The sequence below is a fragment of the Paracoccus sp. (in: a-proteobacteria) genome, from assembly GCF_035556475.1.
Lineage (GTDB): Bacteria > Pseudomonadota > Alphaproteobacteria > Rhodobacterales > Rhodobacteraceae > Paracoccus.
This window is the reverse complement of the sequence record NZ_DATMFA010000016.1, coordinates 1-44,265: the sequence shown is the minus strand read 5'-3', so window position 1 is coordinate 44,265 and position 44,265 is coordinate 1. Positions and strand designations below refer to the sequence as shown.

Here is a 44,265-nt window from a genome sequence, read left to right as displayed (position 1 = left end):
GCGAGGCGGGCGGCACCTGCGTCATGGTCTCGATGATCCCGGTCGGGCTCTCGGGCCTGCGCGCGCTGCGCGACCGCGCCGGGCTGCCGATCCATGGCCACCGGGCGGGCTGGGGGCTGTTCTCGCGCTCTCCCGATATTGGGATCGGTTTTCCGGTCTGGCAAAAGCTGTGGCGGTTGGCGGGCGCGGACCATCTGCATGTGAACGGCCTGGCGAACAAGTTCACCGAAGCCGATGACGTGGTGGCCGAGGCCGCGCGTTCGGTCCAGTCGCCGGTCTGCACCGGCGGGCCGGACCATGTGGCGATGCCGGTCTATTCCTCGGGCCAGACGGTCTGGCAGATGGCGCCCGCGCGACGGGTGCTGGGGAATGACGATTTCATCTTTTGCGCCGGTGGCGGCATCATGAGCCATCCGGGCGGGCCGGGTGCGGGCGTCGTCGCGCTGCGTCAGGCGGCGGAGGCGGCGCGCGACGGGATCGAGATTACCGAGGCCGCCCGGTCCCAGCCCGAGCTTGCGGCCGCGCTTTCGGCCTTCAAGCGGCCGGAGATCATGCTGTGAGCCTGCCGCCGGGCCTGCTTCTGGGCTGGTATGGCGATGACTTCACCGGCTCGGCCGCGGTGATGGAGGTGCTGAGCTTTGCCGGTCTGCCCGCGATCCTCTTCCTCGAACCGCCCGAACCCGAGGAGCTTGCCGCGTTGGAGGGCATCCGCGCCGTCGGCATCGCCTCGACCGCGCGGACATGGTCGCCGGACCGGATGCGGGCCGAATTGCCCCAAGCCTTCGCGGCGCTTGGCGGGCTGGGCCTGCCGCTGATCCATTACAAGGTCTGCTCGACCCTCGATTCCTCGCCTCAGATCGGCTCGATCGGCTGCGCGGCCGAAATTGGCATCGGAGCATGGGCGAGCGTGCTGATCGCCGCGCCGGAAATGGGGCGCTATCAGGCCTTCGGCTCGCTTTTCGCCGAGGCTTTCGGCGCGGTGCATCGGCTGGACCGGCATCCGGTGATGTCGCGCCATCCGATGACGCCGATGGACGAGGCCGACGTGGCCCTCCACCTCGCGCGGCAGACCGACCTGCCCGTCGGCTGCATCGCGCTGGCCGATGAACCCGAGGCGGCGCTTGCCCGGCTGCGGGCCAAGGGCGTGCGGCTGGTGACGCTGGATGCGGTGGATGAGGCTGGCATGGCGCGCTGCGGCCAGCTGATCTGGGACCACCGGTCCGATGCGCCCTTCGTCATCGGCAGTCAGGGCGTCGAATATGCGCTGGTCGCGCTTTGGCGGGCGATGGGATGGCTGGCCGAGGCGGCCCCGCCGCCCTCGCTGGGCCGCGACCGGCTGGCGGTAGTCTCGGGTTCGGTCTCGCCCGTGACGGCGGCGCAAATCGACTGGGCCGAGGCGAACGGATTCCAGCCGATCCCCTTCGACGCGACCAATCCCGGCCTCCCGGCGATTGCCGCCGCGGTCGAGGCGGCGCTTGCGGCGCTGGAGCGGGGGCTTGATCCGCTGGTTCACACGGCGCGCGGACCGGATGACCCCGCCGTCGCGCGCTTCAACGCCCGCTTCGGCAAGGATGCCGCTGCGAACGAGGCGGTGGGGAACGCGCTCGGTCGTATTCTGGACGAGGTGATCCGCCGCTCCGGGTTGCGGCGGGCGGTGATTTCGGGGGGCGATACCTCGGGTCACGCGGCGCGGGCGCTTGGCGTTCATACGCTGCGGGCGCTGGCGCCGACCATTCCCGGCGCGGCGATCTGCGCGGTTCAGGGCGGGCCGCATGACGGGCTGCAACTGGCGCTGAAGGGCGGTCAGATGGGCAGCCCGGATTATTTCGGCTGGGTGCGGGACGGCGGTGGCGTCAGGCGCGCGCCATAGGGGGCGGAAAGCCGCGCCTCGATCCCGCCGCCATCCTCCAGCCGCAGCCAGTCGCGGCCTTTCGCGGCGACAACGCGCCCGGCCATCCGCGCCAATGCCGCCACGACCTCTCCGACCGGCCAGAGGGTGCCGTCCGGGGCGATGATGCCGCGCGGGCCGGAAAACGCGGCCGGAACCCATGCCTCGACCCCCGAACCCGCCTGCGCGATCGCATAGCCTGCGGTAAAGGCGGCGGCGAATGGTTGCGACTGGCGGGGATCGTCGCCGGACTTGCAGACTGGCCGGCCATCCGGGTCGGGCACCCCGCGCGAACCCGAGGGGTTCTGCCTCATCCCGATCGTCGTCGGACCCAGCCGGTAGGGCCGATCCCCGACGATGGCGCGGCCCGAGCGCAGGATATGCGGGATGGTCTCCAGCGTCTGCATCACGCTTTCATCATCCGCCGCATGGACGATCGGGTTGGTGCCATGGGTCACATGGTCGAGCAGACCTACCGGCGGGTGCGTGCGGTTGAACTCAGTGAAATAACCGAACATGCCGCCGCCCAGCGGCAGGCCCGGAAAGGCGGCGCGGGCGGCGGCATAGACCGCCTCCAGCGGCGGGCGGGTGCGGGCTTCGGGCCACCAGTCCGCCGCCGGAGAGACCGCGAGGCTGGAAAGCCGCAGCCCGGCAGCGGCGACGGCCTTGGCCAGCGCCGCCATCTCGGCCCCGAGGTCGTCCGCAGAGGCCGCGACATATTCCAGATCATATTCGGCCGGAAAGGCGGATTGCAGCCGGGCATAGTCCCGCAATTCCGCCGCCCCATGTCCGTCCGTCGGATCGAAATGGCAGAGGATACGCTGCGGCCCGACCTGCCGCAGCGTCGCGACATGGGCGAGCGTCGAGGCGATCTCGGCTGGCGCGACCGCCAGCCCGATCTGCGGCATCACCGCGCCTTCGACCGAGGCGGGTGCGGATGGCGAAAGCACCGGGCCGGGACGAAAGCGCAGGGTGACGGTTTGCACGACCTCCTGACCGGCGGGCAGCAGATAGGGGCGCGGCAGGGCAGCGGGGCGGCTATAGGTCTTGAAGCTGGCATCGGACCAGTTGCGCTGGTCTTCGGTCTCGAAAACATCGCCGGTCAGTTCGCAATCGACCTCGGCGCCGCTGACGCGATGGGTGATCGCGGCGAGGTCCATGAAGGGCTGCCACGGCGCGATCAGGTCGGGAAAGCGCGTCTCCTCGGCCCGGCCATCGGAATGGACGATCCGCGCCCAGCCGCCCGCCACTCCTTCGATCGGGTGCAGGATGACGAAGCCCGCGCGGTTCACCAGCAGATCGGCCGGGGGCAGCGCCCGCCCCTCGACGCGCAGCATCCCCTCGGGCCGGGCGTCGATATGGATCGTCGTCCGCAGCCCCTCGGTCTCGGTCACGAAATCGACGCGCAGGCGGTCCGCCTCCTGCCTGACCGAAAGATCGCGGATGCGGGCGGGCAGGGTGGCCCAGTCGGGGGCGCGGACCAGCCATGCGATGCCCCGGATCGCCTCGACATCGTTCCAGCGGATGTCGCGCAGCGCCCCGTCCTCCAGCCGGAAGGACAGCGGGCCGATCGTGAAGCGGGTCATGCCTCCTCCAGCCCGACGCTGCGTTGTTCGGCAGCCGAGAGATAGGCGCCCTCGACCAGTGCCAGCGTCCTGAGATTGTCCGCGCCCGAGGTTTCCGGCGCGGTCCCCGCCTTGATGCAATCCACGAAATGCCGCTGGATCAGCAGCACGCTTTCCTGAATGTTGTGCCACGGCTTCGCAGCCCAGGGCAGGAGCGGGGGCGAGACGTCGCGCGCCCCATCCGGCAGGATCAGGCGATAGCCGGCCTCCAGCCGCAATGTCCCGCGCTCTCCGTCGATTTCCAGCAGCGTCTCGGGGAAAGTCTCGGGCGCGCGCCGGGTGGCATAGGAGCAATCGACGACCGAGGTGGCCCCGCCCTGATGCGCAAGCAGCATGGTCGCGACATCCTCGCCCCGGATGGCGGGATTGACGCGCCGCGTAGTGGCGGTGATCCGCGTCGCGTCGCCCAGGAGCGCGCGGGCGATGTCGAGGATATGGATGCCCAGATCCTGAATGATGAAACGCTTGTCCGTGGCAAGGTAAGGCTGGCCCGAGAACACGTCATAGCCCGAGCGGAAGCTGACGCGGGCAAAGAATGGCGTGCCGATGGCACCGCCGCGCACCGCCTCGATCGCGGCGCGGATCGGGGATTGCCAGCGGAAATTCTCATGCACCATCAGCGTGACCCCGGCTTGGTCGGCGGCGGCCACCATGGCGCGGGCGTCCTCCATCGTCTCGGCAAAGGGTTTCTGGCAGATGATATGAACGCCCGCTTGCGCCGCCATCTCGACCAGCGGGCGATGCGAGGCGACGGTGGTGGCGATGTCCACGAAGTCGAAGCCGCCATCGGCGAACATCTCGGCCGCGTCGCGATAGGTCCGCGTGATCCCGAAACGCGCCGCCGTCTCGGCCAGACGGGTGGGGTCGCGGTCGCAGAGGGCGACAATCTCGGCCACGCCCTGCCAGCCGTGAAGCTGGTTCTGCGCGAAGAAGCCGCAACCGATCAGCGCCCCCCTCATGCCGTGGCCGCCTGTGCTTGCAGCGCGACGCGGGCCTGAAGCCGCTGCTGCGCCTGATCAATCACCACCGCCGCGATGATGACGAGGCCCTTGATCACGGTTTGCCAGAACGAGGAGACGCCCATCATCACCAGCCCGTCCGACAGCACGCCGATGACGAAGGCCCCGACGATGGTGCCAAGGATGCGCCCGCGTCCCCCCGACATCGAGGTTCCGCCAAGGACGGCGGCGGCAATCGCGTTCAGCTCGAACGTCTCGCCGGTGGCGGGGTGGGCCGCGACAAGCTGCGAGGAGATGATCAGCCCGACCAGCGCCGCGCAGAAGCCCGAGAACATATAGACGAACATCTTGACCCGGTTCACCTTGACGCCCGACAGCGCCGCCCCGCGCTCGTTCCCGCCGACGGCATAGATATGGCGGCCCAGCGGCGTGCGGTTGGCGATATAGGCGGCCATCAGGCCGACGCAGATCAGGAGCCAGATCGAGATCGGGATGCCCAGCAGGCTGCCCGTCCCGATCAGCCGGAACGTGTCCGAGCCGTATTCGGGATTGCCGTTCAGGTTCGGGAAGGTGCGCCCGTCCGACGACAGCATCGCCGCCCCCCGCGCGACATAGAGCGTGCCGAGCGTCGCGATGAAGGGCGCGACGTTCAGCCGCGTGATCAGGAGGCCGTTGACCGCGCCGACCGCCACGCCGACGAGAATGACGATCAGGCAGATCTCGATGGTGTTGAACTGGACCGACCAGCCAAGGCCAAGGTCGATGCCGTAAAGGATGAGCCAACCCGCGACCATGCCGCAAAGCCCGACGATCGAGCCGACCGAAAGGTCGATCCCGCCCGAGATGATCACGAAGGTCATGCCGATCGCGAGGAAGGCGTTCAGCGCGACATGCTTCGACATGATGACGAAATTCGCGGCACTGAGGAAATTCGGCGCGGCGAAGGCGAAGAAGGCAAAGACGGCGATCAGCGCAATGAAGGTCCGAAGCTTCAGGAGCAGAAGCAGCAGGTTGCCCGATCCGGCTTGGCGGGGCGCGGTGGCGGTCATCATTCGGCTGGCTCCCTCGGGTGATTGTGGCCGGTTGCGGATGCAGAGATCAACCCGGTTTCGGTCGCTTCGGCGCGCGGATATTCGGCGGTGATGCGGCCATTCGACATGACGAGGATGCGATCCGACAGCGACAGCACCTCGTCAAGGTCCGAGGTGACGAAGACGATCCCCAGCCCCTCGGCCGCGAGGCGGCGCATGGTGCGGAAGACCTCGGCCTTGGCGCCGATGTCGATGCCGCGCGACGGCTCGTCCATCAGAAGGACGCGGGGTTTAGTCATCAGCGCCTTGCCGATGACGACCTTCTGCTGGTTGCCACCCGACAGGCTGGATACCGCATGTTCGGTGGAGGCGATCTTGATCCGCAGCCGCTCGACGAAATCGCGCACGCGGGCGCGTTCGGCGGCAAGGTCCATGTGGAAAAGCCGGGTGAAATCGCCAAGGCTCGACAGGCTCATATTCTCGCGGATGGCAAGGATCTGGACCAGCCCGTCATTCTTGCGGTCTTCGGGGATCAGGGCGATGCCGCGCGCGATCCGGGCGGCGACATCGCGGGCCAGCAGGGGTTGCCCATTGACGAAATAGCGGCCCTTCGCATGGCGATGCTTGCCGATGATACATTCCAGCAGCTCGGACCGGCCCGCCCCCATGAGGCCGTAGACGCCAAGGATCTCGCCCGCCCGCAGCGACAGCGAGACGTGGTCGACGGCCAGTTCCCCGCCCGCGCGGGGCAGGCAGACATCCTCGGCGCGGAACACCTCCTCGCCGAAGGGATGCTCGATCTCTTTGGCGAAATCCTTCGATGCCTCGCCGATCATGTGGCGGACGATCCATGCCACGTCGACGCCCTCCATGCTGCGTGTGCCGGTGATGCAGCCGTCGCGCAGGACGGTGATATGATCGCCGATGCGGATCAATTCCTCCAGCCGGTGCGAGATATAGACGATGCCGACGCCGTTGCGCTTCAGATCGGCGATGACCCGGAACAGGATCTCGACCTCCGCCGCCGAAAGGGCCGAGGTCGGCTCGTCAAGGATCAGGATGCGGGCGTCCTGCGCGAGGCTTTTCGCGATCTCGACGATCTGCTGCTGGCCGACGCGCAATTCGCCGACCGGGGTGTCGGGGTCGATCTCCTGCTCCAGCCGCCGCATCAGGGCGCGCGTCTCGCGCCGCTGGGCCTCGGCGTCGATGTCGATGCCCCCGCGCAGCTTCTCGCGGCCGATGAAGATGTTCTCGGCCACGGTCATGTTCGGGAAGAGGTTCAGTTCCTGAAAGACGATGCCGATGCCGTGGCGCGCGGCATCATCGGTGCCGTGGAAGGTGACGGGACTGCCATCCAGCAGGATCTGCCCCTCGGTCAATTGCTCGACCCCGGCGATGACCTTCATCATCGTGGACTTGCCGGCGCCATTCTCGCCCACCAGCACATTGACCGCGCCCATATGCAGGTCGAAATCCACCGATTTCAGCGCGATCGTGCCGGGATAGACCTTGGTGCCGTCGCGGATCTGAAGGCCGATCATCTGACCTCCAGCGTCACGGGGGTCAGCAGGATTGCCTCGCCCTTGGTTCGGATGGTGAAGGGGCCGGAAAAGGCGACGCTGCGCCCGGTCAGGTCGCCCTCGGGCAGCTTCAGGCCGGCATGGGCGTGGTCGTTCAGCGCGCGGGCAAGCTTCGCGAATTCGATCTGGTCGCGGTAATCGGTGAAGACGAGGAAGTTCAGCGAATCGCGCAGCGCGGTCCCCTTCATCACCGGGCCAAGCTGCACCGTCACGTCGCCCTTGCCATCGCCATCGGTGTCGAGGTCGAGCTTGGCCGCGCGGCTCTGGCGGTCCTCGGCCACGACCTTGCCTTCGCCCTTGGCGATGAAGTTCCACGGGCTGCCCTCGGCCGCCGGGCGGAAGCCGTAGCTTGCCGCCGCATCGGGGCCATCGACCAGCGCGGCGCGCAGGGTGGCGATGTCGGTCGCCTTCGCGGCGATATAGGGCACGACCTGCGGCTCCCAGATTTCGGCCGCGCGGGCGCTCATCCGCGCCTCGTCGCTGCCGCTGGCGGCCGTGGGTGGCGCGCCTTCGGCAGCGGGCTGCTCCGGGTCGGGGGTCTTCACGATCTTGCAGGCGGCAAGCGGCACCAGCGCCAGAAGGCACAGCGCCGTCATCATTTTCCGGGACATGCATGTCTCCGCTGGGGCAGGGGGCGGCCCGGTAGAACCGGGCCGCGTATCCGGTCACTCGGCCAGCGCGAAGGTCTCGAGCTTGCCGGCATTGTCGGCATTGATCAGGACGCAATCCATCAATTGCTTCTCGTCCTGCCCGGTCTTGCCGGTCTTGAGGTATTGGTCCGCCTGCTCGACGGCCAGCTGGGCCTGACGATAGGCGGGTTGCAGCACGGTCGCCTTGATGCCGCCCGCCTTGATCGAATCGCGCACATCGTTCGAGCCGTCGAAGCCGACGACGATCACATCGGTGCGGCCCGCCGCCTCCAGCGCCGCCCATGCGCCCATCGCCATGGTGTCATTGCCCGAGATGACGCCCTTGATCTCGGGATTGGCCTGCAGGATCGTCTCCATCTTGCTATAGGCCTCGGTCTGGGACCAGTTGGCGGATTGCTGGGCCACCATTTCCAGATCGGGATACTGGTCGATGACATCGTGATAGCCCGAGGAGCGGATGCCGGCATTGGTGTCGGACTCCTTGCCCACCAGCTCGGCATATTTGCCCTTTTCGCCCATCAGCTTGACGAATTCCTCGGCCCCGAGCTGCGCGCCCTGATAGTTGTTCGAGACGATCTGGCTGACCGCGATGCCGGATTCGGTGATCTCGCGGTCGATCAGGAAGGACGGGATGCCCGCATCCTTGGCGCGCTTGACCGCGCCCACGGTCGCGTCCGCCCCGGCATTGTCGAGGATGATAGCCTTGGCGCCGCGAGCGATGGCGGTGTCGAAAAGCTCGGACTGCTTGTTCGCGTCATCGTCATGGACCAGCACCAGCGTCTCATAGCCCATTTCCTTGGCGCGGGCCTCGGCACCCACGGCCTCGGCCTTGAAGAAGGGGTTGTCATGGCTGGGGGTGATGATCGCGATCAGCCCCTCGGCCGAGGCCGCGAAGGGCGCGGTCGCGAATGCGGCGAGCGCAACGCTCGCAATCAATGTGCGGCGCAGAATTTTCATGTGCTTCTCCCTGTTCTTGTTTCGCCGGCTGGCTTGCGCCGCCTGTGCGTCCTCTCCCGTCCGAAAGCTTGGCCGGGCAAGATCATCTTGTCAACTGGTATGACGTGCTGACCGGAGGCATGGCGAGGCCGCTCCCGACGCCCGGTTTGGCACCGGGACCGGGCTAACGGTTTTCGCGAAACCAGTCGGTGATGGCGGGCATGTTGCGCTCGAACTCGCCGGGGATGAAGACGTTCAGGATCCCGGCCCGCGCGGCCGTCCGGTTTCGGAAGTCATGCGCGACGCCCGCCGGAATGCGCAGGAATGTCCCGCGCGGCGCGTCGAGCCAGCTCTCGTCCACGAGGAAGCTGGCCGTTCCCTCGATCACATAGAAGATCTCGTCATTGGCTTCGTGCGAATGCGCGCCGGGGCCGTCCGCGCCCGGCTCCAGCCACCATTCGGAGACGCTGTAGCGCGCGCCCGTCTCCTCCTCGTCGGCCTTGAAGATCGCGGTCATCGTGCCGAGGGCGTAGCTGCGGCCCTCGCCCGGTTGCAGGCGGATGGCCGTCCGTGACGTGTCGCCGCTGCCCATGCCTTCCTCCCGATCCCGAGGACCAGTCGCAGCATAGCGCGGCAGGCCGCGATTGTCGCGCCCCCGCGCCTGGTCGCGCGAGGACGATACGTGGCGATCAGCGCCCGAGCGTCTTGGCATATTCCTCAAGCTGGTCGGCGACGGTACCCCAACCGCTGAAGAAACCCATATCCTCATGCGTCTTGCGCGCCTCGGGCGAGCGGTGGCGCGCGATGGCGGTATAGCGGGTCGTGCCGTCGCCCGCATCCTCAAGCAGTAGGATCGCGGTCATGAACGGGTCCGGGCTGGGTTTCCACCCCTCGGTATAGGCGTCGGTAAAGACCAGCTTCTCCTCGGGCACGACTTCCAGATAGACGCCTTCGTTCCGCATCTCCTGGCCTTCGACATTGAATACCGTGTTGAAGCGGCCGCCTGTGCGCAGGTCGATGTCGCAGGCCGTGACCTCATGCGGGCGGGGCACGAAGAAATGCTTGATATGCTCGGGTCTGGTCCAGCATTCCCAGATCAGGGACCGCGGCGCGGCGACGTTGCGTTCCAGTTTCAGGTCAGTCTTCGGGTCCAGTTCCATTGTCTCTCATCCTCACGAGGTTGCCGATATAATCGTCCAGCCGGTCGAGGCGCGCGGTCCAGATTTCCCGCTGCTCGCTCAGCCAGTCCTGCGCCGGATCGAAGGCATGGGGCGACAGCGCGCAGGATCGCACCCGCCCTTCCTTGGTCGAGGTGATGAGGCCCGCATCCTCCAGCCTCTGCAGATGCTTCATGAAGGAGGGCAGGGCCATTCCATGGGGTCTGGCCAGATCGGTGACGCTTGCCTCGCCCGCTGCCAGCCGGGTCAGGATCGCCCGGCGCGTCGGATCGCCAAGGGCGGTGAACAGCAGATCGAGGCGCGTGTCATGCTTAGCCATGTGGCTAAGCTACATATCGGCTCCATTCATGCAACAAAAACTTAGCTGAATGGGTAACAATCCGCCGATCAGCCCGGCCAGGCCAGATCCGGTCCGCTGCGGAAATAGGAGACGTTGTTGGTGAAGACGCTGTCCGGCTTCAGCCTGATCATGCGGCCGGTCGGGCTTTCGATGCGGGCGATGTTCTGGATGAACCACGGATTCCAGCCGTCTTGCGGCCCCAGATACTTGCCCAGCAGGCGGCGGAACAGGGCCGGGTCATTCGCCTCGATGCTGGCGCGGCCGCGCAACCCGCAATGCAGAAGGATCCCCGCCCCGGCGTCGAAATCGACGACCTCGACCGCGCAGCGCGGCTCGGCCAGCAGGCGAAGGACGGAGCTGCCGCTCTCGCTGCCCAGCATCCACAGCACCCCGTCCTCCCACAGAAACCAGACCGGCGCGTTGCAGGGCGCGCCATCGGCGGCTACGGTGGCGAGGTTCGCCATCAGCGGGCGGTCGAGGATTTCCGTGGGATCGAAGCCCTGCACCGCCTAGCGCCGGCAAAGCTTGGTCTGCGGGTCCAGCGCGACATATTGCCTGGCGCTGATCTTGTGCATCTTCAGCGAATGCTTCCACTCGCTGTTCCATTTCTGGAGGATGCCATTGCGATAATAGCGCGCCATCAGCTGATCGACGATCGGCGGGATGATCTTGGTGTTCGGGATCCGCGGCGCGTGGAAGCCGACGGTCGCATTCGGACCCAGGCAGGCATTCGGCATGGTGATGTACATGGTGCAGGCCGAACGGCAATAGCCCCGGATCTCGACCGGGCGACCGCTGGCGACCAGCTTCTCGCGATGCTGCATCGTCCTGACCACGTTGCCGCCCTTGTCATTGGTGATGATGATCGTCCTGCCCCGCTCGCTGATCTGCGCCTGAGCGGTCAGCGGGACGACGAGGGCAAGGGCAAGCGCGAGGCGGGAGAGGATACGGGTCATGGAGAACATCATCTTGACTATCATCCTTGGCATATGCCTCAGCCAACACTGCGCATGAAATGACGTTCCGGTGTTTGGCCGGTCATTGGGCAAAGCTTTGCTTGCCGCTTAACAAGCGCGGCCTTCCGCACTATATGCCGCGGATCATGAGCCAGAATCCACCCCTGTTGCGCCCCGATCTCGCCCCCAGCCCGATCTTCGACACCACGCGAAGGGACGGGCAGCCCACCATTGGCATGGTCAGCCTTGGCTGTCCCAAAGCGCTGGTCGACAGCGAACGCATCCTGACCCGCCTGCGGGCCGAGGGTTATGCGATCAGCCCCGACTACAAGGGTGCGGGCGCGGTGATCGTCAACACCTGCGGCTTCCTCGACAGCGCCAAGGCCGAAAGCCTTCAGGCCATCGGCGAGGCGCTGGCGGAAAACGGCAAGGTCATCGTCACCGGCTGCCTCGGGGCGGAACCCGAATATATCACCGGCGCGCATCCCTCGGTGCTGGCCGTGACCGGGCCGCAGCAATACGAACAGGTGCTGGACGCGGTCCATGGCGCGGTCCCGCCCGCGCCCGATCCCTTCATCGACCTGCTGCCGGCCAGCGGCGTCAGCCTGACGCCCCGCCATTACAGCTATCTGAAGATTTCCGAGGGCTGCAATCACGCCTGCAAGTTCTGCATCATCCCCGACATGCGCGGCAAGCTGGTCAGCCGCCCCGCCCATGCCGTGATGCGCGAGGCGGAAAAGCTGGTCGAGGCCGGCGTGCGCGAGCTTCTGGTGATCTCGCAGGACACTTCGGCCTATGGTCTCGACCGCAAATATGCGACCGAGCGCGGGCACCGCGCCCATATCACGGATCTTGCCCGCGATCTGGGTGGCCTTGGGGCGTGGGTCCGGCTGCATTACGTCTATCCCTATCCGCATGTCCGCGACCTGATCCCGCTGATGGCGGAGGGCCTCGTGCTGCCCTATCTCGACATCCCGTTCCAGCACGCCCACCCCGACACGCTGAAGCGCATGGCGCGCCCGGCGGCGGCGGCAAGGACGCTGGACGAGATCGCGGCATGGCGCGCCGCCTGCCCGGAGATCACGCTGCGCTCGACCTTCATCGTCGGCTATCCCGGCGAGACCGAGGCCGAGTTCCAGACCCTCCTCGACTGGCTGGACGAGGCGCAACTGGACCGCGTCGGCTGCTTCCAATACGAAAACGTCAAGGGCGCGCGGGCGAACCTGCTGCCTGATCACGTCCCCGACGAGGTCAAGCAGGACCGCTGGAACCGCTTCATGGAAAAGGCGCAGGCCATCTCCGAGGCGAAGCTGGCGGCCAAGGTCGGCACTCGCATCGAGGTGATTGTGGACAGCGTGGACGAGGACGGCGCAACCTGCCGCACCAAGGCCGACGCGCCCGAGATCGACGGCAACCTGTTCATCGACGAGGGCTTCGAGACCCTGACCCCCGGCGACATCGTCAGCGTGACGGTGGACGAGGCGGGGGAATATGATCTGTGGGGGCGGTTGGAGTAAGGGGGACCGCTGCGGGGGGGGGCGCTGTGCGGGACGAAGCGGACGTTTCTGCCTGAGTGAGAAAGCATCATGGGAAAACGGAGCCCGCAACGCAGGCTCCGTCCAGCATGTCATTCTGGCGCTTCGACACCCATGCGTTGCAGCATCTCTCTCATTTCGGCGATTTCGCCTTTCTGAGCATCGATGATCTGCTCCGCCATTTTGCGAGTTTCGGCATCCGAACCGTGTTCCAGCTCAACCTCGGCCATATCAATGGCCGACTGGTGGTGCGGAATCATCATGATCAGGAAATCCGCATCGGCATTGCCAGTGGTCTTCATACCCTCCATGGAGGACATCATCTTGTCCATCGCCGCCATATGGCCGGGCATAGCCCCTTGCATGGTATGGCCGGAATGATCTTGCGCGACGGCGGGGCCTGCCATCATGACGAGGGCTGCCAATGGTTTCAGGATATTCATGTTTGCTCTCTGTATCGGTGAATGATGGGTTCATACGGAGAGGTTGGCGATCGGTGGCCGGAATGGTGGCTTGAGGATGGTGGAGGGCAGGTTGTTCGGGACAGGGACGTGCGAAAGAAGCATCGGGATCTGCCCTGCTACGGCCTGCGCTTGGGCAACTGCGACTGCGCAGCAGATATGACTGGCGCAGACGGTATCAGCCGTTTCGCCGTGTCCGCCATCATGCAAGCCGGCGCTGATCGCCTGCATCTGCGGACAACAGGCGGCCGCAACAGTGGTCGCCCCGCCAAAGCTGGTCAGGACGATCAATATGATGGCAATGACCAATCTCATGGCTCGATCATCTATCAGAGTTTCCCTGACTGGCAGATCACGATGATGTGCCGAGTGGCCGCCATGGGCTCTGCGTGACGCTCTGCCTGCAGCATGAGCCGCTGGCCCCGAAGGATAGCAGCCGAACCACCCCCGGAAACTCCGACCTTTCCCCCCGCCCGCCACTGTCCTAACACTGTCCCGCGAACAGCGAGAGAAGGCGAAGCGGATGAACTGGAACCCGAACGGAACCCCCCGGAAGCCGGATTTTCTGGGTATCGGGGCGCAGAAGGCGGGCACCACCTGGCTCTCGCAGATGCTGTCGCAGCATCCCGATGTCTGGACGCCGCCCTTCAAGGAGGTGCAGTTCTTCAACCATCTCTTCATCGAGGAGCATCGCAGCTGGCTCGGCTGGCACTATAAGCGCGCCAAGGCCAATATCGAGAAGCGCTATGTCGCGCGCGGCGAGGACGTCCCGGCCGAGATGCAGCGCTATCTGAACCGCGTCACGCGCGAGCCGATGTTCACGAACCACTGGTACAAGACCGTCTTCTCGCCCACGCCCGAGGGCGCGCATGCGATCGACGTGACGCCGGAATATTCGACGCTGCCCGCCGAGGGGGTCGAATATGTCGCGAAGTTCCTGCCCGAGGCGAAGTTCATCTATATCATCCGCCATCCGGTCGATCGCGCGATCTCGCAGCTCAAGATGAACCTGTCGCGGGCAAGGCGCAAACCCGCCTCGGTCGAGGATTGGCTGGCCGAGGTCGAGGATCCGGTGCTGATGGATCGTGGCGATTACATGAGCTATGTGCCGCGCTGGAACGCGCATTTCGGGCCGGACCGGCTGCTCTACATGCCCTTCGGCCTGATCGCCAGCGACCCGCTGACCTTCCTGCGCCGGGTCGAGGAGTTCCTTGGCCTCAAGCCTTTCGACTACCGCGAGATGGGCAAGAAGGTCTTTCCCACCGACCGCTCGCTTTCGGTGCCGGACAAGGCGCGCGCGCGGCTGCGCGAGAAGCTGGAGGGGCAGTTCACCTTCCTCGACGAGACCTTCGGCAAGGAGTTCACGTCGCAGTTCCGCTAGGCCCGGCCTTTTCCTTTCGCCGCCACTGCACTACATAGCCGCCAAACCCATAGAGATTTCATTCGAACGAGGAACGATCATGGCCTCCTACCAGTATGTCTATCACATGGACGGGGTGTCCAAGACCTATCCCGGCGGCAAGAAGGTGTTCGAGAACATCCACCTGAACTTCCTGCCGGGCGTCAAGATCGGCGTCGTCGGCGTGAACGGCGCCGGTAAGTCCACGCTGCTCAAGGTGATGGCGGGCATGGACAAGGACTTTCAGGGCGAGGCCTGGGCCGCCAAGGGCGCCCGCGTCGGCTATCTGCCGCAGGAGCCCTATCTGGACCCGCTGCTGAACGTCCGCGCCAACGTGATGGAAGGCGTCAAGTCCAAGCAGGCCAAGCTCGACCGCTATAACGAACTGGCGATGAACTATTCGGACGAGACCGCCGACGAGATGGCGCGCCTTCAGGACGAGATCGACGCCGAGAACCTGTGGGATCTGGACAACCAGGTCGACATCGCGATGGAAGCCCTGCGCTGCCCGCCCGATGACGCCGATGTCGAAACCCTCTCGGGGGGCGAGCGTCGCCGCGTCGCGCTCTGCAAGCTGCTGCTTGAAGCGCCCGACATGCTGCTGCTGGACGAACCGACCAACCACCTGGACGCGGAAACCATCGCCTGGCTGCAAAAGCACCTGATCGACTACAAGGGCACGATCCTGACCGTGACCCACGACCGCTACTTCCTCGACGACATCACGACCTGGATCCTCGAGCTGGAGCGCGGCCGGGGCATCCCGCATGAGGGCAACTATTCGTCGTGGCTGGAAGCGAAGGCCAAGCGCGTCGCGCAGGAAGCGCGCGAGGACAAGGCCAGGCAGAAGGTCATGGAGAAGGAGCTGGAATGGATCCGCGCCGGGACCAAGGCCCGTCAGGCGAAATCCAAGGCCCGGATCGCCGCCTATAACAAGATGGCCGACGAATCGGTCAAGGATCTTGTCGGCAAGGCCCAGATCGTCATTCCGCATGGCCCCCGCCTTGGCGGCAAGGTGATCGAGGTCGAGGGCCTGAAGAAGCACATGGGCGACAAGCTCCTGATCGAGAACCTTTCGTTCAGCCTGCCGCCGGGCGGCATCATCGGCGTGATCGGCCCCAACGGCGCCGGCAAGTCGACGCTGTTCAAGATGCTGACCGGCCACGAGGAGCCCGATGAGGGTTCGATCGTGATCGGCGACACGGTGAAGATGTCCTATGTCGACCAGTCGCGCGACACGCTCGACCCCGAGAAGAACGTCTGGGAGGAGATTTCCGGCGGGGCCGAGATCATCGAACTGGGCGACGCGCAGGTGAACAGCCGCAACTATGTCGGCTCGTTCAACTTCAAGGGCGGCGACCAGCAGAAAAAGGTCGGCCTGCTCTCGGGCGGTGAACGCAACCGCGTCCATATGGCGAAGCTGCTGAAATCGGGCGGCAACGTCCTGCTGCTCGACGAACCGACCAACGATCTGGACGTCGAGACGCTGCAGGCGCTGGAGGCCGCGATCGAGAATTTTGCCGGCTGCGCGATCATCATCTCGCACGACCGCTTCTTCCTCGACCGGCTCTGCACGCATATCCTCGCCTTCGAGGGCGATGCCCATGTCGAATGGTTCGAGGGCAACTTCGAGGATTACGAGGCCGACAAGATCCGCCGCCTCGGCCCGGATGCAGTCGAGCCAAAGCGCGTGAAATACAAGAAGTTCACCCGCTGACAATCAAGGGCCGCCCGGTTGGGCGGCCCTTTTTCCTTGCCGCAGGCCGGTGCATTCCCGGTTTATTCTTCCAATGAAAAACAACCATAGGTAGAGTTCTCGTGTCGAAGTGGCATGGGGGCCGAGAATGGGCAAGAGCAGATTTTCCGAACTGAACCAGGACATCAAGCTGGTGGTCTGGGACCTGGACGAGACCTTCTGGCAGGGCACCCTCTCGGAAGGCGGCGTCAAGGCGGTCGCGGCCCATGTGGCGATGGTGCGAACCCTGGTCGAACGCGGGATCATGTGTTCAATCTGCTCGAAGAACGATTTCGATGCGGCGCGGGCGAAGCTCGTCGAACTCGGCGTATGGGAGATGTTCGTCTTTCCCCATATCGACTGGACCCCAAAGGGCGCGGCGGTGCAGACGATCCTGAAGCGCATGGGCCTCCGGCCCGAGAACGCGCTGTTTCTGGACGACAATCACCTGAACCTCGAGGAAGTCCGCTATTTCTGCCCCGGTATCGCCTGCGCCGATGCAAAGGGCGTGACGAATGGCGCGGGCCCGGACCTGTCGGCGCTGCTCGACCTGCCGCAATGCCGGGGCAAGGAGGACTGTGAGTTGAGCCGCCTCTCGCAATACAAGCTGATGGAGGCGCGCGAGGCCGACCAGATCTCCGGCGGGCTCTCGAACGAGGAGTTCCTGCGCCAATCGGGGATCGAGGTCAGGATCATTACCGATCTGGATGGCCACATGGACCGGGTCATCGAACTGATCAACCGCACCAACCAGCTGAATTTCACCAAGCAGCGCGTCCATGACGACGCCCAGCGGGCCGAGCTGGACGCGCTTTTGCGCATCCCCGGCGTCCATGCCGGGCTGGTCGAGGTCAGGGATCGCTATGGCAATTACGGGATCGTCGGCTTCTTCTGCATCCGCACCCGCTTCAGCGGCGCGGTGATCCATCATTTCGCCTTCTCCTGCCGCACGCTGAACATGGGGGTCGAGCAATGGGTCTGGGCCCATCTGGGCCGACCGGAGATCGAGGTGGTCGGGCCGGTCGCGAACGGCCTCGATGCGCCGGCCAAGGTCGACTGGATCCGTCAGGTGACTGAATTCGGCCAGCCTGAAACCGCCGGGTCGGGCCGCAGCCTGATCCTGGTCGGCGGCTGCGACCTGCAACAGGTCTCGTTCTATTGCGGTGTGCAGCGGACCGAATTCGTGAACAAGCAGGACGATCAGGGGGTGATCGTGCGCTATGACGATGCGGGGTTCCTGCTCAACCCCCGCGACCCCTCGCTGGCGCAGAACTGGGTCATGCAGAATGTCGCGGGCCACAGCCTGAGCGATCTTCTGGCGGCGGATGAGGGGTTTGCCACCTCTGACGTGATCATCCTGTCGATGTTCTTTTCCTTTCACACCCAGAACATGTTCACGCATGAGGGGATGCAGCAGCCGGACCGCTATCTCGTCACCATTCCGCCGAAGCGGCTGGCGGCGCTGACCCGCGACCCGCGCCTGTCGATCAGGATGCTGCGCGCGCTGCGCCACCTCAGGCTCTCGCTGGAACAGCGGCTGGACCTGATGCGCGCGGCCTTTGGCCGGGTCCATGGGCTGAAGCGCAAGGATGCGCGGCTTTTCGTGCTGGGCGTCTCGTTGAAGGGCGAGCAGGCCGAGCGGACGATCGAGGACCGGCAGGCCTATAACCGCATGTGCCGCGACTTCTGCCTCGCCCATCCGGGGGCCGAGTTCATTGATGTGGATGAGGTCGTCCCGGCGGGCGAATTCGTCGACAGCGACCACTATACCCGCACCGGCTATTTCCGCATTGCCGAGCGGATCAACATGGCGGCGGAGGGCTTGCGGCAGGCAGGCTGAGCGGATGCGGGCCTAGCCCCGCGCCATTGGCTGCCAGGGCAGGTCGGCCGGGGTATCGGCCCGTTCCTGCGCCCGGAAGCCTTCCCAGATCCCCGCCTCGCCGGTCGGGCCGGACGCCTTAGCCTCTGCCCTTCGCTCTTTGCCGCGCCGGGGGCGGGGGCTTCGGGAAATCAGCCCGGCCTTGATCGCGCGCTGCTGGATCTGGCGGGCGAGCGGGCTGGCTTCGGTCCCGCCGAGCGCCGCGACCAGTCGGGGGATCAGCCCGGCACGCCTCCGCTCGATGATGCGGTTGGCCAGACCGTTGACGAACCACGGCATGTTCCGGCCCTGCCTGCACGCGGTCTGAAAGCTCGCAGGGGTCAACTCGTCCGCCACGGCCTGCCGCATGATGGTCGAGAGGATGCCCGCGCGGCGCAGGAAAAGGGCCGATTTATGCCCCGAATAGCGGGCAGGAAGGGGGATCGCGTTCGGCGCGTCGAAGCGGCGGACATGGCGGCCGTCGGCGTCGAAATGGGGGTCGTAGACCAGCCAGACCTTGCGGGCGCCGCGGCTTTCCTCGGCGCCGTCGGCGAAGGGTCCGCTCCAATCCGCTTTGCGCCCGATCGAGAAGCGCTGCTCCCATGGGACCAGCTTCTTGCTGAGCGTCGACTGGGGCGAGAAGGCGATGACATCGCAGCCGGGTACCAGCGAGGCGAAGGCGCAGGCCGCATAGCCCCCCATCGAGGTTCCCGTCATGGTCACGCGCCGGAAGCGGCGGAACAGCCCGGCATCGGCCAGCCGCCGCATCTCGGCGAACAGCGCCTCGTCCCTGAACCAGCTGGGGCGGAAGGCCAGCACGCCCAGCTGCGACCAGCCGTTCCGGGCCACGAAGTCATAGCCCCAGGGGTTGCGGTCCATCGCCTCGTCCCGGGCCGAGGACAGGTTATCGAAGCTGACCAGCAGGTGATCGGTGCTGCGCTCGGCCAGCAGGACGGCATGATCGCCGAGGGACTGGTAGAACCCCCGGCCGGAGTTGCTGCGGAAATCGACCAGCCATTGCGGCGCGCGGGCGGCGGAAGGGGCGGGCGGTTCGGACGGCTCACCGTCCAGATCCGCCTCGTCCTCGTCTTCCCTAGCATCAAGCCTGACCAGCACCCGATAACCCTCCGAAGTCGTTGTTTCGGAAGGCTATCAGGAAATTCCCTCAATGCAACTATAGGTTGATTAGTCTTTTACCCATTCCCACGGACGGGTGAATTGGCCCATGCATTCGGCGACGATGCTGTCCTCGACCTCGCTCAGGCGGACCAGATGTGCGACGAGGCCGCGCTTCTTGTCCTCGATGACCTCGGCGACCTCGGCCGGGATGCCGGCCTTGGCCAAGGCCGCGCTATAGACGCGCTTGATCGCCAGCTTGCGCAGGTCGGGCTTGAAGATCTTGCCCACAGCGGTCTTGGGCAATTCGACCATGATCTCGATATGCTTGGGGATCGCGGCGCGCTCGTGGATATGCTCGCGCGCGTGTTTCGTCAGTTCCTCGATGCTGACCACTGCGCCGGGGACCAGCTCGACATAGGCGCAGGGCAGCTCGCCCGCGAAGCTGTCGGGCTGGCCAATCGCGCCGACAAAGGCGACCTTGGGATGCGAGAGCAGCGCGTCCTCGATCATGGCGGGGTCGATATTGTGGCCGCCGCGGATGATCAGATCCTTGGCCCGGCCGGTGATCCACAGATAGCCGTCGCCGTCCAGCCGCCCCAGATCGCCGGTGCGCAGGAAGCGGCCCTCGGCGAAAAGCTCCTGGTTCTTGTCGGCCTCGGTATAGGTCGAGCCCTCGAACACGCCGGGGCTGGCGATGCAGATTTCGCCGATCTCGTCGGTCTGGCATTCCTCATAGCCATCGGGGGTGCGGCGCAGGATGCGGACATGGGTATAGGGGAGGGGCAGGCCGACCGACCCGACCTTCTTCAGCCCGTCGATGGGGTTGCAGGAGACGAGGCAGGTCGCCTCGGTCAGGCCGTAGCCCTCGGCGATCTCGACCCCGGTGGCGGCCTTGAAGCGGTTGTAAAGCTCGATCGGCAGCGGGGCCGAGCCGGAGATCGCGGTCCTCAGCGAGGACACATCGGCATCGACCGGGCGGTTCATCAGGGCCGAGATCGCGGTCGGCACGGTGATCAGGAAGGTCGCCTCCCACCGCTCGATCAGCTTCCAGAAATTCGCGAAGACCCCTTCGCCGCGATAGCCCGCAGGCGTCGGCATCACCAGTTGCGCGCCCGAGGCGATGCAGGACATCAGGACCGGATAGGCCGCGAAAACGTGGAACATCGGCAGCGGGCACATCAGCACATCCTGTTCGGTGAACAGAAGCCGCGAGCCGAGCCAGCCGTTATAGATCATCCCCGACTGCTTGTGCTGCGCGACCTTGGGCGTTCCGGTGGTGCCGCCGGTGTGGAAATAGGCGGCGACGCGGTCGCCCTCCGGCTCGTCGAAATTCAGGCGGTTGTGGCGCTGCGCGCTCGCGCAGGCCTCGAAATCGAGGTATTTCGCCTCGTTATGGACGGTCAGCTTGGGACGCAGGAAGGGGATCGCCAGCCGCTTCAGCCCGGCGAGGTTCGGGCGCAGGTCGACCTGCAGCACCGCCTTGACATCCGGGGCCTGGGCCACCGCATCGGCGACCTTCTGGGCCACGTCGGATTTCGGGAAGGGCTTCAGCGTCACCACGACCTTGGCCCGCGTCTCGCGCAGGATGCCCGCGATCTGCTCGGCATCGAGGAGGGGGTTGATCGGGTTGACGATGCCCGCCGTCGCCCCGGCCAAGAGGACGATCGGCGTTTCAAGCGTGTTGGGCAGCAGATAGGCCACGACGTCACCCGGACCGACGCCCAGCGACCGGAAGAGGTTCGCGGTCTCGGTCACGCGCTCATGCACCTCGTTCCAGGTCAGCGTGCGCGCCTTCGATTTCGGGTCCGAAAGAAGCTGGAAGCCGATCGCGGGACGGTTGGGAAAACGGTCGCGGGTCCGGCTGAGCATCTGGTAGACAGAAGTTGGCAACTCCCTCTGCTCATAAGGCATCTCGGCCTCGACCGCATTGCGGTCAGCGGCAGTTGCGAACTTGGCCATGACTTCTCCTCCCAGTCGTCCGTCGGGCGCCCCCTTGGCGTCGAAGAATGTGCCAGAAAACATCGTCCGGGCAAGGGGGAGGCCCCCGCCCGGAGCGGATCGCAACGCAGCGTAAGCCGGGGGTTAACCCTGCGGAATGCGCAGGGTCTGGCCGGGATAGATCTTGTCGGGATCGCTGAGCATCGGCTTGTTGGCCTCGAAGATCTCGGGGTAGCGGCTGGCCTTGCCCAGATAATGCGCGGCAATCTGCGAGAGCGTCTCGCCCTTCTTCACGGTATGGAACAACGGGGGCTTCGCATCGGCCGCCGGGGTCGCGCCGGGTTCCTCGGCCAGTTCGACGCGGGCGATGCCCTTGATGTTGCCAAGCGCGAGGATCAGCTTCTCGAGCGTTTCCTGATCGCGGGCCTTGCCCTTGACGATCACCGTGTCGCCGCCGCGCAGCGTCAGATGGACGTCCTTGGCGGTCAGGCCCAGATCGGCCAGTTCCTTCTTCAGCGCCGCGACCTTGCGGTCGGTGTCGCTTTCGGCCGGGGCCTGTGCCGCCGGAGCGGGCGCCTCCGCCGCCTTCGCCTCCGATCCGAAGACCGATTTGCCTGCGTCCTTCACGAAATCCCAGATAGCCATGTTCCACCCTTTCCGCTTTGGTGCAGCACGGAAACGCCAATTCTCCCAGACGGTTCCGTGCTGGCCGAAGGCGGGTCTAGGCGTCGGCTTCCGCGGGCGAAAGCCCTTCGGTGAATTGCAACCGGGCCAGCCGGGCATAAAGACCGCCTTGCGCGACCAGCTCGTCATGGCGGCCCTGCGCGATGATCCGGCCGTGATCGAAGACGATGATCCGGTCCGCCTTCTTCACCGTCGCCAGCCGATGCGCGACGATGATCGTCGTGCGGCTGCGTGCCAGCTCCTCGACCGCCGATTGCACCAGCCGCTCGGATTCCGCGTCAAGCGCGCTCGTCGCCTCGTCGAGCAGCAGGATCGGCGCGTCGCGCAGGATGGCGCGCGCGATTGCGATGCGCTGCCTTTGTCCGCCTGACAGCATGACCCCACGCTCGCCCACCGGGCTGTCATAGCCCTGCGGCAGGGCGGTCAGGAAATCATGGGCATGGGCGGCGCGGGCGGCGGCCTCGACCTCGGCATCCGAGGCCGAGGGGCGGCCGAAGCGGATGTTCTCGCGCGCGGTCCCGGCAAAGATCACCGGGTCTTGCGGAACCAGCGCGATCTCCTGCCGGAAATCGGCGCGGGCCATGTCGCGCAGGTCGATGCCGTCGATCATCACCCGGCCCTCTGCCGGGTCCCAGAAGCGTTGCACCAGTTGCACCACGGTGGTCTTGCCCGCGCCCGAGGGGCCGACCAGCGCCACCGTCTCGCCCGGCGGGATGTCGAGGGTCACACCCTCCAGCGCCGAGGTGTCGGGGCGCGAGGGATAGTGGAAGGTCACGTCCTCGAAACGGATGGCGCCTTTCGCGGGGCGGGGCAGGGGAACCGGCTGGGCGGGATCGGTCAGCGGATCCTTGGCGCGCAGCAACTCGGTCAGTCGCTCGGCCGCGCCGGCGGCGCGCTGCAATTCGCCCCAGATCTCGGAGAGTGCGCCGGTCGCGCCGGCGACCAGCACCGCATAGATCACGAACTGCACCAGCTCGCCCGCGCTCATCGCGCCGGTGCGGACGTCGCGCGCGCCCACCCAGAGGATGCCCAGCACGCCCGAGAAGATCAGGAAGATCACGATGACCGTCATCACCGTGCGGGTCTTGACCCGGCGCAGGGCCACGTCGAGCGATTTCTCGGTCACGTCGCGAAAGCGGTGGCGGGTCGCCCCTTCCTGCGTGAAGGCCTGGATCGTCTGGACCGAGAGCAGGCTTTCCGAGGCCGCGCCCGAGCTTTGCGCGATCCAGTCCTGGTTCTCGCGCGACATGCGGCGCAGGCGGCGGCCCAGCACGATGATCGGGACCACGACCAGCGGCACCAGCAGCAGGACCAGCCCGGAGAGCTTGATCGAGGTCCAGGCCAGCATCGCCATGCCGCCCGCGAGGATCATCAGGTTTCTGAGCGCGATCGAGACCGAGGAGCCGATCACCGACTGGATCAGCGTCGTGTCGGTGGTGATGCGGCTGATGATCTCGCCCGTCATCACGCGCTCGTAGAAGGCGGGGCTGAGGCCGATGACGCGGTCGAACACCGCCTCGCGGATATCGGCGACCACACGCTCGCCCAGCCGGGTGACGAGGTAATAGCGCAGCCCCGTCCCCAGTGCGAGCAGCGCAACAATCGCCAGCGCCGCGCCGAAATACTGGTCGAGGAGATGGGCGCCCGCGTCAAAGCCGTCGACCACGCGCCGCACCGCCAGCGGCAGGACAAGGCTGATGCCCGCCGTCACCGCCAGTGCCACCATGGCCGCGACCAGCAGCCGGCGATAAGGTTGCATGAAAGGCCAGAGCGCGCGGAGCGCGCCCATGCGTTTCGTCGTCGGGCGATCGGCGATGATCCCTGAGCCGCGTGCCATATATCCTCCCCCGGAGCGGCTTTCGGCCGTCCGCCTTCCAGTCGTTCAGGCCTGCGCGGTGCCGCCCGCGAGTTCCAGGATCACATCCCATTCCGCATCCGAGACCGGCTGCACGGACAGGCGCGAATTGTTCACTAGCACCATCTCGGCCAGTCGCGGTTCGGCCTTGGCATCGTCAAGCGAGATGGGCCGCACGACGCGCGCAACCGCCTTGATGTCGACGCATTCCCAGCGCGGGTCGTCGGTGGTCGAATCCGGGTGCGCCTCGGCCACGACCTCGCAGATGCCGACGATCTCCTTGCCGATGTTCGAGTGGTAGAAGAATCCCCGCTCACCCACCTTCATGGCGCGCATGTTGTTGCGGGCCTGATAGTTGCGCACGCCGTCCCATTGCTCGCCCTTCGCGCCCTTGGCGATCAGGTCGTCGAAGCTGAAGACATCGGGCTCGGACTTGAAGAGCCAATGTGCCATCAGCCGATCACCTTGCGCCATTCGATCACCTCGACCGAGGTGAAAAGCCCGGCCTGAGCATAGGGATCCTTCGCCGCCCATTCGGCCGCCGCCGCGCGGTCCCCGGCCTCGATCACCACCAGCGAGCCGCAGGGGTCGCCGTTCTCGATCAGGGGGCCGGCGAATTGCACGACCGAGGTTTCGGCCATATAGGCAAGGTGGCTCGGGCGGGTATCGACGCGGGTTTGCAGATGGCCGGGCTTGTCACGGCAGATCAGGGCGAAAAGCGGCATCATTCCTCCTTCAGGGGACGGTTCAGCAAAATGTCGAGCGCATGTTCCATGGCGATGCGCCCCTCGGCAAGGCCCGCGACCAGCGTTGAAACGGGAAGCTCCACCTTGAGTTTCGGGGCCAATGCGGCGACGGCGCGGGCGGTCGCCGAACCCTCGACCGTGGTGCCGGGGGCGAAATCGCGGCCCGCGCCAAGCGCCAGCCCATAGCGGAAGTTGCGCGACTGTTCCGAGGTGCAGGTCAGCACCAGATCGCCGAGGCCGGAAAGCCCGCTCAGCGTCTCGGGGCGGGCGCCAAGCGCGGTGGCAAGGCGCACCATCTCGGCAAAGCCGCGGGTGATGACGCTGGCCCGCGCGCTGTCGCCATAGCCCGCGCCGATCGCGGCGCCGGCGGCAATGGCGATCACGTTCTTCAGCGCGCCGCCCAGTTCCGCCCCGGTCACGTCGGTCGTGCGGTAAAGCCGCAGGTTCCCGGTCGAAAGTTGGTGCTGCAGGGATTGTGCCGCCCCCGCGTCCTCGCAGGCGAGTGTCAGCGCGGTCGGCAGGCCGCGCGCGATGTCGGCGGCAAAGCTCGGTCCGGTCAGGACCGCAACCGTCGCGCCGGGGCAGGCCGCGCGGATCAGGGCGGTCGGGCCGGTCAAGGTGGCAAGGTCGATGCCCTTGGCGCAACTGACGAGGTTCCGGCCATCCAGCATCGCCGCATGGTCGCCAAGGAAGCCGCCCAACACCTGCGCCGGCAGCGCCAGCAGCACGGTTTCGGCCATGGCCCCTCGCGGGTCGTCAGTCAGTCGCAGGTCGTCCGGCAGCCTGACGCCGGGCAGGCGCGGATTTTCCCGCGTCGCCGCCCAGCCCATGTCCCGACCCCAGAGGGTGACGTCGGCATTTCCCGACAGCGCCACGGCCAATGCGGTACCGAAGGCGCCCGCGCCGATCACGCAGATGCTCATGCCTTGGCCCCGCGCTTGCCCGCGCCCAGCATCGGCGCGGCCTTGTTGTCGAGCGGCCAGCGCGGGCGCGCGGCCAGCGCCAGCCCGTCGCGATGGCCGGCCTTGAAGGCCTCGATCCCCGCCCATGCGATCATCGCGGCATTATCGGTGCAAAGCGCGAGCGGCGGCGCGACGAAACTGGCCCCGGCCTCGGCCGCGACCTTTTGCAGGGCGGCGCGGAGGGTCTGGTTCGCGGCGACCCCGCCCGCCACTGCCAGCACCGGGGCAGGGGCGGCGGCCAGCGCACGGCGGGTCTTTTCGGCCAGCACATCGGCTACGGCGGCCTGAAAGCCCGCGCAGATATCGGCGCGGTCCTGTTCATGCAGGCCGCCCTGCGCCGCGACCAGCTCGTCCCGCTGGCGCAGCACGGCGGTTTTCAGGCCCGAAAAGCTCATATCGCAGCCGGGGCGGTCAAGCAGCGGGCGCGGAAAGTGAAAGCGTCGCGGATTGCCGTCGCGCGCGGCCTTCTCGACCTCCGGCCCGCCGGGTTGCGGCAGGCCCAGAAGTTTCGCGACCTTGTCGAAAGCCTCGCCCGGCGCGTCGTCGATGGTGCCGCCAAGCCGGGTGAAATCCTCCGGCCCCGCGACCGAGAGGAACTGGCAATGCCCGCCCGAGACCAGCAGCATGAGATAAGGATAGCCCACGCCGTCGGTCAGGCGGGGCGTCAGCGCATGGCCGGCAAGGTGGTTGACGCCGACCAGCGGCAAGCCGCTGCCGACGGCGATGCCCTTGGCCAGCATGACGCCCGACAGCACACCGCCGATCAGGCCGGGTCCGGCCGTCACCGCGACTCCGTCGAGGTCGGAAAGGCTGACGCCGGCCTCGGCCAGCGCCTCCTCGACGCAGAGGTCCAGCTTCTCGGCATGGGCGCGGGCGGCGATTTCGGGGACGACGCCGCCGAAATCGGCATGAAGCGCGGATTGCCCGGCCACGACCGAGGCGAGGATCGTGCCATCGCTTCGCACCACCGCCGCGGCGGTGTCGTCGCAACTGCTCTCGATGCCCAGAAAGGTCAGTGACATGCTTATCCTTGTTCCCGCGCCGCCAAGGGCCTAGGCATGATCAACTAGCACCTGACCGGGCCGATTGCCATGCCGCCGACCATATTGCTGACCCGGCCCGCAGAGTCCGCGCGGCGCTTTGCCGCGGAACTGGCCGCGCTTGGATTGCCGGTCGTGATCTCTCCGATCATCAGGATCGTCCCGGTCGCGCATGACGAAGGGGCGGCGGCAGCGGCGCAGGGGCTGATCTTTACCTCGGCCCATGCCGTGCCGTCCGCCGGCGCGGGCCGGGGACGCCCGGCGATCTGCGTCGGTCCCGCGACGGCGGCGGTCGCGCGGGCGGCGGGCTTTCGTGTGACCGAGGGGCCGGGCGATGCCGCAGGCATGATGCCCATGCTCGCGGATCTGGGGCCGGGCTGGCTGCATCTGCGCGGCCGCCATGTCGCCCGCGAATTGCCGGTGCCGGGCCTTGTCGTCTATGACCAGCAGCCGGTGCCGCTCTCGGCTGAGGCGCTGGATCTGCTGGCGGGGGTGGATCCGGTCGTCCTGCCGCTGTTCTCGCCCCGCTCGTCGCGGCTTGTCGCGGCGGCGGTCGGGGATGCGCGCGCGCCCCTCTGGCTGGTCCCGATCAGTGCTGCGGCGCGGGACGCATGGGGCGGGAAGGCCCAGCGGATCGAGGTCGCACCGAGCCCGGATGCCGCCGGGATGCGGCACGCCGCCGCAGTGCTTGCGGGCACGGAACATTCGCGCGGGCGGCGGGTTGAGACGCCGTCAGGTGGCGACTAGACTGCCTTTGATGCAGGTCCCGGTCGCGCCGAGTCAATTCCGCTCAGCAGGGGAGGGCATCGGGTCGAGGGCCGGAAGAAAACGGGGAAGAGAACAGTGAACGAGCCAGAAAAAACGCCGGGCGAAGCGCCCGCAACCCCCGGAAAAGACGCAAGGAAGCATCCGGTTTCCGGCGCGGTGATCGAAAGCCGGCCGATCGTCTCGGGCCGCAAGGCCGCGGACGCTCCGACGGACGCCAAGCCGCCCGTCGAATCGTCGCTGGTCGGCAAGCCCGGCGCGACGAAGCCCGCCGCGAAGCGGGCGGCCGAAGCGGCGAAGCCCGCCGAGGCGAAGCCGGCGCCCGGCAAGGATCAGCCCAAGCCCGAAAGCGTGCCGCCGGCGGCAATCGCCGCCGCCTCCAGCCCGGCGCCCAAGGCCGCCGAGACGCGGGTTGAAATCCGCCGCGCCGGGTTCTTCCCCCTGTTTCTGGGCGGCATCGTTGCCGCCGGGCTTGGCGCCGGGGCGGCCTATTGGGCCATTCCGCACCTGCCGCCCTCGCTGCGTCCGGGCGACGCCGCGGACCCTGCCGCCCAGATCGAGGCGGCGCGGACAGCCGGGGCAGAGGCCGCGACGGCCCAGATCACGGCGCAAGCCGATGCTCTGACCGGACGTGCAGCCGAGGCGGGGGCAGATGCCGCGCGTCAGGTGCTGGCGGATTCCGCCCCCTCCGCCCCGGCCGAAATCCCGGCCGCGCTGACCGACCGCATCGCCGCGCTGGAAAAGGGCCTTTCCGACCTTGGCAGCCGCCCGGCACCGCAGCCCGTTGAGCCTGCCCCCGTGGCAGGGGCCGAACCCGCCGCGCCGACCCCCGCAGCGCCGCCCGGCGTGTCGCAGGAGGCGCTGGATGCCCTGGCCGCCCGCGTGAACGAACAGCAGGCCCGGATCGACGAACTGGCCGCGCGCCCGGTCGTGGACCCGGCCACCGCCGAGCAGGTCCAGACGCTGGCCCGGCAGGCCGAGGAGCTGCAGCAAAGCACCGTCGACGCGAACCGCCGTGCGCAGGCGGCCACCGCCGCCGCAGCACTTCAAGCCGCGATCGAGGCCAATGCCCCGCGCGATCAGGCGCTTGCCGATCTTTCGACGGCGGGGATCGAGGTTCCGGCCATCCTGACCGGCGATGTGCCGCGGCTTGACCAGTTGCGGGCCGAGTTCCCGGCGGCCGCCCGCGACGGGCTTCGCGTCTCGATCGAAGCCCAGCCCGGCACCGGAGGGGCGATGCAGACGATCGGGAATTTCCTGCGCGTGCAGACCGGCGCCCGTTCGATCGAACCGCGCGATGGCAGCGATCCCGATGCGGTCCTGTCGCGCGCCAATGCCGCGGTCGAGGCCGGCGACATCAGCGGCGCGCTGACCGAGATCGGCACCCTGCCCGAGGCAGGCCAGCAGGCCATGGCGGGCTGGACCGCGAAGGCCGCCACCTGGGTCGAGGCGAATGCCGCGCTCGGCGCCCTCGTGGCCGGCAGCAGGTAAGGAACGCGCCATGTTGCTGTCTGCTCTCAAGATCCTGATGTTCTTCGCGGTGATCCTGGCGATTGCGCTGGGGGCCCGCCAACTGGCCGAGAATGGCCACGGCCTGCGCATGGTCTATGACGGGACGGAATATGTCCTCGGGCCGCTGCAATTGCTGATCGGCTTGATCCTGCTTTGCCTGCTTGGCTGGCTGGTGGTGAAGCTGGTCGGGCTCGCGCTGGCCTTCATCCGTTTCCTCGTCGGCGACGAAACCGCCATCAACCGCTATTTCGCCCGCTCGCGCGAGCGCAAGGGCTATGAGGCGCTGTCCGAAGGCATGCTCGCCGTCGCCTCGGGCGAGGGGCGGCTGGCGCAGGACAAGGCCGGTCGCGCCGCCAAATTCCTGAAAAAGCCGCATCTGACCGACCTTCTCGCAGCGCAGGCCGCCGAGGTTGCCGGCGATACGCGCAAGGCGGGCGAGATCTATCGCCGGCTGCTGGGCGATGACCGCACCCGCTTTGTCGGCATTCGCGGGCTGATGCGGCAAAAGCTGGACGAGGGCGATACCCACACCGCCCTGAAGCTGGCCGAAAAGGCCTATGCGCTGAAGCCGAAGCATACCGACCTGCAGGATACGCTGCTGCAACTCCAGACCCGCGAGGGGGACTGGAAGGGCGCGCGCGCGGTCCTGAAGGACAAGCGCAAGCAGGGACAATTGCCTCAGGATGTCCATATCCGCCGCGATGCGGTTCTGGCGCTGAAGGAAGCCTCGGAGGTTCTGGCCGAGGGCAATTCGATCAGCGCGCGCGAGGCCGCGATTTCCGCGAACCGCGCCAGCCCCGACCTGATCCCGGCGGCGGTTCTGGCGGCGCGCAGCTATATCGCGCAGAACGATTTCCGCAATGCGACTCGCGTCCTGCAAAAGACCTGGAGCGTGCGGCCCCACCCCTCGATCGCCGCGACCTATGCCGAGATCGTGCCGGACGAGACACCCGCCGCGCGCCTGCGCCGGTTCGACGACCTGATCGCCAAGAACCCCGATGACGAGGAATCGCATCTGCTGCGCGCGGAACTGCTGCTCGCGGCCGAGGATTTCCCCGGCGCCCGCCGCGCGCTTGGCGATCTGGCGCAGAAGCATCCGACGGTGCGCTCGCTTTCGATCCTCGCCGCGGTCGAGCGGGGCGAGGGCAGCGACGATTCGGTGGTGCGCGGCATCCTCGCCAAGGCGATGGTCGCCAGCCGCGGCCCGCAATGGGTCTGCGACAAATGCCATAACGTCATGGCCGACTGGGCGCCGGTCTGCGACAGCTGCGGCGGTTTCGACACCCTGACCTGGCGCGAGCCGGACAAGGGCACCGCCTCGGCCGGGATCGTCCAGAACAGCGTCGAGCTTCTGCCCTTGCTGGTCGGCTCGCCGGCCCCTGCAACCGGGGGGGCAGTGAAGGCCGCGCCCGTGACGCCTGCGCCCCCAGCCAAGGAGGCCGAGGAAGAGGTCGCCGCTGTCGCCCCCGGCATGGTGCCGCGCGAATCGGATTATCGCCGCGTGACGCCGCTTGATGCCGAACCCGCGATGACCGTCACCGACCCCGAGCCTGTGGCCCCCGAGGCCCCGAAGCCGGGCCCCGTGAGTGCCGTGACGCCGATCCGCAGCCTGGAGGCGAGCGAGGTCGACATCCTGCCGGTGCGTCCCGATGTCGAACCGCCCGAAGATGATCCGCGCATCATGGGGAAAAAGTACTGATCCCCCCTTTTCGCCCGCGCCGGAACCTGCTATCCGGCGCGGCACACGAGAAGTGCCGGTGTAGCTCAGCTGGTAGAGCACGTCATTCGTAATGATGGGGTCGGGGGTTCGAGTCCCTTCACCGGCACCACTTCTCCCTCTCTGAAAAGCCGCGCGACGCCTTCGTCGGGCGGCTTTTGGCTTTCAGCGGTCCCAGTCCTTGCGCGAGACTGCGGCCATCAGCTCGCGGCGGAACTGGTCGATCGTCAGTTCGGCGAAGCTCGACAGCGGGCGGCCCTTGCGGGTCACGACCCAGGCGGTGATGCCGGCCTTCTCGACCAGCGGGCGGCGGGTCAGGCCGGGCATATAGACCTCGGCCACGGAGAATTCGTCGATCAGCGCGACGCCGAGGCCGTGGCGCACCAGACTGACGACGGTTTGGGCAAAGCGGCCCCGCATGACATAGCGCGGCGCGACGCCCGCGTCAGAGAAGGGGCGCGCCAGAACCGCGCCATAGGGATCGTCGGGATCGACGCCGATCATGTCCTCATCCGCGAGGTCATGGACCGAGATCGCCTCCTGCGCGGCGAGGCGGTGGCCGTCAGGGACGATCACCATCAGGCGTCCGGTGGCCAGCGGCTCGCTGCTCAGCGCCGGGTTCGCCACGGCGGAACTCATCACCACGAACTCGCCCCGGTCGAGCAGAAGGTAATCCACCGTCTCCTCAATCTTCAGGATGTTGAGGTCGATATAAAGTTCGGGAAAACGCGTCCGCACCGTGCGGATGGCGCGGGCCGCGATGAATTGCGCGATCGAGGGGGCGGAGGCGAAGGAGAGGCGCACATCCTCGCCCTTGCGCAGCGCGTTGACGGCGACGTTCAGGTTGTCCATCTGGCGGTGGACCTGATGGATCATCTCGAAGATCGAGGCGGCCTCGACCGAGGGCACGAAAAGCCCGCCCTTGCGGTCGAAAAGCCGGATGCCGAGCGAATCCTCGGAATACTTGACCAGCCGCGAGACGCCGGGGGCCGAGACGTTCAGCAGCGCCGCTGCGCCCTGGATCGTTCCGGCCATCATCACCGCGCGAATGACCTCGACCTGGCGGATGGTAAGCTGGCTCATGGCTCGGCGTCCTGTCATGCTCGCGCATTAACATCATGTTAACATCGCCCGGGCTTTTATATTTGACGTAACTTCAGCCTCCTGCAATGCCTTCTGGCAGGGTCGATCGGCCCGATTGCAGGCAGCGAGGCTGAGGAAATGATCCGCGGAACCACGAAACTGATCGCGCATCTGGGCTATCCCACGACGACCTTCAAGGCGCCGATGATCTACAATCCGTGGTTCGAGCATCGGGGCATCGACGCGGTGGTCGTGCCGATGGGCTGCAAGCCCGAGGACTTCGCGGACTTCCTGCGCCTCGTCTTCCGCCTCTCGAACATCCACGGCGCGCTGATCACCATGCCGCACAAGGTGGCGGCGGCGGGGCTGGCCGACCGCGTCTCGGTCACGGCGCAGATCGCGGGGGCGGCCAATGCCCTGCGGCTGGCCGAGGACGGGCTGATCGAGGCGGACATGTTCGACGGCGAGGGCTTCGTGCGCGGCGTGCTGGGCAAGGGGCAGGAGCTGGACGGGCGCTCGGCGCTGGTCGTGGGCGCGGGCGGCGTCGGCTCGGCCATTGCGGCCTCGCTTGCGAAGGCGGGCGTCGCGCGGCTTGCGCTTTTCGATCCGAATGCCGCCAGCGCCGAGGCTTTGGCTGGGCGTCTGCGGGCCGCCTATCCCGCGCTGGTGGTCGAGACCGGCAGCAAGGATCCGGCGGGCTTTGATCTTGTGGCCAATGCCTCGCCCCTTGGGATGAATGCGGGGGATCCCCTGCCGATGGATGTGGATCGCATCGACCCCGGCACCTTCGTCGGCGAGGTGGTGATGAAGACCGAGATGACGCCGTTCCTGACCGCCGCCGCCGCCAAGGGGTGCCGCTATCAGGTCGGGACCGACATGCTGTTCGAGCAGATCCCGGCCTATCTGGAGTTCTTCGGCTTCGGCAAGCCCGATGTCGGGGAACTGCGCGCGCACGCCGCGATCAGCTATTGACCGCAAGGGGTTTCCCACCCGCAGGGGCGAGGATCACGCTGGATTTATCCGGGGCGCTATGTGCAAATGGCGCCGATTTTCGACCCGCGGGAGGAACCCGGCCATGCAGATGACGATTGACGAAGCCCTGACCCATGGGGGCGCCGGACGATTCCAGCGGCGATTGCTGGGCATATTCGGCCTCGTCTGGGCGGCGGACGCCATGCAGGTCATCGCCATCGGCTTCACGGCCGCCTCGATCGCGGCCAGCTTTGGCCTGACCGTGCCGCAGGCGCTGCAGACCGGGACGCTGTTCTTTCTTGGCATGTTTGTGGGGGCGACGCTGTTTGGCCGCATCGCCGACCGGATCGGGCGGCGCAAGGTCTTGCTGCTGACCGTGGCCTGCGACGCGGTCTTCGGCCTCGCCTCGGTCTTTGCGCCGGATTTCGCCACGCTGCTGGTTTTGCGCTTCCTGACCGGGATGGCGGTCGGCGGCACCTTGCCCGTCGATTACGCCATGATGGCCGAGTTCCTGCCGCCCCGGAACCGCGGGCGCTGGCTGGTCTGGCTGGAGGGGTTCTGGGCGGTCGGCACGATCATCATCGCCCTGACCGCATGGATCGCGAGCCTCGCCGGCGCGGCCGAGGCCTGGCGCTGGATCTTCGCGGTGGCGGCGATCCCGGCGCTGATCGGGATCGGGCTGCGGCTCTGGGTGCCGGAATCGCCCATGTATCTGCTGCGGCAGGGGCGCGAGGCCGAGGCCCGCAAGGTGCTTGACCGCGTGCTGACCGCGAATGGCGGGCGTGCGCTGCCCGATCAGGTGCGGCTGGTCGCCCCGCCGATCCCCGAGGCGGGGCAGGGCATCTTCGGGCCGGGGCTGCGCAATCTCAGCATTGCGATCCTCGGGACGTGGTTTCTGGTGTCGCTGTCCTATTACGGGGTCTTTGTCTGGCTGCCCTCCGAGCTGGTCAAGGGCGGGTTCGGCTTCGTGCGCGGCTATGGCTTCCTCGTGCTGCTGGCGCTGGCGCAGGTGCCCGGCTATGCGCTGGCCGCGCATGGGGTCGAGGCATGGGGCCGCAAGCTGACCTTGCAGATCTTCCTGCTGCTCAGCGCGGCGGGCTGCCTGATGTTCACCCTTGCCACCGGCCCATGGCTGGTCGCCGCGGCCCTGATGCTGATGAGCTTTGCGCTTCTGGGCACCTGGGGCGCGCTTTACGCCTTCACGCCCGAGCTTTATCCGACCGGCTTGCGCGGCACCGGCATGGGCGCGGCCAGCGCCATGGCGCGGGTGGGCGGGTTGCTTGCGCCGTCGCTGCTGGGCGCGGTCGTGGCACAGGGCTTTGGCGTCGCGATCGGGGTCTTTGCGGCGCTGCTGGTCATCGCGGCCTTCTCGACCCTGCTGATCCGAACCGAGACGCGCAATCAGGCCATCGCCTAGGCAGCCACCCAAAATCACACGCTTTGATCCGGCCGGCCCCTTGCGGGCCGCGCCGATCTTTGGCAGGGGGCCGGCATGGCGACTGTATCCGAACTCTACGAGGCCCGCGTCAAGGCGGGCGTGCTTGCACCCGATGCCGCGCAGCGCGGCGTTCTGCCCCGGCTTGATCGTCTGGTGCGCGAACTGGCGGCCGCTCCGCCGCCGGTCGAGGTGAAATCCGGCTGGCTCTCGCGCCTGAAGGGCGGCAGGAACGGCGCGGCCCCCGCACCGGCCCTCAAGGGGATCTACCTTTGGGGCGGGGTCGGGCGCGGCAAGTCCATGCTGATGGATCTGGTGATGGAGGCCGCGCCGATCGCTGCGAAGCGCCGCGTCCATTTCCACGAATTCATGCAGGAGGTGCAGGCCGCGCTGGAAGGCGTGCGCAAGACCGGCCAGCAGGATGCCGTGCGCCCCGTCGCCAAAGGCATCGCAGCCAAGGTCCGGCTGCTCTGCTTCGACGAGATGCAGATCACCGACATCGCCGATGCAATGATCGTCGGCCGCCTGTTCCAGATCCTGTTCGAGGAGGGGGTGACGGTCGTGACCACCTCGAACCGGGTGCCCGAGGATCTTTACAAGAACGGGCTGAACCGCCAGCTTTTCCTGCCCTTCATCGTCCTTCTGCGCGAGCGGATGGAGGTGCTGGAACTGGCCAGCGCCACCGACCACCGGCAGAACCGGGACGAGGGCGGGCAGGTCTGGTTCTCGCCCGCCGACAGCATCGCGCGCGGGCATATGGACGCGCTCTGGCAGCAGGAGACCGGAGGGGCGGAGAGCGCCCCGCTGATCCTTGAGGTCAAGGGGCGCAAGGTCGAACTGCCCCGTCACGTCGGGCGGATCGCGCGGGCGAGCTTCTGGGATCTCTGCGGCTTGCCGCTGGGCCCGGCCGATTACCTCGCCATTGCCGAGGCGCTGGATCTGCTGTTCATCGACGGGATCCCGCGCCTCAGCCAGTCGAACTATAACGAGGCGAAGCGCTTCGTCACGCTGGTCGATGCGCTTTACGAGGCGAAGGTGCGGCTGATCGCCAGTGGCGCGGACGACCCCGAGCGGCTCTATGCCGAGGGCGAGGGCGCTTTCGAGTTCGAGCGCACGGCAAGCCGGCTGCGCGAGATGCGCGATGCCGACTGGGGCCGGGCCTGAGGGTCAGCCGTTCTCGCGCAGGACGATGCCCGCCAGATAGAGCGAGCCGCAGATCAGGATGCGCGCGCCCGGCTCGTCCCGGGCGATGCGGGTGATCGCGTCGAGGACATCGGGCGCGGTCGTGGCGGTCATGCCGGCATTGCAGGCCGCGGTCTCGATCTCCTCGGGGGAGAGGGTGGCTTCGGCCTCCGGGATCGGGACGGCGATCAGGCTGCGCACCAGCGGGGCGAGGGGGCGCATATAGCCCTCGACATCCTTGGTGTTCAGCATACCGCAGATCAGATGGGTCGGACGTCCGGGCATCGCGGCCAGCGTCGCGGCCAGCGCCTCGCCTCCGGCGGGATTGTGCCCGCCATCCAGCCACAATTCGCAGTCCTGTGCCGCATCGACCAGCGGGCCATGGGTCAGGCGCTGCATCCGCGCGGGCCATTCGACGCGCGTGACGGCGGCCTCTGCCTCGGCCTCGCCGTAGCCCAGCTCGCGCAGCGCCGCGATGGCGGTCCCGGCATTCACGACCTGATGCGGGCCGGGCAGGACCGGCAGGGGCAGGTCCATGAGGCCGCGCTGGTCGAAATAGATCAGCCGCCCGCGTTCGACATAGCTGTCCCAATCCTGCCGCCCGATCAGCAGGGGCGCGGAAAGACGCTCGGCCCGGGCCTCGATCACGTCGCGCGCCGGGCCTTCCTGCGGGGCCACGATGCAGGGCACGCCGCGCTTGATGATCCCGGCCTTCTCGCCCGCGATCTCGGGCAGGGTCTCGCCCAGATATTGCGTGTGGTCGATGCTGACCGGGGTGATGATCGTCAGCAGCGGATGGTCGATCACGTTCGTCGCATCCAGCCGGCCGCCCAGCCCGACCTCGAGCAGGGTGTAATCCGCCTCGACGCGCGAGAAGGCGAGGAAGGCGGCGGCGGTCGTGATCTCGAAGAAGGTGATCGGCTGGCCCTGATTGGCCGCCTCGCATTCCTCGAGCAGCGCCGCGAGATCCGCCTCGGCGATCAGCGCGCCCGCCAGCCGGATGCGTTCGTGGAAATGCGCGAGATGGGGCGAGGTATAGGCATGGACCCGTTTCCCTGCCGCTTCCAGACCGGCGCGGATCATGGCTTGCGTCGAGCCTTTGCCGTTCGTGCCCGCGATATGGATGACCGGGGGGATGCGCCGCTCGGGGTTGCCGAGCGCGGCGAGGATCCGTTCCATCCGGTCAAGCGACAGGTCGATGACCTTGGGATGCAGCTGCATCAGCCGTTCAAGAATGGCGTCGGATGTGGTCATCGCTGGTCGCCCCCGTTCAGGCGGTTTTCGCTTCGACATTGGCCGCCGCAGGGGCAGCCTCATGCTCGGCCGGTTGGGGCGAGAGGCTGCCGGGTGCGGGCAGGTCGGCCGCAATGGGCGCGGGCTGGCGCATCACCATGCGCAGGATGGAAACAAGCTCCTCGCGCATCTTCTTGCGATGGGTGACGCGGTCGAGCATCCCGTGCTCCAGCAGGTATTCGGCGCGCTGGAAACCCTCGGGCAGCTTTTCGCGGATCGTCTGCTCGATCACGCGGGGACCGGCAAAGCAGATCAGCGCGTTCGGCTCGGCGATCTGGATATCGCCCAGCATCGCATAGGAGGCGGTGACGCCGCCCGTGGTCGGGTGGGTCAGGACGACGATATAGGGCAGCTTCGCCTCTTTCATCATCTCGACGGCGACGGTGGTGCGCGGCATCTGCATGAGCGAGAGGATGCCTTCCTGCATCCGCGCTCCGCCCGCGGCCGAGAAAAGGACCAGCGGCCGCTTCAGCTTCACCGCCCGCTCGGCCGCGGCGATGATGGCGTTGCCGACATACATCCCCATCGAGCCGCCCATGAACGAGAAGTCCTGCGCGGCGGCGACGACCGGGGTGCGGCCCATCTCGCCCTCGGCGACAAGCATCGCCTCCTTCTCGCCGGTGGATTTCTGCGCGGCCTTCATCCGGTCGGGATATTTCTTCTGGTCGCGGAATTGCAGCGGATCGGCCAGCGGCTCGGGCACCTTGACCTCGACAAAGACCCCGCCGTCGAAAAGCGAAGCGAAGCGCATCCGCGGCGAGATCGGCAGATGGTGGTCGCAATGCGTGCAGACGTTCAGGTTGTCGGCGAGTTCCCGGTGAAACAGCATGTTTCCGCATTCGGGACATTTCGTCCACAGGTTCTCGGGCACCTCACGGCGCGAGAAAAGCGAATTGATGCGCGGTCGCACATAGTTGGTGATCCAGTTCATGCGAGAGGGCCCCTTGCGCTGCGTTCACGCGCTGACTTAGGCAAATGGACGCGGAATTGCAATTCCGCGCTGGCCGGGCTTTGATGCCGGGATGTGGACCCAGATGTTTGTGTTCATTCACTACGCAGTCGCGCTGGCCGTGTCCGTGCGCGTGCTTTTGCGTCCGCGTCTGGAACCCACCGTCCGGCTTTCCTGGATCCTGGTCATCGAACTGGTGCCGCTGGTCGGCATCATCGCTTATATCCTGTTCGGCGAGATCAGGATGCGCGGGGCCGAGGTCGAGCACCGCGTCAACGCGCGCAGCCGCCTGTCGGGCCTGTGGCGGCCCAGCCCGGAACTGGTGCGCCAGCCGCCGGATTTCGCGGCGCCCCTGATCGCCGCGAATCGGGCGACGACCGGTTTTGGCGCCGTGGGCGGCAATCGCGCCACCCTGATGGGCGAGGATGACAGTGTCATCGCCGAACTGGTCGAGGCGATCGACGGCGCGCAGGACCATGTGCATCTGCTGTTCTATATCTGGCTCGACGACCCCTCGGGCCGCTCGGTCGCCGAGGCTGCGGCGCGCGCGGCGGCGCGGGGCGTCATCGTCCGCGCCGTGATCGACGCCTTCGGCTCGCGCGCCTTCGGCAGGTCCGAGGCGTGGCGCAAGATGGCCGAGGCCGGGGTCGAATGCGTCGAGGCCCTGCCGCTGGGCCTGCCGATCATCGGCAGCCTGCTGAGGCGGATGGACCTGCGCAATCACCGCAAGATCGTGGTGATCGACCATGTTCTGGGCTTCACCGGCAGCCGCAACTGCGCCGACCGCGCCTTTGCCATCAAGCCGCGCTTCGCGCCCTGGATCGACGTGTTTCTGCGCATCGAGGGGCCGGTCGTGCGACAGATGCAACTGGTCTTCCTGCAGGACTGGATGAGCTATTCGGGCAAGGATCTGGGCGAGATGCTGGAACCCGTCCCACCGGTCGGTCCGGGGGGCGACATCGCGCAGGTCGTGGCGACCGGCCCGGATGACCGGCAGGGATCGCTTTCGGATTGCATGGCGACGATGATCCATGCCGCGCGCGAGCGTCTGATCATCACCACGCCCTATTACGTCCCCGACAGCTCGCTCGACGCGGCGATCCGCACCGCCGCGCGCCGGGGGGTGGATGTCACGATGATCCTGCCGGCGCGAAACGATTCGCTGGTGGTGCAGGCGACCTCCGAGGGGTTCTATTACGGGCTGGTTTCCGCCGGGGTGAAGCTGATGCTCTACAAGGGCGGGCTTCTCCATGCCAAGATCATCACGGCCGACGGGCGCATGGCGATGATCGGCAGCGCCAACATGGACCGCCGCAGCTTCGAACTGAACTACGAGATGAACATGCTGTTCCTTGATGCGCGTCTGGTGGGTGATCTGGACGACCGGCAGGCAAGCTATGTCGCCCGGTCCGAGTCGATCTCGATCGGGGAAATCCGCAACTGGTCGATCCGGCGGCGGCTGCGCAACAACCTGCTGGCCCTTGCGGCCCCGATCCTGTGACGGAGGCGAGGATGAGCGAACTGGCAAGGCAGAAGATCATCGACGGCGCCCCCGCGCTGGACGAGGCCGAGGTTACGGCGCATCTGGCCGGGCTGGAGGGCTGGGCGCTGACCCCCGACGGCAAGGCGATCCGGCGCGACTGGCGCTTCAAGTCCTTCAAGGCCGCGGCGCAGCTTGCGAACCTTGCGGCATGGCAGGCGGAAAGCGCGAACCATCACCCCGAGATCGGCTTTGGCTGGGGCCATGCCAGCGTCACCTTCACCACCCATTCGGCCGGTGGGGTGACGCTGAACGACCTGATCATGGCCGCGCGCCTGGACCGCGCCCTTGATTGAGGCAGCGCCCGCGCGGAATCCCGTCTCGCCTCGGGGCAGGGGCGCGGCGCGCCCCCTTGCTCCTCCCGGGTGCTGCGCCTATCCCTTGCCCGGCAAGAGGAAACTGCCGTGAATAACTCTCGCTGTGAATATACCGGGCTTGCCGAGCCGCCATGTGACCCATGGCGCCGGGGGTTTTTCAGGTCCGGCCGTGGAATTGCCGATTTGCATTGGATCATTGATTTACGAGGCGGATGATGGCGTTGCGCACGCGCAAATGGCTTGAGCGGAAAACGCGCGAACGGGCGTTCCGCCAATGGGCCGAGATGGCCGAGAGTGTCGAGTTCATGCCCCCCGGCCGCATCCGGGGGCTGACCGACGAAGCCCTGGCCTTGCGCGCCAGCCTCAACCGCTTCCTGATGCGGGGCGACCGCAAATCCGCCGTCTCGCGCGCGGCGCTGTCGGCCCTGCACCTGCCGGGCGGCACCGACTGGCGCTGGCGGCCGGGCTTCCTTGCCGGCCAGATCACCCCGCGCGGCATCGCCTTCGCGCCCTCCGGCACCCGGCTTGGTGATCGCGCGGCGGTCTGGCACGATTGCGAGGCGCAGGCGCTGATCCTCGAACAGATCCGCAATCCCCGCGCGACCGACCTCTCGCCTTTCGGGTTGCAACTCGAGGTCTTCGGCTTCACCGGCAAGTTCCTCTCCATCTCCATCGACCTGCCGACGGAGGCGCTGGAGGGGCTGAGCCGCAACCATATCGTCCGGCTCGAGACCTCGCTGGTGCTGGAACGCCCGCTGAACGTCTTTGCCCGCCTGAATATCGGCCACGGCCCGAATACCGACGAGCTGGTGCAATCGCTGCATCAGATGGAGGCCGGGCTGCAAAGCCAGCAGGTGATCGAGTTCGACCTCGCCTATACCGAGATAAACGAGAAGCGGCTGGAAAAGATGTGGCTGGACCTGATCTTCGAGGCCCCGGCCATGAGCGCGGTTGAAATCCGCGAGATGATCCTGTCCCGTCACCCGCGGGCAGAATTCTGATGAGGGACCTGATGGACGAATTCGAATCGCTCGGCCTGAAAAGCGGCATCTGGCAGGGCCTCTTGCAGCGCCCCGTCGCGCCCGGCCGGCTGGTGCTGGTCCATCTGGGCGCCCGCGTCGGCGAGGCGCGCGTGACCGCGCAGGAGGATGGCGTCTGGCGCGTCGCCGCCGTCATCCCCGCGCAACGGCTTTCGGACGGCGTGCAGACCTTCCTGCTGCTGGAGGACCGGGGCGCCGAGGGCGAGGCACTCCAGCCCGGCGCATTGCATCTGGCCAGCCTGCACATCGTCGCCGGCCAGCCGATCGACGAGGATCTCTGGGCCGAGCTGAATCTCATGCGCAGCGAAATCGACCTGCTCAAGCGAGAATTACGCAAGCTCGCGGCGGACCGTCCCGCCTAACCGCGCGCCCAGTAGCTATAGCCGCCGACCTCGGCAAAGCCCATGCAGTCGTAAAGCGCCCTGGCGCCGATATTGGCGCGGCTCACGGCAAGGCCAAGGCGGTCCGCGCCCTGCTGCCCCGCCCAGAGCGCCGCAGCGCCCAGCATCCAGCGCGCCAGCCCCCTGCGGCGGAACTGCGGCACGACCTCGATCGCGTGGATCATGGCGACCCGCCCCTCGACCGCGACGAAGGCCGCGCCGGCGGCGCGGTCGTCCAGCCTGCCAAGGAGCGAGATCCGCGGCCCGGTGACGCGGTCCATGACCGCCTGCCGCGCCGGATTGATATTCCCCGCCGACCAGAGATCGCGCTGGATCGCCATTGGCGGCCAGACCGCGAATGTCCCGAGGGCCGGCGGCGCAACCGCGAGCGTCGCGCAATCCGCGACCATGACCGCGGTGGGCGCCTCGGGGCGATAGCCAAGCCCGGCAAGCGCCCGGCCCAACCGCTCGTCGCTGTCGGGCAGGCGGAACATCGGGCGCTGACCCCAGGCGAGGTGCTGCGCCTCGGCTGCGCTCAGATCGGCAGCGCTCCAGTCGGGGGAGAGTGCGATGCTCGAACTGACCCGGCCACCGGCGCCAAGGCCCCGGCCGCTGCGAAGCGCCCCGGTATCGGCGCTTTCCGCCGCGGGCCAGGTGGTCTCGAAGGCCAGCGCAAGCTCGCGGTCCTCGGGGGTCACAGGTCGAGCCTCTGGCGCAGGATCGCCATGGCCTCGGCCACGCGCGCGCCGTCAAGCCCCCGCACCACCAGGTTCGTGCCCCATCCGGCGCTGTCATGGAACGGGTAGGAGCCCAGCGACAGGTCCGAGAATTCGGCGGCCACCGCCTTCAACTCCTCGGCGACATCGCTCTCGCCGCGCCGCACCTCGACCGTGTCGGACTGCACGGGGCGTCCGCCCGGCAGCTTCGGCACGAGCCATGCAACCATGGCGCGGAACACCTCGGGGACGCCGGCCATGACATGGGTATTGCCGATCGAGAAGCCGGGCGCGCCCGAAACCGCATTGTCGATCAGCACCGCGCCGACCGGGATCCGGGCCATGCGCAGGCGGTTCGGCGTCAGCTCGGTTCCCATCCGGTCGCAGCGCGCCTGCAGGATGGCGCGGGCCTGCGGGTTGATCTCGACCGTGGTGCCATGCGCCTCCGCGACCGAATCGGCGGTGATGTCGTCATGGGTCGGCCCGATCCCGCCCGAGGTGAAGACGAGGTCATAGGCCCCGCCAAGGCTCTTGTCGAAGGCGCGAATCGCGGCAACGATCTGGTCATTGTCATCGGCGACGACGCGGATCTCGCGCAGATCGAAGCCGGTGGCGGAAAGCACGCCCGCCAGATGATGGGCATTGCCCTCGCGCGTGCGGCCCGAGAGGATTTCGTCCCCGATCACGAGGATCGCGGCGGTGGGATTGTCGGATTGCATGGGACGTCCTCGCGGCGTTCATTTTCTCGGAACAATCTATAGGTCTGGCCACGGGGCTGGAACAAGTGGGCGCGCGGGACTATCTGTGGGTGCAACATGCATGAGGATCCGATGAACGACGCACGCCAGACCCGTGAGGGTATCCGTATCCATGAATCTCGCGACTTCGAGGGCATGCGCGCGGCCGGGCGGCTCGCGGCGCTGATCCTTGACGAGGTGGGACCGCTGGTCCAGCCCGGCGCGACCACCGGGGCGCTGGATGATTTCATCCGCAACCGGGTCGAGGAGCTGGGCGCGGTCAGCGCCACGATCGGCTATCGCGGCTATCAGCACGCAAGCTGCATCAGCGTGAACCATGTCGTCTGCCACGGCATCCCGGGCGAGAAGATCCTGTCCGAGGGCGACATCCTCAACATCGACGTCACCGTCATCCTCGATGGCTGGTATGGCGACAGCTCGCGCATGTATGTCGCGGGCAAGCCCAGCGTGAAGGCGCGCCGCCTGATCCAGGTGACGCATGACAGCCTGATGAAGGGGATCGAGGCCGTGCGCCCCGGCGCGACCTTTGGCGATATCGGCTGGGCGATCCAGTCCTATGTGGAGGGACACCGCATGTCGGTGGTGCGCGATTTCTGCGGCCACGGCCTTGGCCGGGTCTTCCACGCGCCGCCGAACGTCCTGCATTTCGGCCGTCCCGGCAAGGGTCCGGTGCTGGAGGAGGGGATGTTCTTTACCATCGAACCGATGGTGAACCTCGGCCGGCCCGAGACCAAGATCCTCGCCGATGACTGGACCGCCGTTACCCGCGACAAGTCGCTTTCCGCGCAGTTCGAGCACTCGATCGGCGTTACCGCCGACGGGTGCGAGATCTTCACCCTGTCGCCCGGCGGCATCTTCTATCCCGACTTCGACTGAGGCCGGTTTCACCGTTTCTCAAATACCCATTCCGGCGCTGACGCCACCGCCGCGGCGCCGGTTCATCCCCGGCGGATGGTGTCGCCCGGCCGGAAGGTCGGGTTCAGCGCGACGACGCCGCCTTCCGGCGCCGCCTCCTTCCCCGCGACGATACGGGCGGCGCGGCGCCCGATCTCGATGCGGCGCGCGTCGGTCGTGGCAAGCCGCATCGGCAACCCATCCAGCAGATCGACGCCGTTGAAGCCCGCAAGCCCCAGCTGGCCGGGAATGTCATAGCCCTTTTCAAGGCACCAGAGCAGCCCGCCTGCGCCGATCATGTCATTGGAGTAATAGAGGAAATCCAGATCCGGTTCGCGGGCGAGGATGCGCTCGGTCAATTCGCGCCCCTTCTGCAGGGACGAGCCACCCTGGTAATATTCCCGCGCCGCGAGCGCGACGCCATCCTCGGCAAGCCGATCCTCGAACCCGGCCAGCCGCTTCCGTGCGCGGTGGTCCTCGGGCATATGCGTGCCGATGAAGCCGATCCGCCGGTATCCCGCCTTCAGGATCTCGGCCGCGACCTCGGCCCCGGCACGGCGATGCGAAATGCCGACCACGGTGTCGATCGCGTCGCCATCGATATCCATGATCTCGACCACGGGGAGGCCCGCATTGTCGAGCATGGCCCGCGCCGCGGCGCTATGCTCGAGCCCCGCCAGAATCACCCCCGAGGGACGCCAGGACAGCATGTCGTAAAGCACCGCATCCTCGCGTGAGGGGCTGTAATTCGTCACCCCGATCACCGGTTGCAACCCGGTATCGTCAAGCTCGGCCGAGATCCCGCCCAGCACATCGGGAAAGACCATGTTCGAAAGCGAGGGGATCACCACGGCGACAAGGTTCACGCGCTGGCTGGCCAGCCCGCCCGCGATCTTGTTCGGGACATATCCCAGCGTCCGCGCTGCGGTCAGCACCTTCTCGCGCGTGGCCGCGGAAACATCGCCGCGATTGCGCAAGACGCGGCTCACGGTCATTTCCGAGACACCGGACGCCTCGGACACGTCGCGCAAGGTCAGGGGGCGGCGGGGTCTTTTCGTGTTCATGACAGTCCCGAGGCGAAATGATGTTACCGTTATCGCTTTTGCGCCCTCCGGGCAACCTTGCCAATTCCCGACATCCAAGGCAAAAGGGCTTCGCTGGCCCCGTGGCTCAACTGGATAGAGCAGCCCCCTCCTAAGGGGCAGGTTACAGGTTCAAATCCTGTCGGGGTCACCAT

General features: G+C 67.1%; 44 protein-coding genes and 2 tRNA genes. 20 read left to right on the top strand and 26 right to left on the bottom strand.

The features are described 5' to 3' along the window. Both VNQ78_RS02120 and VNQ78_RS02115 read left to right on the top strand, forming a co-directional pair. Window positions 1-560 (top strand): RuBisCO large subunit C-terminal-like domain-containing protein (locus tag VNQ78_RS02120; protein WP_325686087.1); only part of this gene is annotated, 560 nt, incomplete at its 5' end. Continuing rightward, window positions 557-1,870, top strand: a complete 1,314-nt coding sequence (locus VNQ78_RS02115) for a four-carbon acid sugar kinase family protein (RefSeq protein WP_325686085.1) — start codon at window positions 557-559, stop codon at window positions 1,868-1,870. The genes VNQ78_RS02120 and VNQ78_RS02115, both read left to right, overlap by 4 nt. On the opposite strand, the gene VNQ78_RS02110 is transcribed toward VNQ78_RS02115, so the two are convergent. The 11 genes from VNQ78_RS02110 to VNQ78_RS02060 form a co-directional block, all read right to left on the bottom strand. After that, a complete protein-coding gene (locus VNQ78_RS02110) occupies window positions 1,822-3,474 on the bottom strand; it encodes a hypothetical protein (RefSeq protein WP_325686083.1) in 1,653 nt (550 codons plus the stop codon). The genes VNQ78_RS02115 and VNQ78_RS02110 overlap by 49 nt on opposite strands. Continuing rightward, window positions 3,471-4,472 carry a Gfo/Idh/MocA family oxidoreductase gene (locus tag VNQ78_RS02105; RefSeq protein ID WP_325686081.1) on the bottom strand — a complete coding sequence of 334 codons (1,002 nt, stop codon included), beginning with the start codon at window positions 4,470-4,472 and terminating at the stop codon, window positions 3,471-3,473. The genes VNQ78_RS02110 and VNQ78_RS02105 overlap by 4 nt, the downstream gene beginning before the upstream one ends. Continuing rightward, window positions 4,469-5,524, bottom strand: a complete 1,056-nt coding sequence (locus VNQ78_RS02100; protein ID WP_325686079.1) for an ABC transporter permease — start codon at window positions 5,522-5,524, stop codon at window positions 4,469-4,471. The genes VNQ78_RS02105 and VNQ78_RS02100 overlap by 4 nt, the downstream gene beginning before the upstream one ends. Beyond that, on the bottom strand, window positions 5,521-7,044 hold the full coding sequence (locus VNQ78_RS02095) for a sugar ABC transporter ATP-binding protein (RefSeq protein ID WP_325686077.1): 1,524 nt from the start codon (window positions 7,042-7,044) through the stop codon (window positions 5,521-5,523). The genes VNQ78_RS02100 and VNQ78_RS02095 overlap by 4 nt, the downstream gene beginning before the upstream one ends. Then, entirely contained in the window at window positions 7,041-7,694 is a 654-nt protein-coding gene (locus VNQ78_RS02090; RefSeq protein WP_325686075.1) for a DUF2291 domain-containing protein, read from the bottom strand. The genes VNQ78_RS02095 and VNQ78_RS02090 overlap by 4 nt, the downstream gene beginning before the upstream one ends. 54 nt (window positions 7,695-7,748) lie before the next feature. Further along, the gene (locus tag VNQ78_RS02085; protein WP_325686073.1) at window positions 7,749-8,690 is read right to left on the bottom strand and encodes a D-ribose ABC transporter substrate-binding protein; all 942 of its coding nucleotides are present in this window, start codon (window positions 8,688-8,690) and stop codon (window positions 7,749-7,751) included. Window positions 8,691-8,853: 163 nt separating this feature from the next. Then, entirely contained in the window at window positions 8,854-9,261 is a 408-nt protein-coding gene (locus VNQ78_RS02080; protein WP_325686071.1) for a cupin domain-containing protein, read from the bottom strand. 97 nt (window positions 9,262-9,358) lie between these two features. Continuing rightward, a complete protein-coding gene (locus VNQ78_RS02075) occupies window positions 9,359-9,829 on the bottom strand; it encodes an SRPBCC family protein (RefSeq protein ID WP_325686069.1) in 471 nt (156 codons plus the stop codon). Continuing rightward, window positions 9,807-10,166 carry a metalloregulator ArsR/SmtB family transcription factor gene (locus VNQ78_RS02070; RefSeq protein WP_325686067.1) on the bottom strand — a complete coding sequence of 120 codons (360 nt, stop codon included), beginning with the start codon at window positions 10,164-10,166 and terminating at the stop codon, window positions 9,807-9,809. Before VNQ78_RS02070 ends, VNQ78_RS02075 begins: the two co-directional genes overlap by 23 nt. Window positions 10,167-10,234: 68 nt before the next feature. Next, window positions 10,235-10,693 carry a pyridoxamine 5'-phosphate oxidase family protein gene (locus VNQ78_RS02065; RefSeq protein WP_325686065.1) on the bottom strand — a complete coding sequence of 153 codons (459 nt, stop codon included), beginning with the start codon at window positions 10,691-10,693 and terminating at the stop codon, window positions 10,235-10,237. A gap of 3 nt (window positions 10,694-10,696) precedes the next feature. Further along, window positions 10,697-11,143 carry a hypothetical protein gene (locus tag VNQ78_RS02060; RefSeq protein WP_325686063.1) on the bottom strand — a complete coding sequence of 149 codons (447 nt, stop codon included), beginning with the start codon at window positions 11,141-11,143 and terminating at the stop codon, window positions 10,697-10,699. Window positions 11,144-11,289: 146 nt separating this feature from the next. Between VNQ78_RS02060 and rimO the strand changes: the two genes are divergently transcribed. Further along, complete coding sequence (rimO, locus tag VNQ78_RS02055; RefSeq protein WP_325686061.1) at window positions 11,290-12,660, top strand: 30S ribosomal protein S12 methylthiotransferase RimO; 1,371 nt, start codon at window positions 11,290-11,292, stop codon at window positions 12,658-12,660. A gap of 110 nt (window positions 12,661-12,770) precedes the next feature. On the opposite strand, the gene VNQ78_RS02050 is transcribed toward rimO, so the two are convergent. Beyond that, entirely contained in the window at window positions 12,771-13,121 is a 351-nt protein-coding gene (locus VNQ78_RS02050) for a DUF305 domain-containing protein (RefSeq protein ID WP_325686059.1), read from the bottom strand. Window positions 13,122-13,229: 108 nt separating this feature from the next. Here VNQ78_RS02050 and VNQ78_RS02045 point away from each other — a divergent pair, with 108 nt between their 5' ends. The 4 genes from VNQ78_RS02045 (at window position 13,230) to VNQ78_RS02030 (ending at window position 18,113) form a co-directional block, all read left to right on the top strand. Next, window positions 13,230-13,532 (top strand): hypothetical protein, encoded by a 303-nt coding sequence (locus VNQ78_RS02045; protein ID WP_325686057.1) that lies wholly within the window; start codon window positions 13,230-13,232, stop codon window positions 13,530-13,532. A gap of 130 nt (window positions 13,533-13,662) precedes the next feature. Next, window positions 13,663-14,520 carry a sulfotransferase gene (locus VNQ78_RS02040; RefSeq protein ID WP_325686055.1) on the top strand — a complete coding sequence of 286 codons (858 nt, stop codon included), beginning with the start codon at window positions 13,663-13,665 and terminating at the stop codon, window positions 14,518-14,520. A 79-nt stretch (window positions 14,521-14,599) separates the two neighbouring features. Then, window positions 14,600-16,255, top strand: a complete 1,656-nt coding sequence (gene ettA / locus VNQ78_RS02035) for an energy-dependent translational throttle protein EttA (protein WP_325686053.1) — start codon at window positions 14,600-14,602, stop codon at window positions 16,253-16,255. 127 nt (window positions 16,256-16,382) lie between these two features. Then, a complete protein-coding gene (locus VNQ78_RS02030) occupies window positions 16,383-18,113 on the top strand; it encodes a hypothetical protein (RefSeq protein ID WP_325686052.1) in 1,731 nt (576 codons plus the stop codon). A 12-nt stretch (window positions 18,114-18,125) separates the two neighbouring features. Here VNQ78_RS02030 and VNQ78_RS02025 read toward each other — a convergent pair whose 3' ends face one another. From VNQ78_RS02025 to tsaD, 8 genes are all read right to left on the bottom strand, one after another. Further along, window positions 18,126-19,247 (bottom strand): hypothetical protein, encoded by a 1,122-nt coding sequence (locus VNQ78_RS02025; protein WP_325686050.1) that lies wholly within the window; start codon window positions 19,245-19,247, stop codon window positions 18,126-18,128. Window positions 19,248-19,316: 69 nt separating this feature from the next. Further along, entirely contained in the window at window positions 19,317-21,209 is a 1,893-nt protein-coding gene (locus VNQ78_RS02020; RefSeq protein ID WP_325686048.1) for an acyl-CoA synthetase, read from the bottom strand. A gap of 123 nt (window positions 21,210-21,332) precedes the next feature. Next, window positions 21,333-21,833, bottom strand: a complete 501-nt coding sequence (gene lysM / locus VNQ78_RS02015) for a peptidoglycan-binding protein LysM (protein WP_325686046.1) — start codon at window positions 21,831-21,833, stop codon at window positions 21,333-21,335. Between the two features lie 76 nt (window positions 21,834-21,909). Beyond that, the gene (locus tag VNQ78_RS02010) at window positions 21,910-23,709 is read right to left on the bottom strand and encodes an ABC transporter transmembrane domain-containing protein (protein WP_325686044.1); all 1,800 of its coding nucleotides are present in this window, start codon (window positions 23,707-23,709) and stop codon (window positions 21,910-21,912) included. Window positions 23,710-23,754: 45 nt separating this feature from the next. Then, window positions 23,755-24,180, bottom strand: a complete 426-nt coding sequence (locus VNQ78_RS02005) for an EVE domain-containing protein (protein WP_325686042.1) — start codon at window positions 24,178-24,180, stop codon at window positions 23,755-23,757. Continuing rightward, window positions 24,180-24,455, bottom strand: coding sequence for a YciI family protein (locus tag VNQ78_RS02000; RefSeq protein ID WP_325686040.1), 276 nt, complete (start codon window positions 24,453-24,455; stop codon window positions 24,180-24,182). Before VNQ78_RS02000 ends, VNQ78_RS02005 begins: the two co-directional genes overlap by 1 nt. Continuing rightward, on the bottom strand, window positions 24,452-25,396 hold the full coding sequence (locus VNQ78_RS01995) for an NAD(P)H-dependent glycerol-3-phosphate dehydrogenase (RefSeq protein ID WP_325686038.1): 945 nt from the start codon (window positions 25,394-25,396) through the stop codon (window positions 24,452-24,454). The genes VNQ78_RS02000 and VNQ78_RS01995 overlap by 4 nt, the downstream gene beginning before the upstream one ends. Beyond that, entirely contained in the window at window positions 25,393-26,463 is a 1,071-nt protein-coding gene (gene tsaD, locus VNQ78_RS01990; RefSeq protein WP_325686089.1) for a tRNA (adenosine(37)-N6)-threonylcarbamoyltransferase complex transferase subunit TsaD, read from the bottom strand. Before tsaD ends, VNQ78_RS01995 begins: the two co-directional genes overlap by 4 nt. 63 nt (window positions 26,464-26,526) lie before the next feature. On the opposite strand from tsaD, the gene VNQ78_RS01985 reads away from it, so the two are divergent. The 4 genes from VNQ78_RS01985 to VNQ78_RS01970 all read left to right on the top strand — a co-directional run bounded on the left by VNQ78_RS01985 (window position 26,527) and on the right by VNQ78_RS01970 (window position 30,581). Beyond that, a complete protein-coding gene (locus VNQ78_RS01985; RefSeq protein ID WP_325686036.1) occupies window positions 26,527-27,222 on the top strand; it encodes a uroporphyrinogen-III synthase in 696 nt (231 codons plus the stop codon). Between the two features lie 96 nt (window positions 27,223-27,318). Then, on the top strand, window positions 27,319-28,731 hold the full coding sequence (locus tag VNQ78_RS01980) for a hypothetical protein (RefSeq protein ID WP_325686034.1): 1,413 nt from the start codon (window positions 27,319-27,321) through the stop codon (window positions 28,729-28,731). 10 nt (window positions 28,732-28,741) lie between these two features. Beyond that, window positions 28,742-30,451, top strand: coding sequence for a heme biosynthesis protein HemY (locus VNQ78_RS01975; protein WP_325686032.1), 1,710 nt, complete (start codon window positions 28,742-28,744; stop codon window positions 30,449-30,451). A 54-nt stretch (window positions 30,452-30,505) separates the two neighbouring features. After that, a tRNA-Thr gene (locus VNQ78_RS01970) sits at window positions 30,506-30,581 on the top strand. 53 nt (window positions 30,582-30,634) lie between these two features. On the opposite strand, the gene VNQ78_RS01965 is transcribed toward VNQ78_RS01970, so the two are convergent. Beyond that, window positions 30,635-31,552, bottom strand: a complete 918-nt coding sequence (locus VNQ78_RS01965) for a LysR family transcriptional regulator (RefSeq protein WP_325686030.1) — start codon at window positions 31,550-31,552, stop codon at window positions 30,635-30,637. 138 nt (window positions 31,553-31,690) lie between these two features. Here VNQ78_RS01965 and VNQ78_RS01960 point away from each other — a divergent pair, with 138 nt between their 5' ends. The 3 genes from VNQ78_RS01960 to zapE all read left to right on the top strand — a co-directional run bounded on the left by VNQ78_RS01960 (window position 31,691) and on the right by zapE (window position 35,123). Further along, window positions 31,691-32,524, top strand: coding sequence for a shikimate dehydrogenase family protein (locus tag VNQ78_RS01960; protein WP_325686028.1), 834 nt, complete (start codon window positions 31,691-31,693; stop codon window positions 32,522-32,524). A gap of 103 nt (window positions 32,525-32,627) precedes the next feature. Further along, complete coding sequence (locus VNQ78_RS01955) at window positions 32,628-33,941, top strand: MFS transporter (RefSeq protein WP_325686026.1); 1,314 nt, start codon at window positions 32,628-32,630, stop codon at window positions 33,939-33,941. 75 nt (window positions 33,942-34,016) lie between these two features. Beyond that, complete coding sequence (zapE, locus tag VNQ78_RS01950) at window positions 34,017-35,123, top strand: cell division protein ZapE (RefSeq protein WP_325686024.1); 1,107 nt, start codon at window positions 34,017-34,019, stop codon at window positions 35,121-35,123. Between the two features lie 3 nt (window positions 35,124-35,126). On the opposite strand, the gene VNQ78_RS01945 is transcribed toward zapE, so the two are convergent. Both VNQ78_RS01945 and accD read right to left on the bottom strand, forming a co-directional pair. Continuing rightward, complete coding sequence (locus tag VNQ78_RS01945) at window positions 35,127-36,395, bottom strand: folylpolyglutamate synthase/dihydrofolate synthase family protein (RefSeq protein WP_325686022.1); 1,269 nt, start codon at window positions 36,393-36,395, stop codon at window positions 35,127-35,129. 16 nt (window positions 36,396-36,411) lie between these two features. Then, window positions 36,412-37,365 (bottom strand): acetyl-CoA carboxylase, carboxyltransferase subunit beta, encoded by a 954-nt coding sequence (accD, locus tag VNQ78_RS01940; protein WP_325686020.1) that lies wholly within the window; start codon window positions 37,363-37,365, stop codon window positions 36,412-36,414. Between the two features lie 103 nt (window positions 37,366-37,468). Here accD and cls point away from each other — a divergent pair, with 103 nt between their 5' ends. The 4 genes from cls to VNQ78_RS01920 all read left to right on the top strand — a co-directional run bounded on the left by cls (window position 37,469) and on the right by VNQ78_RS01920 (window position 40,642). Continuing rightward, a complete protein-coding gene (gene cls / locus VNQ78_RS01935) occupies window positions 37,469-38,884 on the top strand; it encodes a cardiolipin synthase (RefSeq protein ID WP_325686018.1) in 1,416 nt (471 codons plus the stop codon). 11 nt (window positions 38,885-38,895) lie between these two features. Beyond that, entirely contained in the window at window positions 38,896-39,219 is a 324-nt protein-coding gene (locus VNQ78_RS01930) for a 4a-hydroxytetrahydrobiopterin dehydratase (protein ID WP_325686016.1), read from the top strand. A 236-nt stretch (window positions 39,220-39,455) separates the two neighbouring features. Then, window positions 39,456-40,241, top strand: a complete 786-nt coding sequence (locus tag VNQ78_RS01925) for a DUF6478 family protein (RefSeq protein ID WP_325686014.1) — start codon at window positions 39,456-39,458, stop codon at window positions 40,239-40,241. A gap of 11 nt (window positions 40,242-40,252) precedes the next feature. After that, the gene (locus VNQ78_RS01920) at window positions 40,253-40,642 is read left to right on the top strand and encodes a hypothetical protein (protein ID WP_325686012.1); all 390 of its coding nucleotides are present in this window, start codon (window positions 40,253-40,255) and stop codon (window positions 40,640-40,642) included. On the opposite strand, the gene VNQ78_RS01915 is transcribed toward VNQ78_RS01920, so the two are convergent. Beyond that, a complete protein-coding gene (locus VNQ78_RS01915) occupies window positions 40,639-41,358 on the bottom strand; it encodes a GNAT family N-acetyltransferase (RefSeq protein WP_325686010.1) in 720 nt (239 codons plus the stop codon). The two genes, VNQ78_RS01920 and VNQ78_RS01915, sit on opposite strands and share 4 nt — an antisense overlap. Beyond that, window positions 41,355-42,095: a competence/damage-inducible protein A gene (locus VNQ78_RS01910; protein WP_325686008.1), complete on the bottom strand. Its 741-nt coding sequence runs from the start codon at window positions 42,093-42,095 to the stop codon at window positions 41,355-41,357. Before VNQ78_RS01910 ends, VNQ78_RS01915 begins: the two co-directional genes overlap by 4 nt. A gap of 111 nt (window positions 42,096-42,206) precedes the next feature. Between VNQ78_RS01910 and map the strand changes: the two genes are divergently transcribed. Next, on the top strand, window positions 42,207-43,010 hold the full coding sequence (gene map / locus VNQ78_RS01905; protein ID WP_325686006.1) for a type I methionyl aminopeptidase: 804 nt from the start codon (window positions 42,207-42,209) through the stop codon (window positions 43,008-43,010). Window positions 43,011-43,072: 62 nt separating this feature from the next. Here map and VNQ78_RS01900 read toward each other — a convergent pair whose 3' ends face one another. Further along, window positions 43,073-44,092 carry a LacI family DNA-binding transcriptional regulator gene (locus VNQ78_RS01900; protein WP_325686002.1) on the bottom strand — a complete coding sequence of 340 codons (1,020 nt, stop codon included), beginning with the start codon at window positions 44,090-44,092 and terminating at the stop codon, window positions 43,073-43,075. Between the two features lie 95 nt (window positions 44,093-44,187). Here VNQ78_RS01900 and VNQ78_RS01895 point away from each other — a divergent pair. Next, window positions 44,188-44,264, top strand: a tRNA-Arg gene (locus VNQ78_RS01895). Window position 44,265 lies beyond the last annotated feature (1 nt).

Bases quoted from the DNA above. Each gene is read 5' to 3' on its own strand.
- VNQ78_RS02110 (WP_325686083.1), bottom strand. From the start codon at position 3,474: ATGACCCGCTTCACGATCGGCCCGCTGTCCTTCCGGCTGGAGGACGGG.
- VNQ78_RS02105 (WP_325686081.1), bottom strand. From the start codon at position 4,472: ATGAGGGGGGCGCTGATCGGTTGCGGCTTCTTCGCGCAGAACCAGCTT.
- VNQ78_RS02100 (WP_325686079.1), bottom strand. From the start codon at position 5,524: ATGATGACCGCCACCGCGCCCCGCCAAGCCGGATCGGGCAACCTGCTG.
- VNQ78_RS02095 (WP_325686077.1), bottom strand. From the start codon at position 7,044: ATGATCGGCCTTCAGATCCGCGACGGCACCAAGGTCTATCCCGGCACG.
- VNQ78_RS02090 (WP_325686075.1), bottom strand. From the start codon at position 7,694: ATGTCCCGGAAAATGATGACGGCGCTGTGCCTTCTGGCGCTGGTGCCG.
- VNQ78_RS02085 (WP_325686073.1), bottom strand. From the start codon at position 8,690: ATGAAAATTCTGCGCCGCACATTGATTGCGAGCGTTGCGCTCGCCGCA.
- VNQ78_RS02080 (WP_325686071.1), bottom strand. From the start codon at position 9,261: ATGGGCAGCGGCGACACGTCACGGACGGCCATCCGCCTGCAACCGGGC.
- VNQ78_RS02075 (WP_325686069.1), bottom strand. From the start codon at position 9,829: ATGGAACTGGACCCGAAGACTGACCTGAAACTGGAACGCAACGTCGCC.
- VNQ78_RS02070 (WP_325686067.1), bottom strand. From the start codon at position 10,166: ATGGCTAAGCATGACACGCGCCTCGATCTGCTGTTCACCGCCCTTGGC.
- VNQ78_RS02060 (WP_325686063.1), bottom strand. From the start codon at position 11,143: ATGACCCGTATCCTCTCCCGCCTCGCGCTTGCCCTTGCCCTCGTCGTC.
- rimO (WP_325686061.1), top strand. From the start codon at position 11,290: ATGAGCCAGAATCCACCCCTGTTGCGCCCCGATCTCGCCCCCAGCCCG.
- VNQ78_RS02050 (WP_325686059.1), bottom strand. From the start codon at position 13,121: ATGAATATCCTGAAACCATTGGCAGCCCTCGTCATGATGGCAGGCCCC.
- VNQ78_RS02040 (WP_325686055.1), top strand. From the start codon at position 13,663: ATGAACTGGAACCCGAACGGAACCCCCCGGAAGCCGGATTTTCTGGGT.
- ettA (WP_325686053.1), top strand. From the start codon at position 14,600: ATGGCCTCCTACCAGTATGTCTATCACATGGACGGGGTGTCCAAGACC.
- VNQ78_RS02030 (WP_325686052.1), top strand. From the start codon at position 16,383: ATGGGCAAGAGCAGATTTTCCGAACTGAACCAGGACATCAAGCTGGTG.
- VNQ78_RS02020 (WP_325686048.1), bottom strand. From the start codon at position 21,209: ATGGCCAAGTTCGCAACTGCCGCTGACCGCAATGCGGTCGAGGCCGAG.
- lysM (WP_325686046.1), bottom strand. From the start codon at position 21,833: ATGGCTATCTGGGATTTCGTGAAGGACGCAGGCAAATCGGTCTTCGGA.
- VNQ78_RS02010 (WP_325686044.1), bottom strand. From the start codon at position 23,709: ATGGCACGCGGCTCAGGGATCATCGCCGATCGCCCGACGACGAAACGC.
- VNQ78_RS02005 (WP_325686042.1), bottom strand. From the start codon at position 24,180: ATGGCACATTGGCTCTTCAAGTCCGAGCCCGATGTCTTCAGCTTCGAC.
- VNQ78_RS02000 (WP_325686040.1), bottom strand. From the start codon at position 24,455: ATGATGCCGCTTTTCGCCCTGATCTGCCGTGACAAGCCCGGCCATCTG.
- VNQ78_RS01995 (WP_325686038.1), bottom strand. From the start codon at position 25,396: ATGAGCATCTGCGTGATCGGCGCGGGCGCCTTCGGTACCGCATTGGCC.
- VNQ78_RS01985 (WP_325686036.1), top strand. From the start codon at position 26,527: ATGCCGCCGACCATATTGCTGACCCGGCCCGCAGAGTCCGCGCGGCGC.
- VNQ78_RS01975 (WP_325686032.1), top strand. From the start codon at position 28,742: ATGTTGCTGTCTGCTCTCAAGATCCTGATGTTCTTCGCGGTGATCCTG.
- VNQ78_RS01965 (WP_325686030.1), bottom strand. From the start codon at position 31,552: ATGAGCCAGCTTACCATCCGCCAGGTCGAGGTCATTCGCGCGGTGATG.
- VNQ78_RS01960 (WP_325686028.1), top strand. From the start codon at position 31,691: ATGATCCGCGGAACCACGAAACTGATCGCGCATCTGGGCTATCCCACG.
- VNQ78_RS01955 (WP_325686026.1), top strand. From the start codon at position 32,628: ATGCAGATGACGATTGACGAAGCCCTGACCCATGGGGGCGCCGGACGA.
- zapE (WP_325686024.1), top strand. From the start codon at position 34,017: ATGGCGACTGTATCCGAACTCTACGAGGCCCGCGTCAAGGCGGGCGTG.
- VNQ78_RS01945 (WP_325686022.1), bottom strand. From the start codon at position 36,395: ATGACCACATCCGACGCCATTCTTGAACGGCTGATGCAGCTGCATCCC.
- accD (WP_325686020.1), bottom strand. From the start codon at position 37,365: ATGAACTGGATCACCAACTATGTGCGACCGCGCATCAATTCGCTTTTC.
- cls (WP_325686018.1), top strand. From the start codon at position 37,469: ATGTTTGTGTTCATTCACTACGCAGTCGCGCTGGCCGTGTCCGTGCGC.
- VNQ78_RS01930 (WP_325686016.1), top strand. From the start codon at position 38,896: ATGAGCGAACTGGCAAGGCAGAAGATCATCGACGGCGCCCCCGCGCTG.
- VNQ78_RS01925 (WP_325686014.1), top strand. From the start codon at position 39,456: ATGGCGTTGCGCACGCGCAAATGGCTTGAGCGGAAAACGCGCGAACGG.
- VNQ78_RS01920 (WP_325686012.1), top strand. From the start codon at position 40,253: ATGGACGAATTCGAATCGCTCGGCCTGAAAAGCGGCATCTGGCAGGGC.
- VNQ78_RS01910 (WP_325686008.1), bottom strand. From the start codon at position 42,095: ATGCAATCCGACAATCCCACCGCCGCGATCCTCGTGATCGGGGACGAA.
- map (WP_325686006.1), top strand. From the start codon at position 42,207: ATGAACGACGCACGCCAGACCCGTGAGGGTATCCGTATCCATGAATCT.
- VNQ78_RS01900 (WP_325686002.1), bottom strand. From the start codon at position 44,092: ATGAACACGAAAAGACCCCGCCGCCCCCTGACCTTGCGCGACGTGTCC.